Origin of the sequence: Ancylobacter sp. 3268 (genome assembly GCF_031456575.1) — a bacterium.
GTDB lineage: Bacteria > Pseudomonadota > Alphaproteobacteria > Rhizobiales > Xanthobacteraceae > Ancylobacter.
In genome coordinates, this window is the sequence record NZ_JAVDUX010000002.1 from 396137 (window position 1) to 450511 (window position 54375).

General features: G+C 67.7%; 56 protein-coding genes, 1 tRNA gene and 2 pseudogenes (2 of these 59 only partly in view). 32 read left to right on the top strand and 27 right to left on the bottom strand.

Going from position 1 to position 54375, the window contains the following annotated elements; translation table 11 throughout:
- The 4 genes from argB to dapE form a co-directional block, all read left to right on the top strand.
- Positions 1-731, top strand: the 3' portion of a protein-coding gene (gene argB / locus J2X65_RS04030; protein ID WP_310198345.1) for an acetylglutamate kinase. The gene continues 184 nt to the left of window position 1, outside the view; 731 of the gene's 915 nt are visible here — the last part of the coding sequence; its start codon lies beyond the left edge, outside the window; it ends in the stop codon at positions 729-731.
- Positions 732-801: 70 nt separating this feature from the next.
- Positions 802-1539, top strand: coding sequence for a pyrimidine 5'-nucleotidase (locus J2X65_RS04035; protein ID WP_310198347.1), 738 nt, complete (start codon positions 802-804; stop codon positions 1537-1539).
- 68 nt (positions 1540-1607) lie between these two features.
- Entirely contained in the window at positions 1608-2450 is an 843-nt protein-coding gene (gene dapD, locus J2X65_RS04040; protein ID WP_310198350.1) for a 2,3,4,5-tetrahydropyridine-2,6-dicarboxylate N-succinyltransferase, read from the top strand.
- Between the two features lie 153 nt (positions 2451-2603).
- Entirely contained in the window at positions 2604-3779 is a 1176-nt protein-coding gene (gene dapE, locus J2X65_RS04045; RefSeq protein ID WP_310198353.1) for a succinyl-diaminopimelate desuccinylase, read from the top strand.
- 6 nt (positions 3780-3785) lie between these two features.
- Here the strand turns inward: dapE and J2X65_RS04050 are convergent, their stop codons facing one another.
- A complete protein-coding gene (locus J2X65_RS04050) occupies positions 3786-4073 on the bottom strand; it encodes a porin (protein WP_310198356.1) in 288 nt (95 codons plus the stop codon).
- A gap of 215 nt (positions 4074-4288) precedes the next feature.
- Between J2X65_RS04050 and J2X65_RS04055 the strand changes: the two genes are divergently transcribed.
- The 6 genes and pseudogenes from J2X65_RS04055 to J2X65_RS04080 all read left to right on the top strand — a co-directional run bounded on the left by J2X65_RS04055 (position 4289) and on the right by J2X65_RS04080 (position 8950).
- Positions 4289-4717 (top strand): NUDIX hydrolase, encoded by a 429-nt coding sequence (locus J2X65_RS04055; protein WP_310198358.1) that lies wholly within the window; start codon positions 4289-4291, stop codon positions 4715-4717.
- Positions 4718-4749: 32 nt separating this feature from the next.
- Positions 4750-5202 carry a TIGR02301 family protein gene (locus J2X65_RS04060; RefSeq protein ID WP_310198361.1) on the top strand — a complete coding sequence of 151 codons (453 nt, stop codon included), beginning with the start codon at positions 4750-4752 and terminating at the stop codon, positions 5200-5202.
- Positions 5203-5283: 81 nt separating this feature from the next.
- The gene (locus J2X65_RS04065; protein WP_310198558.1) at positions 5284-5799 is read left to right on the top strand and encodes a c-type cytochrome, methanol metabolism-related; all 516 of its coding nucleotides are present in this window, start codon (positions 5284-5286) and stop codon (positions 5797-5799) included.
- Between the two features lie 111 nt (positions 5800-5910).
- Positions 5911-7511, top strand: a pseudogene (locus J2X65_RS04070) (arylsulfatase).
- A 288-nt stretch (positions 7512-7799) separates the two neighbouring features.
- Complete coding sequence (locus J2X65_RS04075) at positions 7800-8105, top strand: PRC-barrel domain-containing protein (RefSeq protein WP_310198363.1); 306 nt, start codon at positions 7800-7802, stop codon at positions 8103-8105.
- A 338-nt stretch (positions 8106-8443) separates the two neighbouring features.
- Complete coding sequence (locus tag J2X65_RS04080; RefSeq protein ID WP_310198366.1) at positions 8444-8950, top strand: DUF1993 domain-containing protein; 507 nt, start codon at positions 8444-8446, stop codon at positions 8948-8950.
- Between the two features lie 53 nt (positions 8951-9003).
- Here J2X65_RS04080 and J2X65_RS04085 read toward each other — a convergent pair whose 3' ends face one another.
- From J2X65_RS04085 to J2X65_RS04105, 5 genes are all read right to left on the bottom strand, one after another.
- Positions 9004-10398, bottom strand: a complete 1395-nt coding sequence (locus tag J2X65_RS04085; protein WP_310198369.1) for an FAD-containing oxidoreductase — start codon at positions 10396-10398, stop codon at positions 9004-9006.
- The gene (locus J2X65_RS04090) at positions 10398-10856 is read right to left on the bottom strand and encodes a DUF4126 family protein (protein ID WP_310198372.1); all 459 of its coding nucleotides are present in this window, start codon (positions 10854-10856) and stop codon (positions 10398-10400) included. Before J2X65_RS04090 ends, J2X65_RS04085 begins: the two co-directional genes overlap by 1 nt.
- 252 nt (positions 10857-11108) lie before the next feature.
- Positions 11109-12764, bottom strand: coding sequence for a Na/Pi cotransporter family protein (locus tag J2X65_RS04095; protein WP_310198375.1), 1656 nt, complete (start codon positions 12762-12764; stop codon positions 11109-11111).
- A gap of 53 nt (positions 12765-12817) precedes the next feature.
- Positions 12818-13336 carry a DUF2380 domain-containing protein gene (locus J2X65_RS04100; protein WP_310198377.1) on the bottom strand — a complete coding sequence of 173 codons (519 nt, stop codon included), beginning with the start codon at positions 13334-13336 and terminating at the stop codon, positions 12818-12820.
- A gap of 123 nt (positions 13337-13459) precedes the next feature.
- Positions 13460-13535: transfer RNA gene (locus J2X65_RS04105), tRNA-Ala, on the bottom strand.
- A gap of 265 nt (positions 13536-13800) precedes the next feature.
- Here J2X65_RS04105 and J2X65_RS04110 point away from each other — a divergent pair.
- Together J2X65_RS04110 and J2X65_RS04115 are read left to right on the top strand one after the other, a co-directional pair.
- Complete coding sequence (locus tag J2X65_RS04110; RefSeq protein ID WP_213364238.1) at positions 13801-14079, top strand: YggT family protein; 279 nt, start codon at positions 13801-13803, stop codon at positions 14077-14079.
- A gap of 38 nt (positions 14080-14117) precedes the next feature.
- Complete coding sequence (locus J2X65_RS04115; RefSeq protein ID WP_310198380.1) at positions 14118-14408, top strand: DUF167 family protein; 291 nt, start codon at positions 14118-14120, stop codon at positions 14406-14408.
- A gap of 69 nt (positions 14409-14477) precedes the next feature.
- Here J2X65_RS04115 and J2X65_RS04120 read toward each other — a convergent pair whose 3' ends face one another.
- From J2X65_RS04120 to J2X65_RS04130, 3 genes are all read right to left on the bottom strand, one after another.
- Entirely contained in the window at positions 14478-14987 is a 510-nt protein-coding gene (locus J2X65_RS04120) for a GNAT family N-acetyltransferase (RefSeq protein WP_310198382.1), read from the bottom strand.
- Positions 14988-15144: 157 nt separating this feature from the next.
- Positions 15145-16974, bottom strand: coding sequence for a translational GTPase TypA (gene typA / locus J2X65_RS04125; RefSeq protein WP_310198384.1), 1830 nt, complete (start codon positions 16972-16974; stop codon positions 15145-15147).
- A gap of 146 nt (positions 16975-17120) precedes the next feature.
- Positions 17121-17375: a hypothetical protein gene (locus J2X65_RS04130; RefSeq protein ID WP_310198387.1), complete on the bottom strand. Its 255-nt coding sequence runs from the start codon at positions 17373-17375 to the stop codon at positions 17121-17123.
- Positions 17376-17597: 222 nt separating this feature from the next.
- On the opposite strand from J2X65_RS04130, the gene J2X65_RS04135 reads away from it, so the two are divergent.
- Positions 17598-17840 carry a hypothetical protein gene (locus J2X65_RS04135; protein ID WP_310198390.1) on the top strand — a complete coding sequence of 81 codons (243 nt, stop codon included), beginning with the start codon at positions 17598-17600 and terminating at the stop codon, positions 17838-17840.
- Between the two features lie 74 nt (positions 17841-17914).
- Here J2X65_RS04135 and J2X65_RS04140 read toward each other — a convergent pair whose 3' ends face one another.
- Positions 17915-18217: a hypothetical protein gene (locus J2X65_RS04140; RefSeq protein ID WP_310198393.1), complete on the bottom strand. Its 303-nt coding sequence runs from the start codon at positions 18215-18217 to the stop codon at positions 17915-17917.
- 133 nt (positions 18218-18350) lie between these two features.
- The gene (locus J2X65_RS04145; protein ID WP_310198396.1) at positions 18351-19502 is read right to left on the bottom strand and encodes a site-2 protease family protein; all 1152 of its coding nucleotides are present in this window, start codon (positions 19500-19502) and stop codon (positions 18351-18353) included.
- Positions 19503-19728: 226 nt separating this feature from the next.
- Between J2X65_RS04145 and J2X65_RS04150 the strand changes: the two genes are divergently transcribed.
- Positions 19729-20232 carry a pyridoxamine 5'-phosphate oxidase family protein gene (locus tag J2X65_RS04150; RefSeq protein WP_310198399.1) on the top strand — a complete coding sequence of 168 codons (504 nt, stop codon included), beginning with the start codon at positions 19729-19731 and terminating at the stop codon, positions 20230-20232.
- 21 nt (positions 20233-20253) lie between these two features.
- On the opposite strand, the gene J2X65_RS04155 is transcribed toward J2X65_RS04150, so the two are convergent.
- The 5 genes from J2X65_RS04155 to J2X65_RS04175 all read right to left on the bottom strand — a co-directional run bounded on the left by J2X65_RS04155 (position 20254) and on the right by J2X65_RS04175 (position 25246).
- Positions 20254-21225 (bottom strand): hypothetical protein, encoded by a 972-nt coding sequence (locus tag J2X65_RS04155; protein WP_310198402.1) that lies wholly within the window; start codon positions 21223-21225, stop codon positions 20254-20256.
- 70 nt (positions 21226-21295) lie between these two features.
- Positions 21296-22522, bottom strand: a complete 1227-nt coding sequence (locus tag J2X65_RS04160; RefSeq protein ID WP_310198404.1) for an argininosuccinate synthase — start codon at positions 22520-22522, stop codon at positions 21296-21298.
- Between the two features lie 128 nt (positions 22523-22650).
- Entirely contained in the window at positions 22651-23184 is a 534-nt protein-coding gene (locus J2X65_RS04165) for a hypothetical protein (RefSeq protein WP_310198407.1), read from the bottom strand.
- A 4-nt stretch (positions 23185-23188) separates the two neighbouring features.
- Positions 23189-24439 (bottom strand): 23S rRNA (adenine(2503)-C(2))-methyltransferase RlmN, encoded by a 1251-nt coding sequence (gene rlmN, locus J2X65_RS04170; RefSeq protein ID WP_310198410.1) that lies wholly within the window; start codon positions 24437-24439, stop codon positions 23189-23191.
- Positions 24440-24526: 87 nt separating this feature from the next.
- Positions 24527-25246, bottom strand: coding sequence for a GyrI-like domain-containing protein (locus J2X65_RS04175; protein ID WP_310198412.1), 720 nt, complete (start codon positions 25244-25246; stop codon positions 24527-24529).
- Between the two features lie 326 nt (positions 25247-25572).
- Here J2X65_RS04175 and dapF point away from each other — a divergent pair, with 326 nt between their 5' ends.
- The 4 genes from dapF (at position 25573) to J2X65_RS04195 (ending at position 29441) form a co-directional block, all read left to right on the top strand.
- Positions 25573-26439 (top strand): diaminopimelate epimerase, encoded by an 867-nt coding sequence (dapF, locus tag J2X65_RS04180; protein ID WP_310198416.1) that lies wholly within the window; start codon positions 25573-25575, stop codon positions 26437-26439.
- Between the two features lie 32 nt (positions 26440-26471).
- Positions 26472-27779 carry a tRNA (N(6)-L-threonylcarbamoyladenosine(37)-C(2))-methylthiotransferase MtaB gene (mtaB, locus tag J2X65_RS04185; protein WP_310198419.1) on the top strand — a complete coding sequence of 436 codons (1308 nt, stop codon included), beginning with the start codon at positions 26472-26474 and terminating at the stop codon, positions 27777-27779.
- Between the two features lie 17 nt (positions 27780-27796).
- Positions 27797-28735 carry a signal recognition particle-docking protein FtsY gene (gene ftsY / locus J2X65_RS04190; protein WP_310198421.1) on the top strand — a complete coding sequence of 313 codons (939 nt, stop codon included), beginning with the start codon at positions 27797-27799 and terminating at the stop codon, positions 28733-28735.
- 79 nt (positions 28736-28814) lie between these two features.
- A complete protein-coding gene (locus J2X65_RS04195) occupies positions 28815-29441 on the top strand; it encodes a septation protein A (protein WP_310198425.1) in 627 nt (208 codons plus the stop codon).
- Positions 29442-29486: 45 nt separating this feature from the next.
- Here J2X65_RS04195 and J2X65_RS04200 read toward each other — a convergent pair whose 3' ends face one another.
- Together J2X65_RS04200 and J2X65_RS04205 are read right to left on the bottom strand one after the other, a co-directional pair.
- Complete coding sequence (locus tag J2X65_RS04200; RefSeq protein WP_310198428.1) at positions 29487-30545, bottom strand: NADP(H)-dependent aldo-keto reductase; 1059 nt, start codon at positions 30543-30545, stop codon at positions 29487-29489.
- Positions 30546-30685: 140 nt separating this feature from the next.
- Positions 30686-31294 carry an arylesterase gene (locus J2X65_RS04205; protein WP_310198561.1) on the bottom strand — a complete coding sequence of 203 codons (609 nt, stop codon included), beginning with the start codon at positions 31292-31294 and terminating at the stop codon, positions 30686-30688.
- Positions 31295-31451: 157 nt separating this feature from the next.
- Here J2X65_RS04205 and J2X65_RS04210 point away from each other — a divergent pair, with 157 nt between their 5' ends.
- The 7 genes from J2X65_RS04210 (at position 31452) to J2X65_RS04240 (ending at position 39854) form a co-directional block, all read left to right on the top strand.
- Positions 31452-32174 (top strand): ABC transporter ATP-binding protein, encoded by a 723-nt coding sequence (locus tag J2X65_RS04210; RefSeq protein WP_310198430.1) that lies wholly within the window; start codon positions 31452-31454, stop codon positions 32172-32174.
- A complete protein-coding gene (locus tag J2X65_RS04215; protein ID WP_310198433.1) occupies positions 32171-34774 on the top strand; it encodes an FtsX-like permease family protein in 2604 nt (867 codons plus the stop codon). The genes J2X65_RS04210 and J2X65_RS04215 overlap by 4 nt, the downstream gene beginning before the upstream one ends.
- A gap of 161 nt (positions 34775-34935) precedes the next feature.
- A complete protein-coding gene (locus J2X65_RS04220; RefSeq protein ID WP_310198436.1) occupies positions 34936-35718 on the top strand; it encodes a Bax inhibitor-1/YccA family protein in 783 nt (260 codons plus the stop codon).
- Between the two features lie 453 nt (positions 35719-36171).
- Positions 36172-36453 (top strand): metal-sensing transcriptional repressor, encoded by a 282-nt coding sequence (locus tag J2X65_RS04225; protein WP_310198438.1) that lies wholly within the window; start codon positions 36172-36174, stop codon positions 36451-36453.
- A gap of 6 nt (positions 36454-36459) precedes the next feature.
- Positions 36460-37707 carry a nickel/cobalt efflux transporter gene (locus J2X65_RS04230; protein ID WP_310198440.1) on the top strand — a complete coding sequence of 416 codons (1248 nt, stop codon included), beginning with the start codon at positions 36460-36462 and terminating at the stop codon, positions 37705-37707.
- Positions 37708-37946: 239 nt separating this feature from the next.
- Positions 37947-39209, top strand: coding sequence for an alpha/beta hydrolase (locus J2X65_RS04235; protein WP_310198442.1), 1263 nt, complete (start codon positions 37947-37949; stop codon positions 39207-39209).
- A gap of 228 nt (positions 39210-39437) precedes the next feature.
- Entirely contained in the window at positions 39438-39854 is a 417-nt protein-coding gene (locus tag J2X65_RS04240) for a DUF2177 family protein (RefSeq protein WP_310198444.1), read from the top strand.
- Between the two features lie 121 nt (positions 39855-39975).
- Here J2X65_RS04240 and J2X65_RS04245 read toward each other — a convergent pair whose 3' ends face one another.
- Genes J2X65_RS04245 through J2X65_RS04260 form a run of 4 tightly spaced genes read right to left on the bottom strand, consistent with a single transcriptional unit; the run spans position 39976 to position 42968 of the window.
- The gene (locus J2X65_RS04245; RefSeq protein WP_310198447.1) at positions 39976-40818 is read right to left on the bottom strand and encodes a DUF1295 domain-containing protein; all 843 of its coding nucleotides are present in this window, start codon (positions 40816-40818) and stop codon (positions 39976-39978) included.
- On the bottom strand, positions 40815-41717 hold the full coding sequence (locus J2X65_RS04250; RefSeq protein ID WP_310198452.1) for an alpha/beta hydrolase: 903 nt from the start codon (positions 41715-41717) through the stop codon (positions 40815-40817). The genes J2X65_RS04245 and J2X65_RS04250 overlap by 4 nt, the downstream gene beginning before the upstream one ends.
- A gap of 7 nt (positions 41718-41724) precedes the next feature.
- A complete protein-coding gene (locus tag J2X65_RS04255; protein WP_310198455.1) occupies positions 41725-42393 on the bottom strand; it encodes a ChrR family anti-sigma-E factor in 669 nt (222 codons plus the stop codon).
- Positions 42390-42968, bottom strand: coding sequence for a sigma-70 family RNA polymerase sigma factor (locus J2X65_RS04260; protein ID WP_310198457.1), 579 nt, complete (start codon positions 42966-42968; stop codon positions 42390-42392). Before J2X65_RS04260 ends, J2X65_RS04255 begins: the two co-directional genes overlap by 4 nt.
- A 210-nt stretch (positions 42969-43178) precedes the next feature.
- Here J2X65_RS04260 and J2X65_RS04265 point away from each other — a divergent pair, with 210 nt between their 5' ends.
- From J2X65_RS04265 to J2X65_RS04275, 3 genes are read left to right on the top strand one after another with little or no spacing between them, the layout of a single operon-like run.
- Positions 43179-44525, top strand: coding sequence for an FAD-dependent oxidoreductase (locus J2X65_RS04265; protein ID WP_310198460.1), 1347 nt, complete (start codon positions 43179-43181; stop codon positions 44523-44525).
- Positions 44522-45310, top strand: a complete 789-nt coding sequence (locus J2X65_RS04270) for a DUF1365 family protein (protein WP_310198465.1) — start codon at positions 44522-44524, stop codon at positions 45308-45310. Before J2X65_RS04265 ends, J2X65_RS04270 begins: the two co-directional genes overlap by 4 nt.
- Before the next feature lie 12 nt (positions 45311-45322).
- The gene (locus J2X65_RS04275; RefSeq protein ID WP_310198466.1) at positions 45323-46555 is read left to right on the top strand and encodes a cyclopropane-fatty-acyl-phospholipid synthase family protein; all 1233 of its coding nucleotides are present in this window, start codon (positions 45323-45325) and stop codon (positions 46553-46555) included.
- 72 nt (positions 46556-46627) lie between these two features.
- Here J2X65_RS04275 and J2X65_RS04280 read toward each other — a convergent pair.
- The 3 genes and pseudogenes from J2X65_RS04280 to J2X65_RS04290 all read right to left on the bottom strand — a co-directional run bounded on the left by J2X65_RS04280 (position 46628) and on the right by J2X65_RS04290 (position 50314).
- Positions 46628-48828, bottom strand: a pseudogene (locus J2X65_RS04280) (molybdopterin cofactor-binding domain-containing protein).
- Positions 48829-48888: 60 nt separating this feature from the next.
- Positions 48889-49338, bottom strand: a complete 450-nt coding sequence (locus J2X65_RS04285) for a 2Fe-2S iron-sulfur cluster-binding protein (protein ID WP_310198467.1) — start codon at positions 49336-49338, stop codon at positions 48889-48891.
- 175 nt (positions 49339-49513) lie between these two features.
- Positions 49514-50314 (bottom strand): SDR family oxidoreductase, encoded by an 801-nt coding sequence (locus J2X65_RS04290; RefSeq protein ID WP_310198469.1) that lies wholly within the window; start codon positions 50312-50314, stop codon positions 49514-49516.
- A 292-nt stretch (positions 50315-50606) separates the two neighbouring features.
- Here J2X65_RS04290 and J2X65_RS04295 point away from each other — a divergent pair, with 292 nt between their 5' ends.
- The 3 genes from J2X65_RS04295 to J2X65_RS04305 all read left to right on the top strand — a co-directional run bounded on the left by J2X65_RS04295 (position 50607) and on the right by J2X65_RS04305 (position 53162).
- Positions 50607-50981, top strand: coding sequence for a c-type cytochrome (locus J2X65_RS04295; protein WP_310198471.1), 375 nt, complete (start codon positions 50607-50609; stop codon positions 50979-50981).
- A gap of 53 nt (positions 50982-51034) precedes the next feature.
- Positions 51035-52024 carry a dicarboxylate transporter/tellurite-resistance protein TehA gene (gene tehA / locus J2X65_RS04300; RefSeq protein WP_310198474.1) on the top strand — a complete coding sequence of 330 codons (990 nt, stop codon included), beginning with the start codon at positions 51035-51037 and terminating at the stop codon, positions 52022-52024.
- 130 nt (positions 52025-52154) lie between these two features.
- A complete protein-coding gene (locus tag J2X65_RS04305) occupies positions 52155-53162 on the top strand; it encodes a GlxA family transcriptional regulator (RefSeq protein ID WP_310198476.1) in 1008 nt (335 codons plus the stop codon).
- Between the two features lie 75 nt (positions 53163-53237).
- On the opposite strand, the gene J2X65_RS04310 is transcribed toward J2X65_RS04305, so the two are convergent.
- Together J2X65_RS04310 and J2X65_RS04315 are read right to left on the bottom strand one after the other, a co-directional pair.
- Complete coding sequence (locus J2X65_RS04310; protein WP_310198478.1) at positions 53238-53390, bottom strand: hypothetical protein; 153 nt, start codon at positions 53388-53390, stop codon at positions 53238-53240.
- Positions 53391-53548: 158 nt separating this feature from the next.
- Entirely contained in the window at positions 53549-54202 is a 654-nt protein-coding gene (locus J2X65_RS04315; RefSeq protein ID WP_310198483.1) for a hydrolase, read from the bottom strand.
- 153 nt (positions 54203-54355) lie between these two features.
- Between J2X65_RS04315 and J2X65_RS04320 the strand changes: the two genes are divergently transcribed.
- Positions 54356-54375 carry the start of a LysR family transcriptional regulator gene (locus J2X65_RS04320; protein WP_310198494.1) on the top strand. It continues 874 nt past the right edge of the window, so only the first 20 of its 894 coding nucleotides appear in the window; the start codon lies at positions 54356-54358; the stop codon falls past the right edge of the window.

The following is a 54375-nucleotide window of genomic DNA, read 5'->3' on the forward strand; positions in this document are numbered from 1 at the left end:
TCGAACAGTCCGGCGTGAACCCGGTGGTGGTGCATGGCGGCGGGCCGCAGATCGGCGCCATGCTGGCCAAGCTCGGCATCAAGTCGGAATTCGCCGCGGGCCTGCGCATCACCGACAAGGCCACCGTCGAGATCGTCGAGATGGTGTTGGCCGGCTCGATCAACAAATCGCTGGTCGGCTTCATCAACGAAGCCGGCGGCAAGGCGCTCGGCCTGTCCGGCAAGGACGGCAACATGGTGATCGCCTCCAAGGTCACCCGCAGCGTCCTCGATCCGGATTCGAACATCGAGCAGGTGATCGATCTCGGCTTCGTCGGCGAGCCGTCGAGCGTCGACACCACCGTGCTCGACCAGATCCTCGGCCGCGAACTGATCCCGGTGCTGGCCCCGGTCGCCACCGGCGAGGAGGGCGGCACCTTCAACGTGAATGCCGACACCTTTGCCGGCGCCATCGCCGGCGCGCTCGGCGCCAAGCGCCTGCTGCTGCTCACCGACGTCCCCGGCGTGCTCGACCGCGACAAGAACCTCATCAAGGAACTGTCGATCAGCCAGGCGCGCGCGCTGATCGCCGACGGCACCATCTCCGGCGGCATGATTCCCAAGGTCGAGACCTGCATCTACGCGCTGGAGCAGGGCGTCGAAGGCGTGGTGATCCTCGACGGCAAGGTGCCGCACGCCGTGCTGCTCGAACTGCTCACCGACCATGGTGCGGGCACGCTGATTCGCCGCTGAGGCGCGATCCCCGGGCGAGGCGCGAAATCCTGCCTCGCCTGCGGCCCGGCTCTTCGCTATGGATGGCGTCATGCCGCACGCCATCGATAACGCTCTCGCATCCGACAGCTTTTCCGGGGTCGACACCTGGGTGTTCGATCTCGACAACACGCTCTATCCGCCCGGGCTCGACCTGTGGCGGCAGATCGATCTCAACATGCGCAGCTACATCGCCGATTATCTCGGCCTGTCGCTCGACGATGCCTTCGCCCTGCAGAAGGGCTACTACCGCAAATACGGCACCTCGCTGCGCGGGCTGATGATCGAGCACGGCATGGACCCGGACCCGTTTCTGGCCAATGCGCACAAGATCGACCTGTCCGAGCTCGCGCCGGCACCGGAACTCGGCGAGGCGCTGGGCGCGCTTCCCGGCCGCAAGCTGGTCTATACCAACGGTTCGCGCGCCCATGCCGAGGCGATCCTGGGCAAGCTCGGTATCTCCGATCATTTTGCCGACGTGCACGATATCGTCGCGTCCGAGTTCCATCCCAAGCCGCAGGAGCCGGCCTATCGGCATTTCCTCGGCCTGTACGGCGTCGAGCCGACCCGCGCGGCGATGTTCGAGGATCTGGCCCGCAACCTCGAAGTGCCGCACGCGCTCGGCATGCGCACCGTGCTGGTGGTGCCGCGCGGCCAAGCCGTCAGCCCGGCCGACCGCGAGGCCTGGGAACATGACGGGCGCGACGCCCAGCACATCCAGCACGTCACCGACGACCTGCCCGCCTTCCTGCGCGCCGTGCGCGGGGTGATCGCCCGCGACGCGGGTTGAACCGACCCGTTGACACCCGGCCATCCGCACCGCAACAAGTCCCCCGCCATTTAGCGGAGTAACAGAGCATGTCGAGCGAGCTGAAGACCATCATCGAGGACGCCTTCGAGAAGCGCGCGGAGATCGGCTTCGACACCAAGGGTCCGGTTCGCGACGCCGTGAACGAGGCGCTCGGCCTGCTCGACGCCGGCAAGGCACGCGTCGCCGAGCCGGGCGCCGACGGCAGCTGGAGCGTCAACCAGTGGCTCAAGAAGGCGGTGCTGCTGTCCTTCCGCCTCAACGACATGGCCCCGATCGCCGGCGGCCCCGGCGGTGCGACCTGGTGGGACAAGGTGCCGTCCAAGTTCGACGGCTGGGGCGAGGCGGAATTCCGCGCCGCCGGCTTCCGCGCCGTGCCGGGCGCCATCGTGCGGCGCTCGGCCTATATCGCGCCGAACGTCGTGCTGATGCCCTCCTTCGTCAATCTCGGCGCCTCGGTCGGCGAAGGCACGATGGTCGACACCTGGGCGACGGTCGGTTCCTGCGCCCAGATCGGCGCCCGCGTGCACCTTTCGGGTGGCGTCGGCATCGGCGGCGTGCTGGAACCGCTGCAGGCCGGCCCGGTGATCATCGAGGACGACTGCTTCATCGGCGCCCGCTCCGAGGTGGTCGAGGGGGTGATCGTGCGTAAGGGCTCGGTGCTCTCGATGGGCGTGTTCATCTCGGCGACCACCAAGATCGTCGACCGCGCCACCGGCGAGGTATTCGTCGGCGAGGTGCCGGCCTATTCGGTGGTGGTGCCCGGCTCGCTGCCCGGCAAGCCGCTTCCCGACGGCACCCCCGGTCCGTCGCTCTACTGCGCGGTGATCGTGAAGCGGGTGGACGAACAGACCCGCTCGAAGACCTCGATCAACGATCTGCTCAGGGACTGAGCGACGGCGGCTTGTTCCCGTTCTCCGCCTTGCGGAGAAGATTGGGGAGCGAAGGCCGGCCAGGCGTGGCGGGAAGTCCTCGCCGAGCGGCTGCGGGCCCCCTCCCTGTCGGGAACAGCAAGGTATAAGGCTAGGCCTCGAGGAGACCGTCGCATGTCCGGCTTCACCGATCCCGTCGAGATCACCCGTGCGCTCATCCGCTGTCCTTCGGTGACACCCGAGGAAGGTGGAGCCCTCGGCGTTCTCGAAGCCCTGCTCGGTGCGGCCGGCTTCCGCGTGCACCGCGTGACGCTCACCGGTCGCGACACGCCGGACATTGAGAACCTCTATGCCCGGTTCGGCACCAAGGGCCCCAATCTCTGCTTCGCCGGGCACACCGACGTGGTGCCGCCCGGCGATCCCGCGCATTGGCGCTTCCCGCCCTTCGAGGCGGCCATTCATGGCGGCCTGCTCTATGGCCGCGGCGCTGTGGACATGAAGAGCGGCGTCGCCGCCTTCACCGCCGCGGCGCTGGAGCTGGTTGCCGAACAGGGCGACCGGTTGCCGGGCTCGCTCTCGCTGCTGATCACCGGCGACGAGGAGGGCCCGGCGATTAACGGCACCGAGAAGCTGCTGCGCTGGCTGGCCGACCGCGACGAGCGGCTCGACCATTGCGTGCTGGGAGAGCCCTCCTCGCGCGCGGTGCTGGGCGACATGGTGAAGATCGGCCGGCGCGGCTCGCTTTCCGGCACGCTCACCGTGCATGGCAAGCAGGGGCATGTCGGCTATCCGCACCTTGCCGACAACCCGGTCCCCGGCATGGCGCGGCTGATCACCGCGCTCACCGCCGAGCCGCTCGACCGTGGCAACGCGCATTTCCAGGCCTCGAATCTCGAGGTCGTGTCGGTGGATGTCGGCAACCCGGCCTTCAACGTCATCCCGGCCGAGGCGAAGGCGCGCTTCAACATCCGCTTCAACGATCTGTGGATGCCCGACACGCTGAAGGCGGAAGTGGAACGCCGGCTCCAGGTCGCCGCCGGCAACCGGGTGCACTTTTCGCTGGCGTTCGAGGAGCGCTCCTCCGACAGCTTCCTCACAGCGCCGGGCGATTTCGTCGACCTCGTGGTCGCCGCCATCAGCCAAGCCACCGGCCGCACGCCGGAACTCTCCACCACCGGCGGCACCTCTGATGCCCGCTTCATCAAGGATTATTGCCCGGTGGTCGAATTCGGCCTGGTCGGCACCTCCATGCATGCGGTGGACGAGGCGACCCCGGTCGACGAAATCCACGCGCTCGCCCGCGTCTACAAGGATATCGCGACCCGCTATTTCGACGCCTTCGGCCGCTGAGGCGGCCTATTTGCTGCTGAGCGCCGGCGCCAGCGGATCACTGGTCGGCAGCGACTGGCGGTAGCCGTCAGTCTGCACATAGCCGCTGATCTTGACGCAGGTCGAGGTGCCGGCAACGCGGGTGAAATCCTTGCCATAGCTGGCACATACCGGATCGGGCCGATTGTCGGTGGAAGCTTGCGGCGCCGGCGGGGTGGCACTTCCGGCAACCGCCGCCGATACGACGACAAGGCCGGCGACGGCGAAAACGGCCAGGCCCGCGGCCTGCCGCACGGTTCCGGCAACCTGGTTCATCGCTTCCCTCCCCTCCCGCATGGCCCAACTTGAAGCGCCGCAAGCCTCGGCTGGGATTGCGGCCCGATCTAGGCAGCCGGCTTCACATCGCGCCTGCCGCAGCGGCGGGATGCGATGAGAACCTGCCCTGTTTAGCATGACAGCGGCCGGTGGTCGCCATTGGCGCTCCGTCGCCCCGACCTTAGGATGCCGGGGGAATCACGGAGTTTGCCATCATGACCCAGCCGCCGATCCGCCCCGTGCTGGCGATATCGACCGCGGTGTTCCGCGACGGGCAGGTGCTGCTGGCCCGGCGCGGCGCGGCACCGCTGCGCGGGCTGTGGTCGCTGCCGGGCGGAAGGCTGGAGCCGGGGGAAACCCTGGCCGAAGGCGCCGCCCGCGAGGTGATGGAGGAGGTCGGCGTCGCCTGCCGCGTAGTGGGGGTCGCCGGCGCGCTCGATATCATCCGCCGCGACGATGCCGGCGAGGTCAGCGCTCATTTCGTCGTGGTCAGCCATGCCGGGCTCTGGCTCGACGGCGAACCGGCGACCGGGCCGGAGGCGGCGGAGGTCGGCTGGTTCGATCCGCACCATCTGCCCGACGATAGCACCGAAGGCCTCGCCGGCATCGTTGCGGCGGCGCGTGCGCTTGTCACCGGCTCTTGACGGCGCCGCCGCTCCGGCTCACCACAAGCGCAATGACACGCTGCCCGAACCCGCTCGCCCTTCTGCGTCCATTCCGTCCCCACCATGCGGCGGGTGCGGCGGCCGTCGGCCTGGCACTGGTGCTGGCACTGGCCGCCCCCGCCGGCGCACAGACGGCCTCCCGGCCGAACCAGGGCTCCGCCCCGCCCTATGAGGCGGACATGCTGCGGCTGGCGGAAATGCTGGGCACCCTCCACTACATCCGCCCCCTTTGCGGCACACCGGATGCCGGGCGGTGGCGCGACGAGATGCAGGGCCTGTTGGAGGCCGAACAGCCATCCGAGGAGCGGCGCGGGCTCATGGTCGCCGCCTTCAATCGCGGCTATGAGAGCTACCGGCAGGTTTATCACAGCTGCACGCCGTCCGCCCAGCTGGTGGCACAGCGCTATCTCGAGGCCGGCGCCCGATTGTCCCGCGACATCGCGGCCCGCTACGGCAGCAATTAACCACGCGGGCAGCCCCGACATGGAGCCGGCCGCCGCGCCGTGCTACCCATTGGTGGGAAGCGCCACGCGCAGGAGCGGATGATGAGACCGCGGGCTTGGTTTGTCGTCGTTGCCGCAGGCCTGCTTTCCCTCACGGTGCCGTTGCACGCCGATGGCTCGGGCGATCCCGCGGTCGCCGGATCGGATGATGGCAAATACGCCGACAGGGACGGCAACCCCACCTTCAAGATCTCTGCCGACGGCACCGTCGATTGGTACACGGCGATCGGCTATGTCCGCTACACCGCCAATTGCATGCAGTGCCACGGCCCGGACGGGTTGGGATCGAGCTTTGCCCCTTCGCTCGTCGATGCGCTGAAACGGCTCAGCTACAGCCAATTCCTCGACACCGTGACCAACGGCAAGAAGAACGTCGACGCCAGCCAGGAGCTGGTCATGCCGTCATTCGGGGTCAATCCGAACGTGATGTGCTACATAGACGCCATCTTCATCTATCTGAGGGCGCGCTCCGATGGCGCGCTTGGTCGTGGGCGACCGCAGAAGAGCGAGCCCCGCCCCGCCGGATACAGCGCGGCCGAGGACGCCTGCATGGGTTAGTCCGCAGCCGTGACCGCCGCGCTCCGGCGCGGGCCTGCCGCCGCGCCGACCAGCGGCGTGTTGCGTGTCGAAGGACGTGGAGCGCCCGACTGGGGTACCAGGGAGGAAATCATGGGACTTCGCAACTTGCTGGCCTCGGCCGCCGTGATAACGGCAGGCCTTGCCGGAGTGCCGGGCGCGAGCACGGCCCAGCAACCCCCGGCGGCACAGCCGGCCGCCCGGCCGAATATCCTGGTCATCTTCGGCGACGATGTCGGACCAATATCAGCGCCTATTCCTTCGGCTTGATGGGCTACCAGACGCCGAACATCGACCGGATCGCCAAGGAAGGCATGAAGTTCACCGATTATTACGCGGAGAACAGCTGCACCGCCGGCCGTTCCTCCTTCATCACCGGCCAGACGCCGAAGCGCACCGGCCTCACCAAGGTCGGCATACCCGGCGCCAGCGTCGGCCTGCAGGATCGCGACGTCACCATCGCGCTGAAGCCGCTCGGCTATGCCACCGGCCAGTTCGGCAAGACCATCTCGGCGAGCGCGACGAATATTTGCCGACCAATCATGGCTTCGACGAGTTCTTCGGCAATCTCTGTCATCTCAACGCCGAGGAAGATCCCGAGCGTCCCTATTGGCCCAAGGACGATCCCGACTGGGTGAGGCTAACTCCCCGCGCGGCGTGCTGAAGGCCTCCGCCGATGGCAGGATCGGAGGATACCGGCCCGCTCGACCGCAAGCGGATGGAGACCGTCGACGAGGAGACCACGAGTGCCGCCGCCGATTTCATCGAGCGGCAGGTCAAGGCGGGCAAGCCGTTCTTCACCTGGATGAACACCACCCGCATGCACGCCTTCACGCATGTCCGCCCCTCGATGCAGGGGCAGAGCGGCATGCCGGGAAACGACGATGCCGATGGTATGATCGAGCATGACGGCCATGTCGGCCAGTTTCTGAAGAAGCTCGACGATCTCGGCATCGCCGACAACACCATTGTCATCTACACCACCGACAACGGCCCGAACCAATGGTCCTGGCCGGACGCGGCGACCACGCCGTTCCGAAACGAGAAGGACACGAACTGGGAAGGAGCCTTCCGCGTTCCGCGCCATGATACGCTGGCCGGGCCGCATCAAGCCCGATTCCGTCGCGACCGAGATGTTCTCCGGCCTTGACTGGTTCCCGACATTGCTGGCGGCCGCAGGTGAGGCCGACATCAAGGAAAAGCTGCTGCAGGGCACCAGCATCGGCGGCAAGACCTTCAAGGTGCATCTCGACGGCTACAACCAGCTTCCCTATCTCACCGGGCAGCAGGAGCGCGGCAACCGCAACGAGTTCGCCTATTTCAACGATGACGGCCTGATGGTCGTCTATCGCAACGGGCCGTGGAAGGCGGTGTTCTGCGAGATGCGGGCGCCGGGCGGGTTCCGCGTCTGGTACGAGCCCTTCACCTGCCTGCGGGTTCCCAAGCTGTCCAACCTTCGCATGGATCCGTATGAACGGGCCGACATCGTCTCCGATCAGTATGACGACTGGCGGGCGAAGAATGCCTATCTCATGGGCTACATGTCGGCGAAGGCCGGCGCGTTCCTGCAGAGCTTCATCGACTATCCGCCGAGCCAGGTTCCGGCCAGCTTCACCATCGACCAGGTGTCGCGCGACATCGAGGAACGGGTGAAGGCCAACGCCGCCAAGTCCGGTGCCGGCGCACCGAACTGAGGCACCACGCCCAGCCGGCGGGGCTGGTCTCCGCCGGTCAGGCGCGCCGGCGAAGCGCGCCCCCGCTCTCCCCGGTGCGCGCAGCGGGACGGCTGCCGTGGCGGCGGCTGGCTGCTCGTGGCACCCCGGATCCCTCAGCCGCCGGCTTCGTGCCCCCCGCGCCACCACGCCCGTGACGACGCCACCCGCGAATGGGCCTGTCGCAGCGTAGGTGGGAATGTTTGCATGCGGGAGACGGAACCCCGACCACCACGCGGGGTTGTGGAGGCATGGAGAGGAGCGTCAACCATGGATCACGCCAATCATACACATCTGAGCCGCGACGAACTGACCCCCGACATTCTCGATGGCGCAACCATATACGGCCTGGGCGATCATAAGATCGGCAGCGTCTCCCACATCCACGGCACCGGCAGCACCATCCAGGTCGTCATCGACGTCGGCGGGTTTCTCGGCATCGGCGCGAAGCCCGTTGCGGTGCCGATCGGCGATCTCGATTTCATGCGCGACGAAGATGGCGACGTTCACGCCGTCACCTCATGGACGAAAGAGCAGTTGAAGGAGATGCCGGAGCACCGCGACCCCTTGGGCTGACGATGAGGCTCGGTGCTTCCGGGATAAGACGCCGGGTCCGGCAGTAACTTATGGAGATGGCCGCACGGGGCCGCCTGCACATGGTGCGGACGAACGCAGCGTGCGATCGCGAAGCGGTGAGCGCCCGATCAATGACCCTGGCCACGAACGGCCAACCGTAGGCATGGTGCCCGCCATCGGCGGTAGCCCGCGCCGGCGGTCTGCCGTCGGCGTGCGTCGCTACGTCCGCGAGAGCGTCGAGAGGCGGCGCCGTCCGGTTGGCGAAGTCGCCCCGGCGGACCATATGAAGCCTGGCCAGCAAGGCCATCCTTCAACCCGTCCGTCGGTGGAGATTTTGCATGTCGCTTTCGATCTTTGAGGCGTCGATCCCGGTGTTTCTGCGGGCCTTCGACAATTTTTCGGCGATCCTCGAGAAGGGAGAGACATTCGCCCAGGTGAAGGGCATCGATCCAGCCACATTGGTGGAGGCACGGCTTGCGCCGGATATGTTGTCGCTGGCCGGACAGGTCCAGCGCGCCAGCGACACCGCGAAATTTTGTGCCGCCCGCCTCACCGCCACGCAAGGCCCGAGCTTCGAGGACAACGAGGCCAGCTTTGCCGAGCTGCACGCGCGCATCGCCAAGACCGTCGCCTATCTGAAGGGTCTCGATGCCGCGAGTTTCGACGGCGCCGAGATTCGCCAGATCGTGCTGAAGCGCCGTCAGGGCGAAGTGACGCTTGACGGGCGCGGCTATCTTTTCACTTTCGCTCTGCCGAACTTCTTCTTCCACGTCACGACCGGCTACGACATTCTGCGCCACAAGGGCGTGCCGGTCGGGAAATCGGATTTCCTCGGCCCGTTGTGACCCGTGATTGGCGGCAACAGGCCGCCGCCGATCCCGCATGCTCCTGCATCGCCTCAGGTTGCCGGCTGCATCTCCGCCAGCAGCGTCGGGATCAACTCCGACACTGTCGGATGGATCGGCACGGCGCGTTGGAAGACGGTATAGGGAACGTCCGCGTTCATGATGTCGAGCAGGCCGTGAATGGCCTCGTCGCCACCCGTGCCGAGAATGGCCGCTCCAAGGATGCGCTGCGTTTGCGCGTCGACTACCACCTTCATGAAGCCGAGCGTCTCGCCCTTCTCGACGGCGCGGCCGACCCGTGTCATCGGCCGCTTGCCGACGAGAAGCGTTCGGCCGGTCTGCCGAGCCTTCGCCTCCGTCATGCCCACGCGCCCGAGCGGAGGATCGGTATAGAGCGCATAGCCGGGCAAGCGCTCGCTCACCTTCCAGTCCTGACCATCGAGCAGGTTGGCCGCGACGATCTCGAAGTCGTTATAGGCGGTGTGAGTGAAGGCGCCCCGTCCATTGCAATCGCCCAGCGCATAGACGCCGGGCACGCTGGTCTGCAGATGATCGTCGACGGTGATGTAGCCGCGCCCGTCGGTGCTGATGCCCGCAGCGTCCAGGCCGAGGTCGTCGGTATTCGGCCGCCGGCCGATCGCAAGCAGCACATGCGAGCCGACGATCTCCGGCACGCCCTCCGTGCAGCCGACCCGCACCGCCACGCCTTCGTCCCGCCGGGCGAAGCTCAGGCATTCGGCACCGGTGCGCACCTCGATTCCCTCGGCCTCCACGATCTCCCGGATGGTGGCGGACACGTCCTCGTCCTCGCGCGCGATCAGCCGTCCGCTCTTCTCCACCAGTGTGACGCGGGAGCCGAAGCGGCGGAACATCTGCGCGAATTCGAGGCCGATATAGGAGCCGCCGACAACCACCAGATGCGCCGGCACCGCTTCCAGCTCGACCATGGCGCTATTGGTGAGATACGGCACCTCCCCGAGGCCGGGCAGATCCGGCACCGACGCGCGGCCGCCGACATTGATGAAGATGTGCGGGGCGGTGAGCGCCGTGCCGGCGACCTTGACGTCATGTGCGCCGGTGAACCGGGCATGGCCGCGAAACACGGTGCAGCCATCCATGCCTTCAAGCCACGTCTCGATGCCGGCGCGCCCGTCCCGAATGATCTTCCCGGCGCGGGATTGCACCTTCTTCATGTCGATGCGGGGGGCGCCGTCGAGCACGACGCCATATTCCGCCGCCCGCTGCGCCATGCGGGCGGCATAGGCGCTCGCCACCAGGGTCTTGGTCGGCTTGCAGCCGGTGTTGACGCAGGTGCCGCCGAAATGATGGCGCTCGATCACGGCGACGCTCTTGCCGGCAGCGGTCAGCCTGCCGGCAAGAGAGGGCCCGGCCTGGCCGGCACCGATGATGATCGCGTCGAAGCGGCGGGCCGCGTCCGGCTCCGCCATCACGGCACCATGACGATGACGAGGGCACCGATCACCGACACGGCATCCTCGATCAGGGCGGCGGGCCGGTCCTTGCCGAACAGCTCGGCAAGGCGCCCGCGCGCCGACCGCCCGCCCAGCGTACCGATCGCCGCGCCGATCGCACCGGCCACCGCTCCGATCAACAGGCTGCCGCCCGCGACGCCGAGACAGGCGCCGCAAAGGGCGCCGCTGATCAGGCGGGCGCCGAATTGCGGCGGCACCGTCCGGCTCGGGGTCGTCGGCAGCTGGTCGGTGACGAACTCGACGAGAGCGAGCGCGGTGAATATCCAGGGTGTCCACGCATAGCCCATGAAGGCCAGCGGCGAGGCGGAAAGATCGATCCAGCCGAGATGGGCGGCCCAGGCAATGGCCGCCGGCGCGGTCATGGCACGCAACCCGGCAACGACACCGATCAACACGGCAAGAAGATAGAGCATGGCACCCCCCGATGAACCGCTCGCACCTCGGGCGCCCCGCGCGTCCAACAGCGCATTATCGTGTTCTGCTGGCTATCAAGTGACAGGACGGGGGTTCTGACAAGAGTCCGCGCGGATTCACCATCGAGAACGCACGGCGAGCTGCACACCGGGGCTTGGCGACAACCCGCTTGGCTACCCCCGCATGCCGACACGCACTTGGCGAGGCCCGCCTCTGATGCAGGGGCCGGTGATGAGGGCGAGCCCGGCATGTCAGTTGCGGGCGATCCGGCTCGGCAGCAATTCACCGCTGCGCTCGAGGATCGGGTAGGCCGCGGCGGCAACGATATGGCTGTTGATCAGCTTCATGTCGCGCAGCAGATCGAGATGGAGGGCGCTCGCCTGTGCGGTGGGAAGCTCGCTGTCGCGCAGGCGTTCGAAATGCTGCAGCGTGGCGCGGGATTCGGCATCGCGGAACGCGATTTTTTCGTCGGCCAGAAGGCGCGCCGCCCGCGGATCCTCGGTCATGAACAGCGAGGCGGCGGTGCGCAGATTGGTGATCAGCCGGTCCATGAGCGAAAGCAGTTCCTCCTGACGCTCCTTGGGCAGGGCGAGGCCGCGTTTCAGCCCCTTCGAGGTGTGCGGCAGCAGATAGCGATCGACGACATCGCCGGCCTGTTCGAGGTTCATCGTGAAGCCGAGCACTTCCTGCAGGCGGCGGTGGTCGTGCGGTCCGAGTTCGTCGGGGTCGATCGAGGTGAGATAGCTCTTGATGGCGATGTTGAGCCGATCGATGACGTCATCCTGCCGCCGCGTCTCGGCGATCAGCCGGCGATCGCCGCTGCGCAGCCCGTCTCGCGCGCCGGCCAGCATGGTTTCCAGGACGTCCGCCAGCCGGAGCGCCTCGCGCGCCGCGCCGCCGAGCGCTACGATCGGCGTCTCTTTCGCGGCAGGATCGAGATAAAGCGGATGCGACGGGTCGGCGCGGGCGGCCCGGCTCGGCAGCATCTTCGTGAGTAGCCGCCCGAACGGACCAAGGATCGGCAGAAAAACCATCGCCACGACGACGTTGAAGAGCGTGTGAAAATCCGCCACCGCCCGGGCATCGACCGGCTGGAGCGTGACCACGAAGCGCCCGATCGGCTGCAGCGCCAGCAGGCAGACGCCGACGCCGATGAGGCGGGTCAGCAGATTGCCGAGCGGCACCCGCTTTGCGGCCGGGTCGTTGCCGGCCACGCCCTCCAGCAGCGGGTTGATCGCCGTGCCGATATTGGCGCCCAGCACCAGCGCGAACGCGGCATTGGGCGGCACCGCGCCATTGGCGGCGAGCGACATGACCAGCAGCACCACGGCGACGCTCGAATGCGCCGCCCAGGTCAGGCCGGCCGCCAGCAGCACATCGAGGAGGGGCACGGTGGAGATGGCGCCGAGGAGCAGGCGCAGGCTCGGCGCATCCTCATAGTCGCGCATGAGATCGAGCAGGTTTTCGAGCGCCATCAGCATCAGGCCCAGCCCGATCAGCACCCGGCCCAGATCATGGGTCTGCGACGAGGAATCCCGCCGGAACATCAGCACGCCGACAAGGATGAAGGCGGGGGCGACCACGGCGATGTCGAAGGAGAGCAGCTGCACGATCAACGTCGTGCCGACATTGGCGCCGAGCATGACGGCAAGCGCCGGCACCAGCTCGACCAGACCGCCGGCGGCGAAGCCTGTCACCATCAGCCCGGTAGCGGTGCTGCTCTGCAGCAGCGTCGTCACCCCGAGCCCGGCAATGAAGGCGCGAAAGCGGTCGCCCAGCGCGGCGCCGAGGATGGTCTTCAAGCGGGGTCCGAAGGCGCGCTGCACGCCGGTCTGCACCATATGGGTGCCCCACAGCAGCAGCGCGATGTAGCCGGCAAGATCAACAAGGCTCGCGGGAAAGCTCATAAGGGCAGCAAATGCCACTTCCCGTCGTGAGGCAAGGGTCTGATGCGGCCTGGTTAATCGTTCCCGGCACGCGGATAGAGCGAAACGATCTGCCCGGCGATAAAGCTTTCGGCGTTTCGCCACGCCGCGTCACTGTCGCCGCGAAAGGTGTAGAGGCGTTCGAGCACCTTTTTGTCTGTCCTGAGATCGATGAGCGCCACCTTGGCCCATTGCACCAGCGTGCTCATCTTCTGGATGCCGCCCACCAGCAGGAGATCGGCGCCGGCATGCTGCGCCGCCGCGGTGAATTCGGAGACGTTTCCATCCGTCAGGACACAGGGCTGGCACGGCAGCGAAACGAGGCGGAACCTCTCGCTCGCCGCAATGTCCCGCCTGAGCGCACTCATGAAGGCCTGCAACCGAGTCTGGTGGTCGGCCCTCTGGTCCCGCGGCTCTCCCGAGGTGTCGATATACTGGAATTCCACGATCGCGACCGCCGCGCGCCGGGCCTCGGCGGAGGCCTGGCCCGGCGATGTCAACGAGCCGGCGAGAAAGAGCGCGAGAAGAAAATGGCGCATGCGGGTGTGCTCCATGTTCATTCGGCAGGAAAGGTCGCTCGGCCGGGGACCGCACGCAGGAAACCAGCCTGTCCCCTCACTCTGGGACGGAATGTCGGGAGGGGCGGCCCGCTTATATCAGCCACGACGCCGTTCCGATGGTGGAGCCGAGGGGATTTGAACCCCTGACCTCTGCAGTGCGATTGCAGCGCTCTCCCAACTGAGCTACGGCCCCTCACCATCAGGCCGCGCCTTGTACGTGCGCCCCCGACGCCCTGTCAAGCAGCCTCGTCGCATCACGCACAGGCGCGCGCATTTTCCCGCGCCCGCAGGCCGGCCCATGCCGGAAGGAGGCCAGATGTCCGCCACCCCTGCCCTTCCGGCTGCCGGAGAGCAGGTAAGCAGGCTGCCCGGTGCGATCGGGGTTGCCGCAATGCGGTCGCGCCTTTAAGCATTCCTCAGCTCAGGCCCCGCGCCGCCCGCCCTCCTTGAGGTTCGCGATGTATTCGCTGCTCTGGTTGTTCGATACGCTCATTTCGCTCTATGTCTGGATTCTCATCGCCTCGGCCATCCTGTCCTGGCTGGTGGCGTTCAACGTGGTCAATCCGCACAATCAGGTGGTGCGCAGCGTCGGCGAGTTCCTCTGGCGCATCACCGAGCCGGTGCTGGCGCCCATCCGCCGGCTGCTGCCCAATCTCGGCGGCATCGACGTTTCGCCGATCATCCTGATCATCGGCCTTTATTTCATCCGCAACCTGGTGTTCGAGCTGGTCACCTGAGCCGGGCAGGTTTCGCCGTGGTGGCCCCGGCCGCCTGGATGCCGACCGCCGACGGCGTGACGGTGAGCGTGCGCGCCACCCCGCGCGGCGGGCGCGACGCCGTCGAGGGCGTCATCGAGCTGGCGGATGGTCGCCGCGCGCTGAAGGCGCGGGTCAGTGCGGCACCGGAGGACGGCAAGGCCAATGCCGCGCTTGCCCGCCTGCTGGCGAAGCTGCTGGACGTGCCGGTCGCGAAGGTCGAGCTGGCCTCGGGCGCCACAGCGCGCCTCAAGACCTTCCGCATCAGCGGCGATGCCGCGGCGATAATCGCCAAGCTCATGGCGCTGTGAGCGCATCGCCGCGCCCGGCGAGCGCGGAGCTTGAACTCGCGGTCGAGAATGCGAACTTGCCGTCGGTGGTCAGCCAGCCCAGCCGAAGGCGAGCTTCTCCAGCGTGCGGCCGCCGAAGGTCTCGGAGGAGCGGGCGATATTGGCACCGCCAAGGGCGCGGTAAAACGCCAGCGCCGGCTCGTTTGCCGCCAGTGCCCACACCGTCACACCGTCGAAGCCGGCCCCGACCAGTTCCTTGCGGGAATCGGTGAACAGCCGGCGGCCGAAGCCGAGCCCCTGATATTCCGGCCGCAGATAGAGCTCATAGATCTCGCCCTCATAGGGCAGGCCGCGCGCGCGGTTGCGGCCGAGATTGGCATAGCCGGCGATGCGGTCGGCATGGGTAAGCACCAGCACGCGCGAGCCGCGCCGCAAGGCGGTTTCCCACCAGCCCGGCCCGCGTCGCTCGATCATCTTCTCGAGCTCGACGCCGGGAATGAGGCCGCGATAAGCCACGCGCCACGCCGAGTCGTGAATCTCGGCGATGTCGGGAGCATCTGCCGGGCGGGCCCGGCGGGTTTCGAAGAGAAGCGTGCCCATGGCGCTTATGGGAGCAAAAGCCGGGCGCGGGATCAAGTAGCTTTGTGGCGAAATCGCGCGGTGGTCCACCAGAGCGCGGTCGCCGCGACCGGAACACCAAACGAAACGGCCGCCCCGAGGGGCGGCCATTCCTTGATCGGCGGGTGTCGAAACGGGCTCAGACGCCCTCGGCTTCCTTGCGGCGCTCCTCGCGCTTGCGCTCGTTCGGGTCGAGCAGGCGCTTGCGCAGGCGGATCGACTTCGGCGTCACCTCGACCAGCTCGTCGTCCTGGATCCAGGCGAGCGCGCGCTCCAGCGTCATGCGGATCGGCGGGGTCAGGCGCACCGCCTCGTCCTTCGAGGTGGTGCGGATGTTGGTGAGCTTCTTGCCCTTCAGCACGTTCACTTCGAGGTCGTTGTCGCGGGTGTGGATGCCGATCAGCATGCCCTGATAGACCTTCCAACCCGGCTCGATCATCATCGGGCCGCGATCCTCGAGGTTCCACAGCGCGTAGGCCACCGCCTCGCCCGCCTCGTTGGCGATCAGCACGCCATTGGTGCGGCCGGCGATCTCACCCTTGTAGGGGGCGTATTCGTGGAACAGCCGGTTCATGATGGCGGTGCCGCGGGTGTCCGTGAGCAGCTCCGACTGGTAGCCGATCAGGCCGCGGGTCGGAGCGTAGAACACCAGGCGCACGCGGTTGCCGCCGGAGGGGCGCATTTCCACCATCTCGGCGCGGCGCTCGCTCATCTTCTGCACGACGACGCCGGAGAACTCCTCATCGACGTCGATCAGCACTTCCTCGATCGGCTCCAGCGTCTCGCCGGCCTCGTTCTTGGTGAACACCACGCGCGGACGCGACACGGCGATCTCGAAGCCCTCGCGGCGCATGGTCTCGATCAGCACCGCCAGCTGGAGCTCGCCGCGGCCGGAGACGTAGAACGAGTCCTTCTCGGTGGATTCCTCGATCTTCAGCGCGACATTGCCCTCCGCCTCGCGCAGCAGGCGGTCGCGGATGACGCGGCTGGTCACCTTGTCGCCCTCGGTGCCGGCGAGCGGCGAATCGTTGACGATGAAGGTCATGGTCACGGTCGGCGGGTCGATCGGTTGCGCCTTCAGCGGCGTGTCTACCGATGGATCGCAGAAGGTGTCGGCCACCGTGCCCTTGGACAGGCCGGCAATGGCGACGATGTCGCCGGCGACGCCTTCCTCGATCGGCTGCCGCTCGATGCCGCGGAAGGCGAGGATCTTGGAGATACGCCCCTGCTCGACCAGCGAGCCGTCCTGCGCGAGAACCTTGACCGACTGGTTCGGCTTGATCGAGCCGGAGGTGATGCGCCCGGTGATCATGCGGCCGAGGAAGGGGTTGGCCTCCAGCAGGGTGCCGATCATCTTGAACGGCGCGTCCTCCTCGACGGTCGGCTCCGGCACATGCTTGAGCACCAGGTCGAACAGCGGCGCCATGCCTTGATCCTGCGGACCTTCCGGTGAGTGAGCCATCCAGCCGTTGCGGCCGGACCCGTAGAGGATCGGGAAATCGAGCTGCTCGTCATTGGCGTCGAGTGCCGCGAACAGGTCGAACACCTCGTTGATGACTTCCTGCGCGCGGGCGTCCTGCCGGTCGACCTTGTTGATGGCGACGATCGGCTTCAGTCCGACCTTGAGCGCCTTGCCGACCACGAATTTGGTTTGCGGCATCGGGCCTTCGGCAGCATCGACCAGCACGATGGCGCCGTCCACCATGTTGAGGATGCGCTCCACCTCGCCGCCGAAATCGGCGTGGCCGGGGGTGTCGACGATGTTGATGCGGGTGTCCTTCCAGACCACCGAGGTGGCCTTGGCCAGGATGGTGATGCCGCGCTCCTTTTCGAGATCGTTCGAATCCATCACACGCTCGGCGACGCGCTGGTTCTCACGATAGGAGCCGGACTGCTTGAGCAGTTCGTCCACCAGCGTGGTCTTGCCGTGGTCGACGTGGGCGATGATGGCGATGTTGCGCAGCTTCATAAGTAAACACCAAAAAGCGGGCCCGAAGGCAATTCGGACCCGCGTGGGAAATTTTGCGGCGCACTATACTCAGAAAGCCCGTAAAGGCAACGCCGGAACGCGCAAAAGCGCTGACGCGGCCTCAACGCCGCGCCGGCGCGAGGCACTCAGTGCGATCGGTTCAGCTCCCACAGCCGGCGGATCTGCCCGGCCTTTAAGATCTCGCCTTCCGGCGTGCGCAGCCAAGCGACGTCGCGCCCGGCCGGCGATTGGGTCATGGCAAAGGCGACGGCGTCCTCGACCGTCTCGAACTCATAGCTGTCCGGCCAATTGTCCGGCGCGTGCACGTCGTGCGAGGCCGGCCAGTATTGCAGCCGGACGCGCGCATGTTCGACGCCAGACGGCTCGGGTCTAGACTCCATGGCGATGCTCCTCCTTTTCAGAGTGGCGCGCCGCAAGCCGGCACGCCGGCAGCGCCGCGGCTTCATCCACGGCGGATTCGGGAAACGCCCGATGCCGCGATCGGTTCCCTCGGCAAACGCACGCCACCGCTGCCCCGATTGCCGGTGCGGCACTTGAACGCCGGCGCCGCTATCCCAGTTGTCAAGGCAGACGATGCACGGGACGAGAGGGAGGGACTTGCGATGAACGGACGCCCCGATGCCGGCCGCCCGGCCGAGACGGAGGTCGACGAGGCGCTGGAGGAGAGCTTTCCCGCCAGCGATCCGCCGGCCTTCACCGGCATCACCGGCGCCGTACCGATTCCGGAGACCGAGCCGGCCTCGCAACCGAGCGAGGAAGACATAGACGAGGCGCTGGAGGAGAGTTTCCCCGCCAGCGATCCCCCCGCCTTCACCGGCGTCACCGGCGTGAAGGGGGGCGGATAGCGAACCAGCCACGCCGCGCACGGGACACGCCGCGCACGAGACACGTCGCTCGCGGGATCGGAAGGCCGGGCCTTCTACATATAGGTCTGGTCGGCGATGGCGGCTCCAAGCCCATAGGCGAGATAGACCAGCACGGCGAACCACCACAGATGGGTCAGCAGCGGGGGATGCCCCTGGCCGCGCTGGCGGTTGCGCCGCTGGCGCTGGTCGTACCAGCCCAGCGCCCCCAGAACGGCGAGCGGCGCGGGCGCCAGCAGGCCGACGCCGAAAAATCCCATGATCGCGCCGATCACCACGCACGCCGACAGCAGGATCGGCCCCTCCATCAGATCCCACGGCGTCCAGGGCAGAGGCGGTGGTGGGCCGTGATAGGTCATGTGTCGCTACCGTTGCTGAACATTGGGACGCTCCCGGGCGAACCACGGGGTGGGAGACTAAAGAGACGGGAAGCTATGGCGAGCCGGACGCCGCGACACTCCGGCCACCCGCCACCTCTCGACGGCGAAAGGCCTAGCCGGCACCGACGCCCGGCCCGGTGGGGCCGGCCGGACCCGAAGGACGCCGCGCCCAGGGCCCGAACCGTGCTTCCGGCTGAGCGGCGCGCAGCATCATCATCTCGCCGACATTCTCCGGCGACAGCAGGCCGACCAGCCGGCCGTCGACATCGAGCGCGCCCAGCACCGGCGCCCCGCTCTGGGTGAGCCGTTGCAGCGCCTTGTCGAGCGGCGCCCGCACCGGCAGCGTCGGGACGTCGCCCTGCATGGCCTCCAGCACCGAAGCCTCCGGTCCCTTGGCCTGCAGCGCCCGGATCATCGCGTCGCGGGTCAGCACGCCCCGCAGATGGCCGGCGCCGTCGACGATGGGGAACTCCTTCTGGGTGGTACGGATCAGCGCCTCGGCCGCGTCGCCGACGCTGGATTGCGGCCCCAGCGTCTCGAAATGGGTGATCATCGCGTCCTGCACCAGCACGCCCTGCGCCGCCTGCCGCATCTGCACCGTGCCCGCTTCGCCGGAGGCGGCCAGGAACACGAAGACGGCGATGATGATCAGCATCGGGTTGCCGAAGATGCCGAGGAAACCGAGTCCGATGGCCAGGGCCTGGCCGATCGACGCCGCCGTCTGCGTCGCCTGCGCATGGCCCATCCGCATGGCGAGCAGCGCCCGCAGCACCCGCCCGCCATCCATCGGAAAGGCCGGGATGAGGTTGAACACCACCAGGAAGATGTTGGCCCCCGCCAGCTTGGCGAGCAGGCCGATCTGCGGGTTCTCGATGTTCTCCAGATGCTCGACGCCGGTGGTGCCGCCCAGTGCCAGGATCAGCACCAGCGCGATGACCACGTTCACCGCCGGCCCGGCCAGCGCGACCACCAGTTCCTCGGAGGGCTTTTCCGGAATGCGCTCCAACCGCGCAATGCCCCCGAACGGCCACAGCGTCACCTCCGGCGTCTTCACCCCATAGCGCCGGGCGGCGAAGATATGGCCGAACTCGTGCAGCAGCACGCACAGGAACAGCAGCGCCACGAAGGCGACGCCCTCCCAGGCGGCGCCGGCACCGCCGCGCTGGTAATAGGCGACCCAGATCCAGATCAGGAACAGCAGGAAGGTGACGTGGATGCGCACCGCGGTGCCGTAGATGTAGCCGACGGTCAGCGACCAGGGCATGCGACTCTCCGATGCAACTCTGCCGGGAACCAGCTGCGGCGGGAAGCTGCCGCGCGGCGAGCTTAACCGGTAGCACCTTCCCGACGAAAGCTCGGCAACAAGATTGTCGTGGATTCGCACGGCGGCGGCGCGCAAGCCGGTGGGGAACCGAGGCGCCCGCCGGAGGTTGGCATGGGAGGACGGCAGGACCGCCGCCACCCGCACCGGCAAGGGAGGAGCCTTCGCGATGGACCGCACGCTGCGCACCACGACACAAGCCATCGACCATGTGTGGAAGATGATGGAGGAGATTCGCACCTGCATGCTGGTGACCAAGCAGGGCCTCGCCTTGCGCGGCCGGCCGATGCACGCCATGCCGTCGCGTGAAGAAGGCTGCGTGTGGTTCCTCTCCGACCGCCGCGGCCACAAGGACGAGGAACTGGAGCGCGATCCGCAGGGCGCGCTCATCTTCGCCCATCCCGGCCGCAACGATTATCTCTCGGTCTCCGGCGAGACCGAGGTGAGCGTGGATCGCGCCAAGATCGACGAATTGTGGAACGACGCCGCCCGTGCCTTCTGGCCGGAGGGCAAGGCCGATCCCAATATCTGCGTACTGCGCTTCTTGCCCGAGGACGCGGAGTATTGGGACGGCCCGTCCAGCTCGGTGCTGATCGCCCTCAAATTGGCGACCGCCCGCATGACCGGCGACACGCCGGATCTCGGCGAGAGCCGCAAGGTGCCGCTCGGCTGAAGGCGCCACCCGCCGCCCGCATCAGCGGCCCTGTTCCGCGAGGATCTCGCGGAGCAGGGCCGTGACCGGCAGATGGCCGAGGATCTCGGTATTGGTGTGGTGGCCGCTCCAGCCCGCCCGCTTGTCGACCGGAATGTCCCAGCGCGAATTGAGCCGGCCCAGCGGATCGGCGCCGCCGATCACGTCGATGACGTTGGTGAAGGCGGGTGGCACGGCGATCGTGGCGCTGAACGTCACGATCAGCCGATCGGAGCGGATCGGGCGCTGCTCCGCCTCGCTCCAGCGCACGAAGGCGTAGAGCGCCTCCGACATCACCAGATTGCCCTTGGAGTGGCCGGTGAGCACCTGAAAATCGAACCGCTGATCGCAGAGGAGCGCGAACGCCACCTGCGTATCGCGGCTGATCGCCGGATTGCGCGTCACCTTGTCGAGGCTGGCGGCGCTAGTTTCGGCACTCGCGGCGCCTGTCTGGGCCACTGGCGCCGGCAGGCGGTGGGCCTCCAGCGCCTCGAAGGCATGGCGCGCCTGGTTCACCCCGCCGAACCAGAACCATCCGCCCAGGGCCTCGGTGATCAGATCGGACATGCCATAGCCCGAGACCACCGCCAGCGCCGGCTTGCCGGTGGCATCGGCGACGTTACGGGCGAAGGCGGCGCTGCCGAGGGCCGAACTGCCGACCCCCGCAATGCACAGGCTGGTTGCCGTCGTGCCGCCGGCGGCGGCAAGGGCATCCAGCGTCGGCCAGAGGCTCACCTCGCCCATGCCGGATGGCGGCACCAGAACCAGCGAGCCTTCCAGGACGCCTAGCCGGCCCAGCGCCTGCGCTTCCTCCGGCGACAGCGTCTTGACGTCGTAGAAGAAGCTGTCGAGCGCGGTGTTGCGCTTGCGGAAGCCTTCCCAGGCCCAACCGCCGGTCCCGCCCGGCGGACGGCTCGGCAGGGCCGCGTTCTGTGCAAGGCTAGCGGACGTCAACGCGTCGAAAGTACCAAGCATGGGCCACCTCCCGACCGGAGAATGGCGTCATGTTACCGCCGACAACTTCTCGTTGCACCGCGACCTTTTGTCACCCGCGGATCTTACGATCGCGGGCGCCCAGCGTGCGCAGGCGCAGCGCGTTCAGCTTGATGAAGCCGGCGGCGTCGCGGTGGTCATAGGCGACCGCGCCCTCCTCGAAGGTCACGAGGTCCTGGTTGTAGAGCGAATAGGGCGAGGAGCGGCCGACCACCTCGACATTGCCCTTGTAGAGCTTCAGCCGCACCTCGCCGGTGACGAGCTCCTGGCTCTTGTCGATCAGCGCCTGCAGCATCTCGCGCTCGGGCGAGAACCAGAAGCCGTTATAGATCAGCTCCGCATAGCGGGGCATGATCTCGTCCTTCAGATGCGCCGCGCCGCGGTCGAGCGTGATGCTCTCGATACCGCGATGCGCCTTGATCAGGATGGTGCCGCCGGGGGTCTCGTAGACGCCGCGCGACTTCATGCCGACGAAGCGGTTCTCGACGAGGTCGAGGCGGCCGATGCCGTTCTCCTTGCCGAGCGCGTTCAGCCGGGTCAGCAGGCCGGCCGGCGAGAGCGCCTCGCCATCGATCGAGACGGCGTCGCCTTTCTCGAAGCCCACGGTGATGTAGGTCGCCTTGTCCGGCGCGTCCTCCGGGGCGATGGTGCGCATATAGACCATTTCCGGCGCCTCGACGGAGGGGTCCTCCAGCACCTTGCCCTCGGAGGAGGAGTGCAGGAGGTTGGCGTCGACGGAGAACGGCGCCTCGCCGCGCTTGTCCTTGGCGATCGGGATCTGGTGCGCCTCGGCGAAGGCGATCAGCTGCTCGCGCGAGCGCAAATCCCATTCGCGCCACGGGGCGATGATCTTGATCTCCGGCTCCAGCGCGTAATAGCTCAGCTCGAAGCGCACCTGGTCGTTGCCCTTGCCGGTGGCGCCATGGGACACCGCGTCGCCGCCGACCTTGCGGGCGATCTCGATCTGCTTCTTGGCGATCAGCGGCCGGGCGATCGAGGTGCCGAGCAGATATAGGCCTTCGTAAAGAGCGTTCGCGCGGAACATCGGGAACACGTAGTCGCGCACGAATTCCTCGCGCACGTCCTCGATGAAGATGTGCTCCGGCTTGATGCCGAGCAGTTCGGCCTTCTTGCGCGCCGGCTCCAGCTCCTCGCCCTGGCCGAGATCGGCGGTGAAGGTCACCACCTCGCAGCCATAGGTGGTCTGCAGCCATTTGAGGATTACCGAAGTGTCGAGACCGCCCGAATAGGCGAGGACCACGCGCTTGACGTCAGCCATATCGAAGAATTCCGCGAGTAGAGAGGCGAGAGAACCGGGAAATCCGGCGCCGAGGGCGCGCGGACTATAGGCATGGCGCTGGCGCGCGCAACCCTTCGCGTGTGGTTTGGGGCCGTGCGGCGCTTGCCTCAGGCGATCGGGGAAGGAGGCGGCGGCAGCGGGCCGGGCGGGGGTGGAGGCGGCGCGGGCGGCAGCACCGGCGGCCGCTCGGCGAAGACCGGCTTCCAGAAGCCGGCGCTCCAGCCGGCCACCAGCCAGTAGGCGAGCCCGCCGGCCAGTCCGGCGGCGAAGATGTAGAGATCGACGTCGAAGCTGGCCAGCGCCGCGCCTTCGGGGAATGGCGGGAACAACTGCGCCCCGAGCCAGGCGGAGATCGCCCCGTTCACCGTGTGGAACAGCCAGGAGCGCACGCCGAACATCTCGGCGAACAGAACGCCGATCAGCGCCACCGCCCACATCGTCAGCGCCGCGCCGGAGAGGGCGAGGCCGGAGATCATCGCCGCATCGAACAGCCGGATCGCATCGATGTCGTGCGTGCCGGCGAGGATGTCGCCGACCCGCCAGGAGCCGGCGATCATCACCATCACCGAGACGATCAGCGCGCAGACCAGCCCGAACGGCACCAGCACGAAGCGCAGCAGCAGCCGCAGGAGCGCGTCCACGCCGCTATTCCGCCGAGGCGGCCATGGCGCGCAGGGCCAGCCTTTCGCGGGCGCTGAGCTTCTCGGTCTCGCTCTTCAGCTGCCCGCAGGCGGCGAGGATGTCGCGCCCGCGCGGCGTGCGCACCGGGCTGGAATAGCCGGCGCGGAACACGATGTCGGAGAACTGCTCGATGGTCTCCCAGTCCGAGCACTCATATTTGGTGCCCGGCCAGGGGTTGAACGGAATCAGGTTGATCTTCGCGGGGATGCCGGCCAGCAGCTTCACCAGCGCCTTGGCGTCGGCCGGCGAGTCGTTCACGCCCTTCAGCATCACATATTCGAAGGTGATGCGCTTGGCGTTGGAGGCCGGCGGATAGTTGCGGCAGGCGTCGAGCAGTTGCTTCAGCGGGTACTTCTTGTTGATCGGCACCAGCACGTCGCGCAATTCGTCGCGCACCGCGTGCAGCGAGATGGCGAGCATCGGCCCCACCTCGGTGCCGAGGCGCTCGATCTCCGGCACCACGCCGGAGGTGGAGACGGTGATGCGCCGCTTGCCGATGCCGAGCCCCTCGCCGTCAGCCAGCACCTCGATGGCTTTCGCCACCGAGTCATAGGCATAGAGCGGCTCGCCCATGCCCATGAACACGATGTTGGTGACCAGCCGGTCGCCTTCGGTCGGCAGGCCCGGCCCCACGGCGCGTTCCTGCCCGGGATAGTCGCCCAGCCGGTCGCGCGCGACCATCACCTGCGCAACGATCTCGGCGGCGGTCAGGTTGCGCACCAGCCGCTGGGTGCCGGTGTGGCAGAACGAGCAGTTGAGCGTGCAGCCGACTTGGCTGGAGACGCACAGCGTGCCGCGGTCGCTCTCGGGGATGTAGACCATCTCGACATCGTGCGGCTTGTCGCCGGCGATGTCGGGCGGCAGCCGCAGCAGCCATTTGCGGGTGCCGTCGGCCGACACCTGCTCGACCACCACCTCGGGCCGGTCGAGGGTGAAGGCGCCGGCCAGCTTCTCGCGCAGCCCCTTGCCGACATTGGTCATGGCGTCGAAGGAGGTGACGCCGCGCAGATAGATCCAGTGCCAGAGCTGGGCGACGCGCATGCGCCGCTCGCGCTCGGGCATGCCGATCTCGGCGAGCGCCGCGGAAAGCCCCGCGCGGTCGAGGCCGGCGAGCGAGCGGCGCGTGTCCGTCAGGGACGCCGGCGCGACCGGTGTGGCGGCAATGGCAGCGCCCGCCCCGGCGGCGGCGGCCGCAGTGGTATCGATGAGGTTCATGGCCGTTTTCGAGAATGGATGTTTGCGCGCCTCATAGCACGCCTCGCCCCCAAAGGCGAATGCGTGCCGCGCAGAGCTCGCGTGCCGCTACTTCAGCGGCACCCAGATGTCGATGACGAGATCGTCGTCGGGCGTCGTCGTCGGGTCGGCGCGATATTCCTCGACATAGAGGTCCTGCGCCTCGAGATCCTTGGCGTCGAGCAGGTTGGCGATCTGCTCATAGGTCGGGTCCATGGCGTCATAGGGTCCGCGATGGGTGAAGCGCAGCGCCTTGCCGGCCGGCGAGGCGGAGAATTCCAGCCCATCCCCGGGCTTCTCGGTGGTGGCGCCGGAAAACGGCACCGCCGCTTCGAAGGAGAAGCCCTCGTCGTCGGTCATGGTGTATATGATGAAAGGTGCGCCCGCCCGCTTCAGCTTCAGCCGGTCAAGCTCGGCATAGACCGTCTTGAGCGTCGCGACGATGGTGGCGAAACCTTCGTCCCAATTGCTTTTGGCCGATTTCTGCAGCACCGGCACCGGCACCATCTCGGCCGGATCGCCGAAGCCGTCCGGCCGCTGGAGCGGGTCGCCGCCCAGGGGAACGCTCGACGTGTCCACGCCCTTCGGGTCGATCACCGGCGGCGCCACCAGGTCGCCCTGACCGTCAGAGGGGGTTTCCGGCGCCTTGTCCGTCGGCGCCCCCGGGGCGGGGGTGGCAGGAGCCGGCGCGGGTGCCTGCGCCTGTGCCGGCGGCGCCGCCATTGCCAGCAGCGCCAGCGCGAAGGCGGCTTTCGTCAGGGGGTTGAGGAGCCGAAGGACAAGCTGCATGGTTCACCCGGGCACGGCATGACGCCGTGCCATCCTTAGCATCCCACCAGTGGCGCGACGATGGCGCAAAGGCCGCGCCGACACGTTTCCCCGCCCGCGCGGCAGCGGCGCCACGGCGGCACCTCCGTAGCGCCTCGCCATACGCCCCCCCAAGCCCGCGCTTCGCCCGCGCTTCATGCCCACCCCTCATGGTGGCGCGCCCCGGCCGCGCCTTGCGCCGCAGGAACGGGCGTCCTGCGGCAAACGCACTGGCCTTCGCGCCCGCCTTCGCCATATAAGGGCGCATTCCCGCCGCATGGCGCCTGGTCGGGCATTCTCGGATCATCATGGCTTCGCTGGCACATCGCCCCTTCGTGAAGATGAACGGCCTTGGCAACGAGATCGTCGTGCTGGATCTGCGCGACGGGCCGATGCCGGTGCCGCCGGCGGAAGCGCGGGCGCTGGCCCGTCCCGACGTGCTGCCCTTCGACCAGATCATGGCGCTGTATCCGGCCGCCGTGCCCGGCATCGACGCCTATGTGCGCATCATCAATGCCGATGGCTCGGAAGCCGGCGCCTGCGGCAACGGCACACGCTGCATCGCGCTTTATGAGTATGGCCGCACCGGCCGCGCGCATATCCGCTTCGAATCCGTCGCCGGCCTGCTGGATTGCACGATCGCGTCCGGCGGCATCACCGTGGATATGGGACCGCCGCGTTTCGGCTGGGCCGATATCCCGCTCGCCGGGCCGGTCGCCGATACCCGCGCCCTCGACATCCAGGCCGGCCCGGCGGAAGCCCCGGCGCTCGCCGACCCGGCGGTGGTGAATGTCGGCAACCCGCACGCGGTGTTCTTCGTGCCGGATGCCGCCGCCATCGACCTCGGCCGCTACGGACCCGAGCTGGAACGTCACCCGGCCTTTCCGGATCGCGCCAATATCTCGGTCGCGCAGGTGCTTTCGCCGGACCATATCCTCCTGAAGGTGTGGGAGCGCGGCGCCGGCCTCACCCGTGCCTGCGGCTCGGCCGCCTGCGCCACCGCCGTCTCCGCTGCCCGCCTCGGCCTTACCGGCCGCCGGGTCACCGTCACCCTGCCCGGCGGCGACCTCACCATCGATTGGCGCGAGACGGATGACCACATCCTGATGACCGGCCCGGCGGAGCTGGAATATTCCGGCCACCTCACCCCCGACATGCTCGGCGTGACGGCCTGAAGGATCGCCCAGGGAACGCTCAGGGAACGCTCATGCCCGTCGACGTCGTCACCTTTGGCTGCCGCCTCAATACGCTCGAATCCGAGGCGATGAAAAACGCGGCCGGCGCGGCCGGCCTCGAGGATCTCGTGGTAGTCAACACCTGCGCGGTCACCGCCGAGGCGGTGCGCCAGGCCAAGCAGGCGATCCGCCGGCTGAAGCGCGAGCAGCCGGGCACGCGCATCGTCGTCACCGGCTGCGCCGCCCAGACCGAGCCGGAAACCTTCGCCGAGATGGCGGAGGTCGAGCGCGTCATCGGCAATGCAGACAAGGCCAAGCCCGAAACCTGGGCGAGCGCCCGGCAGGCGCTCGATTTCGGCATCGGCCATGAGGAGAAGGCCGTCGTCGGCGACATTATGAGCGTGCGCGAGACGGCGCTGCACCTCATCGAGGGCGTTCAGGTCGACCGGCTGGAAGGCCGCACCCGCGCCTTCGTGCAGGTGCAGAATGGCTGCGACCACCGCTGCACCTTCTGCATCATCCCCTATGGGCGCGGCAATTCCCGCTCGGTGCCGATGGGCGAAGTGGTGGCGCAGGTCCGCCGCCTGGTCGAGAACGGCTATGCCGAGGTGGTGCTCACCGGCGTCGATCTCACCTCCTACGGCACCGGCCTGCCGGGTGCGCCGAGGCTTGGCACGCTGGTGCGGTCGATCCTGCGCCATGTGCCGGAGCTGCGGCGCCTCAGGCTGTCCTCCATCGATTCCGTCGAGGCCGATGACGAGCTCATCGCCGCCATCGCCGGGGAGGAGCGGCTGATGCCGCACCTGCATCTCTCACTTCAGGCCGGCGACGACCTCATCCTCAAGCGGATGAAGCGGCGGCATTCGCGGAGCGATGCTATTCGTTTCTGCGCTATGATCCGCCGGGCGCGGCCGGACATGGTATTCGGCGCCGACATCATCGCCGGCTTCCCGACCGAGACCGAGGCGCATTTCCGCAACTCGCTGGCGCTGGTCGACGAATGCGGGCTGACGCATCTGCACGTCTTCCCCTTCTCGCCGCGGCGCGGCACTCCGGCGGCACGCATGCCGCAGGTGCCGCGCGAGGTGGCGAAGGAGCGCGCGCGGCGCCTGCGGGAAAAGGGCGCGAGCGCGCTGCTGCGTCATCTCGCGGCGGAGATCGGTGTCCGCACCGAAGTGCTGGCCGAGACCGAAGGCCTAGCCCGCACCCGCGGCTTCACCCCGGTGCGGCTCGCCAAACCCATGCCGCCCGGCAGCATCGGCGAGGTGCGCATAGCCGGCCATGACGGAACCCATCTCCTCGGCACGCACCTTGTGGGTGCCGGGCCGATCGCTGCCTGAACCCGAGCGCTCAACTGATGTCCGACGATACCCCCCGCCCCGGTTTCTGGAAGCGCCTGACGCAGGGGCTGACGCGCACCGCGTCGAACCTGTCGACCGGCATCACCGACCTGTTCACCAAGCGCAAGCTTGACGCCACCACGATCGAGGATCTGGAAGACGTGCTGATCCGCGCCGATCTCGGCGTCGAGACCTCCGCCCGGATCGCCGAGGTGGTCGGCAAGGGCCGCTACGACAAGCAGATCGAGCCGGAGGAGGTGCGCGGCCTCGTCGCCGCCGAGATCGAGAAGGTGCTGGCCCCGGTCGCCATGCCGCTCGTGTTTGAAAGCGATGCCAGACCCTTCGTGCTGTTGATGGTCGGGGTAAACGGCTCCGGCAAGACCACCACCATCGGCAAGCTCGCCTCGGCGCTGCGGGCGCAGCGCAAGAAGGTGGTGCTCGCCGCCGGCGATACTTTTCGCGCGGCGGCGACCGAGCAGCTCAAGGTCTGGGCCGAGCGCACCGGCGCCGCCCTGGTCTCGCGGCCCCCCGGTGCCGATGCCGCCGGCGTCGCCTTCGATGCGCTGGCGCAGGCGAAGGCCGACAATGCCGACGTGCTGATCATCGACACCGCCGGCCGGCTGCAGAACCGCGCCGAGCTGATGGCGGAGCTGGAAAAGATCGTCCGCGTCGTCCGCAAGCAGGACCCCACCGCCCCGCACGCGGTGGTGCTCACCCTCGATGCCACGGTCGGCCAGAACGCTCTGTCGCAGGTGGAGGCGTTCCAGCGCGTCGCCGGCGTCACCGGCCTCGTCATGACCAAGCTCGACGGCACCGCCCGCGGCGGCATCCTCGTCGCGCTGGCCGCCAAGTTCGGCCTGCCGGTGCATCTCATCGGCGTCGGCGAGGGCATTGACGACCTGCAGCCCTTCGCCGCCCGCGATTTCGCCCGCGCCGTGGTGGGTTTGGACGACTGAACGCCTCTTGATCGCCCTGCCCCTTGATCGCGCCGCATTGCCGGGCGACAACGCTTGGGAATAGAGGATTTCCACCGCGATGAACGACAACCGTCCCCCCGCCCGTGCCATGCACCCGCTGACCAAGATCGCGCTGGAGCTCGGGCCGCTGGTGATCTTCTTCATCGCCAATGGCCGTGCGGGCATCTATGCCGCCACCGGCGCCTTCATGGTGGCGACCTTCGTCGCGCTGGTGATCATGTGGCTGCTGGCGCGCAAGATCGCGGTGATGCCGCTGATCTCCGCCGCGGTGGTGCTGGTGTTCGGCACGCTCACCATCGTGCTGCAGGACGACCATTTCATCAAAATGAAGCCGACCCTGGTCAACGCGCTGTTCGGCGTCGCCCTGCTCGGCGGCATGGCGCTGAAGAAGCCGCTGCTGCCCTATGTGCTGGGCGACGTGTTCGAGCTGACGCCGGAAGGCTGGCGCGTGCTGACGATCCGCTGGGGCGTATTCTTCCTCGCCATGGCGGTGCTGAACGAGATTGTCTGGCGCAGCGTGTCGACCGACAGCTGGGTGGCCTTCAAGACCTTCGGCTATCTGCCGCTCACGCTGATCTTCGCCATGGCGCAGGTGCCGCTGATGACGCGTCACGGCGCCCCCGCCAGTGCCGCCCCGCCGACGCATGCGGCGCCGACCACCGGATCCCCGAAGCCCGGCGAATGAGCCGGCCGCCTGCCTCCGCCCGCCGGGGACGGAGGGAGAGGGCACTTACGGCGCCGGGTTGCCGGTGAGCTGGTGCACGGCGTCGATCTTCTCGATCACCTCCGGCGCCAGCTTCACGTCCTTGGCGTCGATATCGGTCTTCAACTGCTCCATCGTGGTGGCGCCGAGGATCACCGAGGTCATGAAGCGGCGCGACAGCGCGAAGGCCAGCGCCATCTGCGCCGGGTCGAGCCCGTGCTCGGCGGCGATCCCGAGATAGGCGTCGATCGCCTCCTCCGTGCCCGGCTTCTGGTAGCGCTGGCCACGGTCGAACAGCGTGGTGCGCGCGCCGGCCGGCCGGGCGCCGTTCTGGTACTTGCCGGTGAGAAAACCCTGCCCCAGCGCCGAATAGGCCAGGAGCGCCACATCCTCGCGCAGGCTCACTTCGGCGAGCGCGGTCTCATAGGTGCGGTTGACGAGGCTGTAGGCATTCTGCACCGAGGCCACGCGCGGCAGGCCGTGCCTCTCCGCCTCCGCAAGGAACCGCATCGTACCCCAGGCGCTCTCGTTGGAGAGGCCGATATGGCGCACCTTGCCTTCCGTCACCAGTTCGCCGAGCGCCTGCAGCGTCTCCAATACCGGCGTCTCGTCCGGCGTCGGCCGGCCGTCGGCATCGTCGGGCCAGCGCGTGGGGTTGGAACCCCAGGGCATCTCCCGGCCCGGCCAATGCAGCTGGTAGAGGTCGATATAGTCGGTCTGCAGCCGTGTCAGGCTGTTCTCCACCGCCTCGCGGATCTGGGTGCGATTCGGCCTGCCGGGCGAGCCGTCGGCGCGAAACCAGGTCATCTCCGACAGGCCCACCACCTTGGTGGCGAGGATCACCTTGTCGCGATTGCCGCGCGTCTTGAACCAGGAGCCGATGATGCGCTCGGTCGAGCCCTGCGTCTCCGGCTTGGGCGGAATGGAGTAGAGCTCGGCGGTATCGATGAAGTTGATGCCCTCGCCGAGGGCATAGTCGAGCTGGGCGTGGCCTTCGGCCTCGGTGTTCTGCTGGCCGAAGGTCATGGTGCCGAGGCAAAGCTCGCTCACCTCGAGGCCGGTGCGGCCGAGCGGACGATAACGCATGGGATTTTCCGGAATGCCGGGAGGAAGGGTTGCGAACTTAATACGCCCTCCCTCGACCGGGTCGCAAGTGCTGCACCGCAACAGGGCTTTCGCGGCGCGCGCCCGGCGATGACCGCAGCTTCCGGCGAGCGACGCCCCGGCTAGCCGGGCGTGCCGGCCTTGAGGGTGCCGAGCCACGCCTCCACCGTCGGCAGGATCTTCTCGACGATCACCTCGACCCCTTCGGCGGTGGGGTGCATGCCGTCGGCCTGGTTCAACCGGGCCCCCTGCCCGGCGACGCCGTCGAGGAAGAACGGGTAGAGCGGCACGCCATAGGTTGAGGCCAGTGCGGGATAGATCGCGTCGAAGCGCGCCTTGTAGTCGGCGCCCATATTGGGCGGCGCCAGCATGCCGGCGAGCAGCACCGGGATGCCGCGCTCCTTCAGCCGCGCCAGCGCGGCGTCGAGCGCCTTTCGCGTCACCGCCGGATCGATGCCACGCAGCGCGTCGTTGGCGCCGAGTTCGAGGATCACGCCCTGCGTGCCGTCCGGCACCGACCAGTCGAGACGCGAGGCACCGCCGCTCGCCGTGTCGCCGGAGACGCCGGCATTGTCGATCACGACATCGTGTCCCCGCGCCTTCAGCGCCGCCTGCAGCTTCACCGGAAAGGCCTCGGCGGCGGGCAGGCCGTATCCGGCGGTCAGACTGTCGCCGAGCGCGACGAGGCGCACCGGCTCCGCCCGCGCCGCCGCGAGCGGCAGAACCAGCATCATCGCGGCCACGCAGACCCGCCGCAGCCTCCGGCCGGCGCGCGTGCCATTGACGACAAGGTGTTTCGTCCGGCCCTTTTCTGCGGTGCACACCGGCCCATATGCTGCGAGACGTTGAGCCGACTTCGAAAATGCATCGCGAAAACGACAGGAAAACATGCAGCCGGACTCCCGTTTCAGTACCGCCGCTCCCGCCATTGCGCTCGACAAGGTCGAGCTGTCTCTGGGGTCGGGCGCGGCGCGTGTCCATATCCTCAAGGGTATTTCGCTGAATATAGGGCAAGGCGAGGCGGTCGGCCTGGTCGGCCCCTCGGGTTCCGGCAAATCGAGCCTGCTGATGGTGCTCGCCGGGCTGGAGCAAGCGGATGGCGGCAGCGTCGTCGTCGCCGGCCAGCAGCTGGCGGGGCTCGACGAGGATTCGCTCGCCCGGTTTCGCGGCCGGCATGTCGGCATCGTGTTTCAGGCTTTCCACCTCATCCCGACCATGACGGCGCTGGAGAATGTCGCGGTACCGCTGGAGCTCGCCGGCCGGGCCGACGCCTTCGAGCGCGCCCGCGCCGAGCTCGCCCAGGTCGGGCTCGGCCACCGGCTCGATCATTATCCTTCGCAGCTTTCCGGCGGCGAGCAGCAGCGCGTGGCGGTGGCGCGCGCCCTGGCCCCGGAGCCGGCGATCCTCGTCGCCGACGAGCCCACCGGCAATCTCGACGAGAGCACCGGCCAGCAGATCATGGAGCTGATCTTCGCCGCCCAGGCACGGCGCGGTGCCACGCTGGTCATCGTCACCCATGATCTCGCCCTCGCCCGCCGTTGCGACCGCACGGTGCGCCTGCGCTCCGGTCAGATCGAGGAAAGCGCGCTCATCGGCGGGGACGCGGCATGAGCGTAACCACCAGCGACGACGCCCCCGCCGCCGCGCGGGCGCCCGAGACCGGCCGTGGTGGCTTCTCGCTCTCCCTTGCCCTGCGCTTCGCCCTGCGCGAGCTGCGCGGCGGCCTGCGCGGCTTCGGGGTGTTCCTTGCCTGCCTCGCGCTCGGCGTCGCCGCCATCGCCGGCGTCGGCTCGTTTTCGCGTGCGCTTACCGATGGGTTGGAGCGCCAGGGCACCACGCTGCTCGGCGGTGACGCCGCCTTCACGCTGGTGCAGCGCCCGGCGACGCCGGAGGAAATGCAGCTCTTCACCGCCGCCGGGCGGGTCTCCATCATCGCCACACTGCGCGCCATGGCCCGTACCGGCGAGGGCGCCGGCCTCAATTCGACCCTCGCCGAGGTGAAGGCGGTCGATGGCGCCTATCCGCTCACGGGTACGCTCACCCTCGACCCGCCGGCTCCGCCGGCACAGGCGCTTGCCGAGACTGACGGCCGCTTCGGCGCGGTGCTGGATCCGGTCCTGGCCGAGCGCCTGGGCCTCAAGATCGGCGACGACCTCCAGCTCGGCGCCGCGCGCCTGCGGGTCACCGGCCTCATTTCCAACGAGCCCGACCTGTTGGCGACCGGCCTCGGCTTCGGGCCGCGCCTGATGGTCTCCCTCGCCGCCCTGAACGCCTCCGAACTGATCCAGCCCGGCAGCCTGGCGCGCTGGCACTACCGGGTGCAGCTGAACGATCCCGGCAGCCTTTCCACCTTTCTCGACGAGGTGAAGGCAAAAGCGCCGCAGGCCGGCTTCGAGGTGCGCACCCGCGACGCCGCCGCCCCCCGGCTTGAGGACAATGTCCGCCGCTTCACTCAGTACCTCACCCTCGTCGGGCTGACCGCGCTGCTGGTCGGCGGGGTGGGCGTCGCCAATGCGGTGAAGAGCCATCTCGACGCCAAGCGCGGCGTGATCGCCACCTTCAAGTCGCTCGGCGCGCCCGGCCGGATGATCTTCGCGATCTATGTGCTCGAAGTCGTGCTGATCGCACTCATCGGTCTTCTCATCGGCCTCATCGCCGGCACAGCTTTGCCCTTCGCGCTCGACGCCGCCTTCGGCCATTTGCTGCCGATCGCGATCGAGTCGAGCGTGCAGCCGGCAGCGCTCGCCCTCGCCTTCGGCTACGGTATCCTCATCGCGCTGGCCTTCGCGCTGTGGCCGCTGGGCCTCGCCCATGACGTGCCGGTGTCGGCGCTGTTCCGCGAATGGGACGACAACGGCCCGCGCCGACCGCGCAAGATCTATATCGCCTTGACGGCGCTAGCGATTTTGGCGCTGTGCGCCCTTGCCGTCGCGGCCAGCGAGGAGCGTCGCATCGCCATTTACTACCTGCTTGCCTCGGCCGGCGTGCTGATCACGCTGCGGTTGGTGGCGACCGGCATCATGGCCATCGCACGTCGCCTGCCACGGCCGCGCTCGACCGGGGCACGGCTGGCGCTCGCCAATATTCACCGGCCGGCAGCGCTGACCCCGACGGTGGTGCTGTCGCTCGGGCTGGGGCTCACTTTGCTGGTCACACTGTCACTCATCGACCGCTCACTCACCCGCGAACTCACCGCCCGCCTGCCCGACCAGGCGCCGAGCTTTTTCTTTCTCGACATTCAAAGCACTGATACACAACAGTTTTCCGACTTCCTCGCCAAGGAGGCGTCGGGCGGCAAGATCGAGGTCGTGCCGATGCTGCGCGGCCGACTGATCAACCTCGGCGACCGGCCGGTCGAGCAGATCACCCCGCCGCCCGAATTCGCCTGGGTGCTTTCCTCCGACCGCGGCGTCACCTATTCCGCCGAGCTGCCGGAGGGCTCCACGCTGGCGGAAGGCAGGTGGTGGCCGGCGGGCTATTCCGGCAAACCATTGGTTTCATTGGAAAAAGAAATAGCCGATGCTTTCGGGCTCAGGGTCGGCGACAGCGTCACGGTGAATGTGCTGGGGCGGCCGATCACTGCGGAAATCGCCAATCTGCGGAAGGTGGAGTGGGAGCGGCTGGCCATTAACTTCGTCATGGTGTTCTCGCCCAACACCTTCCGCGGCGCGCCGCACACCTCCCTCGCCACCCTTGCCTTCCCCCAGGGAGTGGACGAGGCCACCGAGCGCGGTATTTCGCGAGCTGTCGCAAGATCTTATCCGGGCATCACCGCCGTGCGGGTCAAGGAGGCGCTGGCGGAAATCGGTGCGCTGGTCGCCAATCTTCTGCTGGCGATACGCGGCGCCAGCCTGGTGACGCTGGTGGCGAGCGTGCTGGTTCTCGCCGGCGCGCTGGCCGCCGGGCAGCATCATCGGGTGTACGATGCGGTTATTCTGAAGACGCTCGGCGCCACCCGGCCCCGTCTCCTGCTGGCCTATGTTCTGGAATACGCCGCGCTCGGCCTCGCCACCGCGCTGGTGGCAGTACTCGCCGGCACCGTTGCCGCCTATGCGGTGGTGGTCGGGGTGATGAAGATCGGCTTCGCCTTCTCGCTGCCGGCCGCGCTGGGGGCGGTCGGTGTGGCCTTGTTGCTCACCGTCGCTTTCGGGCTCATCGGCACCTGGTGGGCGCTCGGGCAGAAGCCGGCCCGCATACTACGGAGCTTGTAAGCTCATCCCTTAACGATATGTGCCTTAACGATATGTGCCGCTGCGGCATTTCTTGCCGAAACTTCACTTGCGGGCGGCGGCGGCTCTGCTCATATTTCCCGCAGAGTCGCCGCGACCCCGTCCGGGGTGCGGCGGAAGGCGTCTGAAAGGGACCCGTCACCATGTCCGACAACGATCGCAATATCACCGTCCCGCGCTACGGCTCGACGGCGACGCGGACGCAGGCCGCGATCGATCAGGGCCTCCGTTCCTATATGCTGCGCGTCTACAACTACATGACGCTCGGCCTCGCCATCACCGGCGCGGCGGCGCTGGGCATCTACATGCTCGCCGTCTCGGCCGAGCCGACCCAGTACGCGCTCGGCGCCAATGTCTACCTGACGCAGTTCGGCTATGCGCTGTTCGTCAGCCCGCTGAAATGGCTGGTGGTGTTGGCGCCGCTCGCCGCCGTGTTCTTCTTGTCCTTCCGCGTCGACCGCATGAGCGTGGCGGCGGCGCAGACGGTATTCTGGGTCTATGCGGCGCTGGTCGGCATCTCGCTGTCGACGATCTTCCTCGTCTACACCCATGACAGCATCGTGCGGGTGTTCTTCATCACCGCCGCCACCTTCGGCGCGCTGAGCCTCTATGGCTACACCACGCCGCGCAGCCTGTCGGCGATGGGCTCGTTCCTGATGATGGGCCTGTTCGGCATCATCATCGCGAGCCTGGTCAACATCTTCCTCGGCTCGTCGATGCTGCAGTTCATCATCTCAGTGGTGGGCGTTCTGGTGTTCGCCGGCCTCACCGCCTACGACACCCAGCGCATCAAGGAAATGTACTTCGCCGGCGACGACGACGTGGTGGCCGGCCGCAAGGCGATCATGGGCGCGCTGACGCTCTATCTCGACTTCATCAACCTGTTCGTGATGCTGCTGCAGCTGTTCGGCAACCGCAACAACTGACGCGCATCGCCCTTCGACGGCGTCGAGGCCCCGGCATCGTCCGGGGCCTTTTCGTTTGGGCGATCCGGTGTGCACCGATCATGGCAGCCCTGGCCCGGGTGCCGTAGGGCGCGATGCAGAGTACCTCCTTCGCGGGCGGATCGCTGGCCACGTGGCGGCCCCGCGGTCAAGCCCGGTTGATGCCTGACTCGAGAAAGCCGAGCCAGGCATCGGTGCGTGACGAGCGGCCGTCCGCCGGCCTCGTGCTGACATCCCTGACCGGCCGAGCGAAACTCAAGTTCGAACAACAACTTCGATGACCGCATGTCGCCCTCGCGCAGATCGGCTTCGAGATGTGCGGGAAGCGGCGAACCGACATCCGACCTCAACCCACCGTCGGTCGCGGACGCGACCATCGTTCATATCCCCCTAGGGGGGATTGAAATAACCCCTCTAGGGGGATAGGATATTTATATGAGCGAGCACCCTCATATCCACCACACCCACCCCGAGATCGTGAAGCGCCTCAAGCGCTCGCACGGGCATCTGCGCACGGTGATCGAGATGCTGGAGGCCGGTCGGCCCTGCCTCGACATCGCCCAGCAGTTGCACGCGGTGGAGAAGGCGATCAGCCAGGCCAAGAAGACCCTGATCCAGGACCATCTGGATCACTGCCTCGACGAGGTGGTGTCGCCGCTGCCGCAGGATCAGAGGCGCTCGATCAACGATTTCAAGGACATCATCAAATATCTCTGAGGCCCCATGCCCACCTTCGCCGAGCTGATCCAGCAAAGCAGCGCTCACGCCTGGCTTTTCATCCCCAGCGCCATCCTGCTCGGAGCCCTGCACGGGCTGGAGCCCGGGCACTCCAAGACGCTGATGGCCGCCTTCATCGTGGCGGTACGGGGCACCGTCACCCAGGCGGTGCTGCTGGGGCTGGCTGCCACCGTGTCGCACACACTGGTGGTCTGGGCGATTGCGCTCGGCGGCATGTATCTGTGGCAGGGCACCGCGCCGGAAACGTTCGAGCCGTATCTCCAATTCGCCTCGGCGTTGATCATCGTCGGCATGGCCAGCTGGATGCTGTGGCGTACCTATGAGGACCAGCAGCGGGCCAAGGCCGCGCAGGGTCATCATCACGGCCCTCACGGGCCCGATGCCGATCACGGGCACGGCCACGCGCACGACCACGGGCATGGACACGATCACGGCCACGATCACGGCCATGACGACCCTGCACATCCCGTCGCCGACATCCGGATGATCGATACCGGCCACGGCCTGCACAAGCTTGAGCTTCACGACCACGGCCACGGCGACGCTCATTGGCGCTTCCGCCCCGAACGGGGCAAGCCGTGGACGGCCGGCGAAGTGAAGCTGACCACCGAGCGGCCGGACGGGCGCGTCCAGAGCTTTTCCTTCGCCGGGCGCGATGGCTACATCGAGAGCGTGGAAGCCATCCCCGCGCCCTTCGACTTCATGGCGCGGCTGGCGCTGGGGCATGGCAACCATTCGCACGATTTCGACGTGTCGTTCCTGAAGAGCGCGGAGGGGCATGACCATCTCCACGAAGAGATGCGCGGGCTCGAGGTCGGCACCGACGGGTATCAGGACGCGCATGAGCTCGCCCATGCCAACGACATCCGGCGTCGCTTCGCCGACCGCAACGTCACGACCTGGCAGATCATCCTGTTCGGCCTGACCGGGGGCCTCATCCCCTGTCCCGCGGCGATCACCGTGCTGCTGCTGTGCCTCCAGCTCAAGGAAGTCACCCTCGGCTTCGGCCTGGTGCTGTGCTTTTCCATCGGGCTGGCGATCACGCTGGTCGCGGTGGGAGCCACCGCGGCGCTCAGCGTGCGGCAGGCCGCCAAGCGCTGGAGCTGGTTCTCCACCGCCGCGCGCCGGGCGCCGTATTTCTCCGGCATGCTGCTGATCGCCGTCGGCCTCTATGTCGGCTGGCATGGCTGGAGCGGCATTGCCGCCCTTGCCGCCACCCCGGTGGCAGGCTGACCGGCGAAGGCCCCGGCGCGACGTGGCAGCTCTGTCAAAACAACGTCTTGGACCATAAGCACATATGGCGGAGCCGAAGAGGAAGGAGCGATCTGGCGCCTCCTTCCTCTCGGTAGCCGAGAGACATTCATTGAAAATTGAAGTATGAGGTGCGACGTTTTCGGGGCCGGCGGCGGACGCCACCCGCAAATTGCGCAACATCAGCGAACGATAGACAGGCAGTAGGTACCGAGGCCCGCATGATACGCCTGTCGAGAAGCCTCGTTTTCGCCGTGGTGGGGTTGATGCTGGCAGCCTGCGCCAACCCGCCGGACGGCGTGCTTCTGCCGGTGGCGGGAACGACGGCCGACACCAGCCAGGTCGACATGGTGGTGGCGACGACCCGCCTGCGCTCGGACAATCCCGGCAACATGTATACCGGCGAGCGCGGCCGCCCGACGCTTTCCTTTGCCCGTATCACCGTTTCCATTCCGCCCGAAACCGTCCGCAAGGTCGGCGAGGTGCAATGGCCGAAGCGGGTCCCGGGCAACCCGCAAACCGATTTCGTCACCACCCGTGCCGAGATGATCAACCGGGACCAGGCGCTAAGCTGGTTCAGCCAGCGGCTCAAGCAGACGCCGCAGCGCCGGGTGATGGTGTTCATCCACGGCTTCAACAATCGCTTCGACGATGCCGTGTTCCGCTTCGCCCAGATCGTACACGATTCCGGCGCGCCGGTGGTGCCGATCCTGTTCACCTGGCCGTCGCGCGGCAGCCTTCTGGCCTATGGCTATGATCGCGAGAGCACCAACTATTCGCGCGATGCGCTGGAGCGGCTGCTGTCCTATCTCGCCGCCGATCCCGAAGTCGGCGAGATCACGGTACTGGCCCATTCCATGGGCAATTGGGTGACGGTTGAAGCGCTGCGGCAGATGGCCATCCGCAACAAGCGCATCGCGCCGAAGATCCAGAACGTCATCCTTGCGGCACCCGATGTCGATGTCGACGTGTTCCGCACCCAGGTCTATGACATGGGCTCGCCGCGGCCGAACATCACCGTCTTCGTCTCCCGCGACGACAAGGCGCTCTCGCTGTCGCGGCGGATCTGGGGCAGCACCGATCGCCTCGGCGCCATTGACCCGGACAAGGAGCCGTACAAGACCGAATTCGAGCGCGACAAGATCACCGTGGTCGATCTCACCAAGCTGCGCACCGGCGACCCGCTGAACCACGGCAAGTTCGCCGAAAGCCCCGAAGTGGTGCGGTTGATCGGCCAGCGCCTGGCCGAAGGGCAATCCATCAACGATTCGCGCGTCGGGCTTGGCGACCACATCATCGAGGCCTCCGCCGGCGCGGCGGCGGCAGTGGGTACCGCCGCCGGCGTCATCGTCGCCGCCCCGGTGGCGGTGGTCGACCCCAACACGCGCCAGAATTACGACCAGCAGGTCAAGACTCTCGGTCACAGCCTCGCCGGCAGCGCAGAGAACCGGACTTCGCTGGCCCCGCCCCCCGCGCCGGAATGAGCCGTGAGCCATCCGCCGCCCGGCAGTGCGGCCGGATGTGGGGATGGCGGTTGCCACGGCCTGCGACCTCGGGCGCGGCTTGACCGTTCCGCTGGCCGCCGATCCGCCCCGACAGGCCGGGAAGCAACGATGTGATGAATGGCGGCAGGGATGCCGCCCGGCAGACTGATCTGGCGGCGGTTTGCGCCCGTAAGAGCGTCGAACCCACCGCAGCGGATCCGAACCGCCATGATGCATCACGCGATCAGCTATCTTGCCACCGGCCTGGTGTTTCTGGCCATCGACTCGGTCTGGCTCGGGCTCATGGCCGGCCGGTTCTATCGACCGCGGCTTGGCCATTTGATGGCGGACCAGCTCAACCTGCCGCCGGCCATCCTGTTCTATCTGCTCTATGTTGCCGGCATCGTGGTATTCGCGGTCCAGCCGGCGCTGGCATCCGGGCGCTGGAGCACCGCCCTGACGCAGGGCGCGCTCTTCGGGCTGATCGCCTATGCCTGCTACGACCTCACCAATCAGGCCACGCTGCGCGACTGGCCGGCGCTGGTCACGGTGGTCGACATCATGTGGGGCACGGTTCTCACCGCCGGATCGGCGACCGTTGGCATGCTCGTCACCCAGGCATTGACCGCCCGGCTCCCGAGCTGATCCCGCCCCGTTTCAACGGCGTGAGCGGTGCAATCGCCGGGGGTGGCCGACGCCATGCCGATGCCGAGGAAGTGACGGCATCAGGCAACGTCACCCGTGCCGCGATGTGGCCGGAGCACGATCAGGCTGATGATTTGCCAGCTCCCCGGGTACTCCCGCCCGGGGAGCGGCGCGGCGGGCCCGGCCAGAACGCGTTGACCCGCCGCCGATAGTCGCGGAAGGCGGCACCTCGCGAACGCAGCATATGCGCCTCCGTCGGCGGGATGCCGGAGACGTGAACCAGCAGCACATAGATCAGCAGCGGGGCGACAAGCGCGGCCGCACCCCATGGGTAGGCGCCGGTGAGATCGATGGCGATCGCCGGATAGGCGAGCCAGCCGAGCCACTCGAAGAAATAATTCGGGTGGCGCGTCAGCCCCCATAATCCGGCGTCGCAGACACGCCCACGATGTGCCGCGGCGGCGCGGAAGCGCGCCAGCTGGCGGTCCGCGACGGCGGCGCCCAGCAGGCCGACGACGAACAGCGCGACGCCGATCACATCTCCCGCCCGCCAGCCCGGCAGCGGATGATGTGCCGCCGCCATCACCGCGCCTGCCAGCACCAGCGCCGCCAGTGCCTGGGTTTGCAGGAACAGGAACAGCCGGCGCGGCGCGGCGGCGCCCCAGTCCCGGCGCAACTCGGCATAGCGCGGATCGTCATGGCCGGCGCGGGTGCGCCGCAGGATGTGCAGGCCCAGCCGCAGCGACCACAGTGCCACCAATGACGCGACGAGCATCTGGCGCGGCAGCCATGAGGCGGCGCCCAACGGCATGAGCGCGCCAGCCACACCGGCGCTACCAGCGGCGAAAGACCAGACGGTGTCAACCCAGCCGTGATTGCCGCTAAGCTCGGCGGCGCGCCACGCCCCTGCCATCGCCAGAGACAGCCCGCCCGCAAGCAGGAGGAACGCGAACAAGGGGCTCATAAACGCGCCTCCCGCCCCGTCACCTCATGAATGAAAGCCGACATGTCGTCGAGCACCGGAGCCAGCAGCCGCAGCGGCCGGGAAAAGGCACCGAGCAGGGTGCGGTGGTCGACGCGTTCATAGACCCTGACGATCACCTCGCCGCCGCAGGCGCGGATGCGGGCGGCGAGGCGCGCGGTGTTGCCGGGATCGACCGTGTCGTCGCTCGGCCCGGTGGCAAGGAAGGCGGGCGCCTCGCCACCCTGCACGAAATTGATCGGCTGGCTCAGCGCTCGCCCAGGTTCCGGGCCGAAGATCGCCTCCAGCGTGCGGCTGCGGAGCGGCAGGAAATCATAGGGCCCGGCGAGCCCGACCAGACCGGCAATGTCGCGCCGGGCATCAAGCCCGGCCCCCTCCAGCCACTGCCGGTCGAAATGCAGCGCCGCCGCGATATGCGCGCCCGCCGAATGACCGGCGAGCACCAGCCTGCGCCCGTCGCCGCCAAAGGCTCCGGCATGATCGCGTGCCCAACGCACTGCCTGGGCCGCGTCCTTCACAAAATCGGGAAAGCGCACCTCGGGATAGACCCGATAATCAGGGATGACCGCGACGATGCCCCGGCTCGCCAATGCGGCGCCGACGAAGCGGTAGAAGCCGCGCTCCCCTCCCTCCCAGCCGCCACCATAAAAGAACACCACGACGGGAAACCGGTCGCCTGCCGAGGAGGGGGCGGGGGCGGGGGCGTAGACATCGACGCCGTGGCGCGCGCCTTCGGCATAGGCAAGAGCGGGAATCGTCCGGACGTTCTCCAGCCGCGCCAGCGTGTTGAGCGTGGCGAGCGGCGCCGTCCAGGCGGCGGCGGTGGCCGTGGCGGCACCGCCGGCGAGCACGGCGAGCGCGACAGGCCAGGCCTCGCGCATCACCCACCTATAACCGGACGAAAGGCTGGATCAGCCGGCCGAAGAAGCCGGTAAGCCTCATCCCGCCCTCCAGAGCGGCGAGGCAGATGCACTCGCCATCCGGATCGACCACCGGCTGGTGCTCGACCTCGGCATCCATCTCGCTGAGGTCGCCCGGCAGATAGCGCCCATACCCATCAGAGAAAGAGCCGACCAGCACCTGGGTGAACTCGGTGCCGAAATGGCCATGCTCCGGCAGCTTGCGACCGGGGCCGACCCGGAGCAAGGTCAGCCGTGCGGAAGGATCATGCGGCAGCTTCACCGCGCTGGCGCGCACGCCGAAACCGATCCAGCGCCACGGGCCGATCTCGCAGGCGCGCAGCGGCTCGGGCAGGGCGATGCCGCCGGGCAACGTTCCCGGCCGGCGCGGCCGAACGGTCGGCAGCGGCGTGGCCCGAGGGCCCCTCTCCTCCGCATCGAGCACGCGCAGCGCGGCGGCGAAGGCATCCGGCGCCATCGGCACCGGTTCGATCTCCTCCAGAAGCGCACCGCCCACGGCCTCGAAACGCCCCACGCGGGCACGGCAGGCCGGGCAGCCGGCCAGATGGGTCGCGACCACCATCGCCGGGCCGGCGGGCAGCCGACCCGCGGCGTAGCGCATGAGCGTTTCATCGGTCGCGTGGTGACGGACAGTCATGATTCGCCTTCCAGCAGTGCACGCAGCCGCCCGAGGGCGAGGCGCACCCGCGATTTCACCGTGCCGAGCGGCAGGCCGAGCTCGCGGGCGATCTCGGAATGCGCCTTGTCGCCGAAGAAGGACAGCCGCAGCACCAGTGCCTGCTCGTCGGACAGCGCCTTCAGCGCGGCCCGCACTCTCGCCTCCTGCTCGGTAGCCAGCAGCAACGCCTCGCTGGAAGGAGCGACTTCCTGCTCTTCGGGCGGCGCGCTCTCGGCGGCCGCGGCCACGCGGACCCGCCGCAAATGGTCGACCCGCAGGTTGCGGGCGATGGTGAAAATCCACGTCGCCGCGCCGGCACGGGCCGGATCGAAATAGGATGCCTTGCGCCATACGGAAAGCATGGTTTCCTGGGCGATTTCCTCGGCGGTATTGGCCGGCAGGCCGGATTTCCTCAGGAACGCCGTCACACGCGGCGCGAAATGCTGGTAGAGCCGCGCAAAGGCCTGCCGGTCGCGCTCGGCGGCAATCTTCAGGATCAGCCGCGCCAGTTCGCAGCCATCCGGCATGGCGTTGCCTTCCGTCAGATGCGTCACCAATCGCCCCCGTACCGGCAATCGGAGGCCGGGAGACCCGTCAGAGCGTGCGTGGTCCAGCAAGGCATTCATGAACCCTTCTACGCACCGGCTCACGCACTGGATCAATCCGCGGAAGGTGATCCGGCGCGAGGCCACCTGCGTACACAATAGACAACGCCGCCGCCCGGCTCCACCAGCCGGGCTCCACCTGCGCCGAAAGCCCGCGCCATGAATATTCGTCAGGACTTCACGCCTGGTATTCCGCTACGCATTGCCGTCATCGGCGCCGGCATCTCCGGCCTGTCGGCGGCATGGTTGCTCTCCCAGCGCCATGAGGTGACGCTGTTCGAGGCGGACGGGCGGCTCGGTGGCCATGCCAACACCGTGGAAGTGGACGGCGTTCCGGTGGATACCGGGTTCATCGTCTATAATGAGCGGACCTATCCCAATCTCACGGCGCTGTTCGACCATCTCGGCGTGCCGACCCGCGCCTCCGACATGTCTTTCGCGGTATCGCTCGACGCCGGGCGGCTGGAATATTCCGGCTCGGGCCTGCGCGGCCTGTTCGCGCAGCCCGCCAACCTGTTCTCCCCCCGCTTCGGGGCGATGCTGCGCGACCTCGTGCGCTTCTATCGCCGCGCCCCGCGCGACCTGCCCGGTATGGGAACGCAGTCCCTCGACGCCTATCTCGACGCCAACAAATATGGCGCCGCATTCCGCCACGATCATCTCTACCCCATGGCGGCGGCGATCTGGTCCACCCCTGCCGGAGATGTCGGACGCTACCCGGCCGCCGCCTTCGTCCGCTTCTGCGAAAACCACGGGCTGCTGCAATTTGCCGGACGCCCGGCCTGGCGTACCGTCGTCGGCGGCAGCCAGCGCTATGTCGCCCGGCTGCGGGCGCACTTCCGCGGGCGCGTCGAGACCGGCCGGGCGATAGGCGCGGTGCGCCGCGTCCAGGGAGGGGTGGTCGTCACCGACCGCACCGGCGCCCGGAGTCATTTCGATCAGGTGGTGATCGCCGCGCATGCCGACCAGGCGCTGGCCATGCTCGAGCAGCCGACCGAGGCCGAGCGCCGGCTGCTCGGCGCCTTCCGCTACAGCCGGAACGAGGCGGTGCTGCACGGCGACCGGCGCCTCATGCCCCGCCGGCGTGCCGCTTGGTCGGCCTGGAACTACCTCGCCGATCGCCGCGCCGGGGAGCGGCTGTGCGTCACCTACTGGATGAACCGGCTGCAGGACATCGCCGAGGCGAAGCCTTTCTTCGTCACGCTCAATCCCGGAACCGAGCCCGATCCGGCGACGGTCGCCTATCGCGTGAGCTATGAGCACCCGCTTTTCGACGCCGAGGCCATGGCGGCGCAGGCGCGGCTCTGGTCGCTCCAGGGCGATGGCGGCGTGTGGTTCTGCGGCGCCTATTTCGGCGCCGGCTTCCACGAGGACGGATTGCAGGCCGGGCTCGCCGTCGCCGAAGCCCTGGGCGGCCTGCGCCGGCCGTGGCGCGTGGCGGCAGAATCCGGCCGCATCGCGCTGCCGCGCTCCCGCGCCGCGCCGGCAAGCCGGGAGCTGGCATGATGAGCGAGGAGGCATCGGCGCTCTATGCCGGCTCGGTGATCCATGTGCGGCTCAAGCCGCGCCGGCATCGCCTGCGCTACCACATCTTCTCGCTGCTGCTGGACCTCGACGCGCTGGACGCGCTCGACCGCCGCCTACGCCTGTTCTCGCACAACCGTTTCAATGTGGTCAGCTTTCACGATGGCGACCATGCCGGGCCGGGCGAGGGACCGCTGAAGGCGAAGGTGGAGGATCTGCTCGCCTCGGCCGGCCTGGAGCCGGATGGCGGACCGGTGCGCCTGCTCACCATGCCGCGCCTGTTCGGCTATGCCTTCAATCCGCTGAGCATCTATTTCTGCCATCGGCGGGATGGCTCGCTGCTCGCCGTGCTCTACGAGGTGAACAACACCTTCGGCGAGCGCCATTCCTATCTGATCCCCGCCGGCGGGGAGGCCGGCACGCCCCTGCGCCAGCAGGCCGACAAGCATTTCCATGTCTCACCCTTCATGGACATGGACCTCACCTATTGCTTCCGCATCCAGCCGCCCGGCGCGGCGCTGCGCATCGCCATCCTGGTTCGCGACGGCGAAGGGCCGGTGCTGAGCGCCATCCACGCCGCCACGCGGCGGCCGCTCACCGATGGGGCGCTCGCCCGCGCGCTGGTCGGCTACCCGCTGCTGACGCTCAAGGTGATCGCCGGCATCCATTGGGAAGCTCTGCGGATCTGGGCGAAGGGCATCGGGCCGCGCCCGCGTCCGCCGGCGCCCGAGCTTCCCGTCAGCATTTCGCCTTCTCCCCGGTCCTGAGGACAGCGCCGCATGCATATTGACGCCGACAGTACCGACCTGTTGCCCTCCTCCCTCGAAGAGACGACGCCCCGCCGCAACCTGCGCGAGGCGATGCTGGCTCGTCTGCTGCGGCGGCTGGCGGTCGGCAGCCTGACGGTGGTGACCCCGCAAGGTCGACGCCTTGTCGCGCGCGGTCCGCTTCCCGGGCCGGAGGCGACGCTGGTGCTGCATCGCTGGCGCGCCATGCGGCGCCTCGCCACCGGCGGCGACGTCGGCTTCTCCGAAGCCTATCTCGCCGGCGACTGGTCGAGCCCGGACCTGCCGGCCTTCATCGATTGCGCGGCCCGCAACCTTCCCCGGCTCGCCGAGCAGCTGGTAGCATTGCCGCCATTCCGGCTGTGGAACCGGCTTCGCCACTTGCTGCACGCAAATTCGAAGTCCGGTAGCCGGCGCAATATCTCGTTCCACTACGATCTCGGCAACGAATTCTATCGTGCATGGCTGGATGCCGGCATGAACTATTCCTCGGCGATCTATACCCATGCCGGCCAAAGCCTGGAGGAGGCGCAACAGGCCAAGCTCTCCCGCATCATCGAGCTCGTCGACGCCAGACCCGGCCAAAGGGTGCTGGAAATCGGCTGCGGCTGGGGCTCCCTTGCCGCCGCGCTTGCCCGGCGGGGCATCGATGTCGTCGGCATCACCCTCTCCCGCGAACAGCTCGCCGACGGCCAGGCACGGATAGAGGCCGATCCGATGCTGGCGGCGCATACCGAGCTGCGCTTCCAGGACTATCGCGACGTCAGCGGACGCTACGACCGCATCATCTCCATCGAGATGCTGGAGGCGGTCGGCGAATCCTATTGGCCGATCTACTTCGCCAAGCTGCGCCAATGCCTTAACCCGGGCGGCGCCGCGGTTCTGCAGGTCATCACCATTGCCGAGGACCGCTTCGAGGGCTACCGGCGCAACACCGACTTCATCCAGCGCCACATCTTTCCCGGCGGCATGTTGCCGACCAAGACCCATATCGCCGAGCACGCGCAGCGGGCCGGGTTGGAACTGGTGGGAACGGAGGCTTTCGGGCCCAGCTATGCGATCACCCTGGCGGAATGGCGGCGTCGCTTCCTTGCCGCGCGGGACGAACTGGAGCGACAGGGCTTCGGCAGCGACTTCCGGCGGCTCTGGGAATATTATCTGAGCTATTGCGAGGGTGGATTTCGCGCCGGCGCCATCGATGTCGGGCTGTATACGTTGCGCGGCTGAACGGAGGGACGGCTGCCCGTCCTTCGCATGGCCGGGCCGTACCAGGATGGAGCCCGGCGCGCTCGTGCCTCATCACGACCCGAAATTCGCCTTCGCCAGCGGCAGCCTGCGAATATGCTTGCCGGTGAGGGCCGCCACCGCATTGACCACGGCGGGGCCGATGCCCGGAAGACCCGGCTCCCCGACGCCGCCCATCGGCGCCCCGCTTTCGACGATCTCCACATGCACCGCCGGCATGGTCGCGCGCAAGGATGGGATAGGTGTCGAAATTGGACGATTGCCGCACGCCAACGGCATAGACGAGCTCCTCGAAGAGCGTGGCGGAAAGCCCCAGTGCCGCGGCGGATTCGACCTGCGACGTCACGATCGACGGGTTGACGATGCTGCCCGGATCGAAGGCGATCCACAGATTGCGCACTTTCACCTGGCCGTCGGCGAGCGACACTTCGGCGATGGTGGCGGTCTCCGAGCTGAAGGGAGATGCCATCGAGACGCCGCGGGCGCGCTTGCCCTCGGTCGAGGCACAGGGCCCGCGCTTCCAGCCACCGGACAACTCACCGACGGTCCGGAGCAGGTTGAGATGACGCGGTTTGTCCCTGAGCAGCTCAAGGCGAAGCTCATAGGGATCCTGCCCGCCCGCATCGGCCATTTCGTCGAAGAAACCCTCGTAGAAATAGTCATTCATGGAGTGCCCCACCGACCGCCAGAAGGCGATGGTCGCCGGTTGGGGGAACTTGACCAGATCCATCGAGCGGTTGGGGATCGCATAAGGCTTTTGGACGATGCCCTCGACCGCCGAGCTGTCCGCCGGGCCGGCCACCGCCTCGCCGAATTAGCGGCCGAGCGGCCCCTCGCCCACGGGGCACCCTGCTCGCAATCGGCTTGCCATTCTTGTCCAGCGCGGCGCTGAAGCGGCTGAAGCTCAGCGGGCGCAGCGCGTCGCGCTTGAACTCCTCCTCCCGCGACCACAGCACCTTCACCGGCTTGCCCGTCGCTTTCGCCAGCAGGATCGCCTGCGGAAACGGGTTTCCCGGCCCATGGGTGAAGTGGCGCCCGCAGAAGCCGCCGAGTATCGGCGAATGGATGATGACCTTGTCCTGGGGAATGCCCGCCGTCTGCGACGCGAAGAGCTGGAACAGCTCCGGCATCTGGTTGGGCATCCAGAGTTCCAGCGTCCCATCCGCATTGAACCGCGCAATGGTCGATGGCGGCTCCAGCTGGGCATGCGCCAGATAGGGCGCGTCGTACTCGGCTTCGACCACCTTGGCGGCGGAGGCAAAGGCCGCCTCCACGTCGCCGGCCTGCTCCGCCGAAATGCCGCGGCCGGGTTCCGCCTTCAGCGCCGCGAGCAGGCCGCCCGACGAGTAGTCCGCGGCCACGCTGCCGAACCCCGTGGAGGCTGGCTGCGTCCACGTCACCTCCAACGCCTCGACCGCCTTGCGGGCGCGGAACCAGCTATCGGCGGCGACCGCGACGGCGCCCGGAAGCCTGTGGACCGAATGCACGCCGGGCATCGCCTTCACGGCGGCCTCATTGGCGAGGCTGTCCGGCTCGGTGCCGAGATGCGGGGCGTGCTGCACGGCGGCGTAGAGCATGCCGTCGACCTTCCAGTCGATGGCATAGGTTGCCTTGCCGGTGGATTTATCCCCGTGCGTCCAGGCGCGGCACCGGCTTGCGGATGTAGCGGAACGTCGCGGGATCGCGCAGCGGCACATTCTCGGCCGGCTCCAGCGCCAGCGCCTCAGCGGCGATGTCCCCATAAGGCACCCGCCGGCCGCTGGCGGCATGAACGACAACGCCGTCCTCGGTCGTCAGGCTGGTGGGGGCGACACCCAGCCGGGTCGAGGCCGCCCTTATGAACATGTCGCGGGCCGTGGCTCCCATCCGGCGCAGCACATCGTAGATCGAGCGCGTCGAGAAGCTGCCGCCGGTCATCCGGATGCCGCCAACCACCGCATAGTCGGGGCCGGGCGGCGCGCATTGACAATGAACCGGCTCGGATTCACGTCGAGTTCCTCGCCGACGATCTGCGCCTGCCCCGTGCTGATGCCCTGGCCGCCCTCGACGAAGGGGCTGAGCAGCTTCACCGAATTGTCCTTGCCGATCACCAGGAAGGCCGGCGCCCGGGTCCCGGGCTTGACGGGACCGGCATTCGGTACCGCCGCGAAGGTGCGCTCGGGAAGGCTGGGCAGGAGCACGCCGAGCACGACGGCACCCGCGCCGAAACTCAGAAACCGCCGGCGCGAGAGGTTGGTGCCCCCCTCCGGGCGCATCAGCCGCACGGCCTGGGCGGGCGGGATCTATGCTGGCAAAGACGTTCATCGGTGCCTCCCTCAGCCCGCGGCCACCTGGCGAATGGCGTTCGCGATGCGGTTATAGGTGCCGCAGCGGCACAGATTGGTCATGGCGTCGGCGATATCGGCATCGGTGGGATGCGGATTTTGCTTCAGGAGCGACGTGGCGGCCATCACCTGGCCGGACTGGCAGTAGCCGCATTGGGGGACCTGAATGCCGACCCATGCGTCCACCACCTTGCGGCCGACCTCGTCGTCCTCGATCGCCTCGATCGTGGTGATCCGCGATTGACCGACGCTTTCCAGCGGAAACTGGCAGGAGCGCGTGGCGTGGCCGTCGATCAGCACGGCGCATGCACCGCACAGGGCGATACCGCACCCATATTTGGTTCCGGTCATTGCCAACGTGTCGCGAAGAACCCAGAGCAGCGGTGTATCGGGCTCAGCCGCGACCTCGAAATCGCGTCCATTGACATTGATGCTCGCCATCGAGGCCTCCTGCCGAACTTGCCGACGGAAACCTAGCCACTCCAGCCGAGGTCGTAGGACGTAGAGACGGCGTTTTCGGTCACTGTTTTCATTTCGAATGCTCACAGGCCCGGCAGGACGCCGCCAGCGCCGACCCGACCGGGTCGCCGGCGTTCCTGCCGATTCGTCGGCACTCTCAGCTTGCAGCCGCCAATGCGTAGCGGGGCGCGACGGCCGCGCTCGACAGATGGGGCAGCATGACCCGCCGGGCCTTCTCATAGGCATCCCATTCCTCACCGGACTGCAGCGAGGGAATGGTGGCGAACTCCCCACGATCGAGCCCCAGCAGCGCGGCATCGACGAGGTTTTCGGCGGTCATCACCCATGTATCCGGCAGGTTGCCGACCGGCAGGCCGGCGACGTCCCAGAACTCGGTGGCCGTGGCGCCCGGCAGGACCACCTGCACCTTGACGCCCCGCTCGCCGAGCTCCTTCTTGAGCGACTGGCTGAAGCCGAGCACAAAGGCCTTGCTGCCTCCATAGACGCCGTTGAGAATCTCCGGCCCGATCGCCACGATCGACGAGATATTGATGATCGTTCCGGCGCCCCGCGCCACGAAGGCCGGCGCCAGGGCGTAAGTGAGACGCATCACCGCGGTGACGTTGACGGCGATCATCTCCTCCATGCGGTCGACGTCCGACTGCAACAGGTCGCCGGCACCGCCGAAGCCGGCATTGTTGACCAGCATGGCGATGGACGGATCGGCCTTAAGGGCCTCCTCCACCCGACGCAGTTCGGCGGGGCTGGTGAGATCCGCGGCGATGATGTGCGTCTTCACACCATGCCGCCCGGCGATGTGCTCCGCCTGCTGTGCCAGGCGGCCGGCATTGCGGGCGACCAGGATCACGTCATGGCCTCGCGCGGCCAGACGGTCGGCATAGATGGCGCCAATTCCAGACGATGCGCCGGTTACCACCGCAGTGCCCATTTCGCCCATAGTCGTCTCCTGTTTGTTTGTGCAAGGCAGATCACAGGCGAATTGCTATCGGGTAATGGGCAATTACCAAATGACGTATGAACGGCGATTCCGGACATGCCGGCATTTGCAGCGATTCTTCACGAATAACCGCTGTGCGACCGACGTTCATTTTGGAAAGGATGACCGAAAACGTCGGATTACTGACATTCGCAATCCGGATCCCATGTTGTTCAATCGATCCAGCACCGGCCGTACCCAATTTTTCACCCGGCCGTCATCGATTACAAAGCCCAACTGGATCGGATCGACCATGTCCCGCTTCGCCTTGATAGCGCTCAGTCTTACCCTGCTGCCGGCGGCGGCGCGTGCCGATGGCGACGCCGCCCTTGGCAAGACGCTGTTCAGCCGCTGCGCCGGCTGTCATACGGTGACGGCACAGAACAAGGTCGGACCCGGCCTTGCCGGGGTTTTCGGCCGCAGGGCGGCGTCCGTCGCCGGCTTTCGTTACTCGAAGGCCCTTTCGGCGACCGACATCGTCTGGGACGATGCGACGCTGGAGCAGTTCCTCGCCGCACCCGCCAAGATGGTGCCCGGCACCTCCATGGCGGTGAGCGTGCCGAAATCCGAGGACCGCACGAACCTGATTGCCTATCTGAAGACGCTCGGTGCGGGCGTCACGCCCTGAACCGTCAACACCGCGCCCTCACGGCAGCCGTCAGTTAGATGAGAGATCTCGCCATGAACCCCGCCCCCCGCGTCCCCATTGTTCCCGCCTCCTTCTTCGGAATGGTGCTGGGTCTTGCCGGGCTCGGCGGAAGCTGGCGCGCGGCCCATCTCGCCTGGGGATTGCCGATATGGCCGGGCGAAGCCCTGATGGCCGCGGCGGCAGCGGTCTGGGCGGTCCTGGTCGTGCTCTACCTGACCAAATGGCTCGGCGCTCGCGCGGCGGCGATGGCCGAGGCCGCCCATCCGATCCAGTGCTGCTTCGTCGGGTTGATCGGCGTCGCGACGATGCTCGTCGCCGGCGGCATCGCTCCCTATTCCCACCGAGCCGCGCTTGTCCTCTACGCCGCCGGGGCCGTGTTCACGCTCGGCTTCGCCGTCTGGCGGACGGGAGGGCTCTGGCTCGGCGAGCGCTCACCCGAGCATTCCACCCCCGTCCTCTATTTGCCGACGGTGGCGGGAAGCTTCGTCGCCGGCACGGTCGGCGCGGCGCTGGGCCTTGCCGATCTGGGGCAGTTCTTCTTCGGCGCCGGTCTGTTCGGATGGCTCGCCATTGAATCGGTGCTGCTGCATCGCATGCTGACCAGCCCCAACATGGCAAGCGCGCTGCGCCCTACCCTGGGGATTCAACTGGCACCTCCCGTCGTCGGCGCCGTGACGTTGATCTCGATTGCACCGGCCGCCCCGCCGCTCTTCGCCCATGCGATGATCGGCTATGGCCTGCTGCAGGCTCTTATCCTGCTGCGGCTGCTGCCATGGATCCTTCGCGAGCCGATCGCCCCTTCCTACTGGGCCTTCACCTTCGGCGTCACCGCACTGGCGACGGCGCCGATCCGCCTCGTCGCCCTGGGCGACGCCGGCAGCGTGACCTTGCTGGCACCGATGCTCTTTATCTTTGCCAACGCGGTCGTGCTGGTGGTCGCGGCGGCGACGGTCTATCGGGCCGCCCAGGGGCGTCTGTTGACCGCCTCTCCCCCGAGCGCAGCAGCCGCCGCTCCAAAGTGACAGGCACCCCGGTCAGCAAACCCTGGCGGACGCGCTGCCCCAATGCGTCGGCTTGCCCCTGCATTCCGGATAGACGGCGTGTCCTAAATCATGCACGAACTCAAAATAGGGTCAAAAATGGCATCGATGCATGCGACAGATCGGCTTTATTCTGGAAGATGGCTTTCAGGTCATGGGCATGGCCGCGCTGTCGGCCTTCGAGTTCGCCAATGTGGCGCTCGGCGAGGAGACCTATCGTCTTACCGTCATGTCCGAGCATGGCGGCACGATCCGTTCCTCGCTGGGCATACGGATTGAAACCCATTCGCTGACCGCCTACCCCGACACGCTGATGGTGGTAGGCGAACTGACGCCCCGGCCTTTGACGGCGGGCCTGCGCAACTACATCGCCGACGCCGGACGCGAGTCCCGGCGCGTCGCGGGCATCTGTACCGGTGTGTTCCTGCTGGGCGAGGCCGGCCTGCTCGATGGACGTCTCGTCACCACCCACTGGGCGCATGCGCGCGATCTTCAGCAACGCTTTCCCACCGCGAAGGTCGACGAGGACAGAATCTTCGTCTCCGACGGCAAGGTCTGGACCTCTGCGGGAATGAGCGCGGCCATCGATCTCACGCTGGCGCTGATCGAGGACGACCACGGAGCGCCGCTCGCGCGGGAAATCGCCCGCAAACTGGTGGTCTATTATCGGCGCCCGGGCGGGCAGTCCCAGTTTTCCGCCCTGCTGGAGCTCGAGCCCCGCTCGGATCGGGTGCGCCAGGCGCTGATCTACGCCAAGGAACATCTGCGCAACCCGCTGACAGTCGAAGAACTCGCGGAGGCGGCAAGCCTCAGCCCGCGCCAGTTCAGCCGCGTGTTTCGCGAGCAAACCGGCCAGTCGCCGGCGAAAGCCGTGGAACGCCTGCGGCTTGAAGCCGCCAAGCTGATGCTCGAGGAGGGGCGCCACGCCATGGATGTCGTTGCAAGGGATACCGGCTTCGCCGACCGCGACCGCATGCGGCGCGCCTTTGTGCGCCATTTCGGCCATCCCCCGCAAAGCCTGCGCCGCAGTTTGCGCCTGATCGAGGGTGACGGCGAGGCCATGCGGCTCTCGCAGCGTGGTAGTACCGCCTCGCACGATAGATCGCCACCGCAAGGCTGATGCCGAGCAGCCATGGCGGGGGAACGCGTCACAGAGCGTCGGCCCCGCCGCCGAGGACGCCGGCGGCGGGGGATGTCACGAGCGCGGGATCGGACCATTGGCGCTCAATCCTTTGACGCCGATGCGATCGATACGATCGCGCAGCTGGTACCAGCCGCTGACGATCGGCAGGAACCACGGCTTGCCGAAATAGAGCGGATGGTCGGAGACTCGCGGTCGAAGCCGCATTTGCGGTTCTGTCGCCGCAGGATCTTTAAGGCGGTCTGGTGCCCGAGATAGGTCATCATCGCGACGCCGCTGCCGTTACACCCCATTGCATAATGGACCCCGTCGCGAAAACCGGATCACATCCGCCCCTCGACGAATTCCCACCATTCCCGCCGCAATCAGCCCGCGGCGGTCGGCACCGGCGTGTTGAGCAGCTGCTGCTCCCACAGATAGGCGATGCCGCTGCCGCCGCCGTGCTGCACGAGCACCTCGGTCAGCTTGGCGGCGGTGTCGAGCCGGGCCCAGTCGCGCTGCCATTCGCCGGCCACCGCCATCCAGGTCATCATGTTGGCGCCGGCCGCGATCATGCGCCGGATCGCGATCTGATGGGCCTCGACGGACACGCCGCCGGAGGCATCGGTGACCACGGTCACGTCCCAACCCTCGCCGAGGGCCTGGATGGCCGGCATTGCGACGCACACCTCGGTCCACAGGCCGGCGATGACCAGCTGCTTGCGGCCGGTCGCCTTCACCAAATCCACCACCTTCGGATCCTGCCAGGTGTTGATGAGCGTCCGGTCGATCACCTCCTGACCCGGGAAGACATCGGTGATCTGCGGGAAGAGCAGACCACCCCGCTCGGCGATCACGGTGGTCAGGATGGTGGGGACCCCGAAGGCCCTTGCCGCCTTCGCCAGACCCACCGTGTTGTTGATCACCATCTGCGGCTCGTGGCTGTTCAGGTTCGCGAGTTGGTAGGGCTGATGGTCGATCAGAACGAGGACCGAGTCTTCGGGACGAAGAAGCGAATCAAGGCCGTTGCGGAAAGTCATCAAGGCTTCCTTTCTCTGCCGCCATGGGCGGCGACGAGGTCACGGGAGACAGGCGCCAGCAGGCGACGCTGCCGGATGCACTTTGGCGTTCCGTTGCGTGATAGGGTAGCTCCGCAGTCCGGCACGCTGTGTCGCGAAACGGGGAACGCCAACTTGGACATCGAGGATCTGCA

What these genes read in the sequence shown, in the direction of transcription:
- J2X65_RS04055 (WP_310198358.1), top strand. Translation starts at nt 4,289, where the DNA reads ATGACCCAGCCGCCGATCCGCCCCGTGCTGGCGATATCGACCGCGGTG.
- J2X65_RS04265 (WP_310198460.1), top strand. Translation starts at nt 43,179, where the DNA reads ATGAATATTCGTCAGGACTTCACGCCTGGTATTCCGCTACGCATTGCC.
- tehA (WP_310198474.1), top strand. Translation starts at nt 51,035, where the DNA reads ATGAACCCCGCCCCCCGCGTCCCCATTGTTCCCGCCTCCTTCTTCGGA.
- J2X65_RS04175 (WP_310198412.1), bottom strand. Translation starts at nt 25,246, where the DNA reads ATGCAGCTTGTCCTTCGGCTCCTCAACCCCCTGACGAAAGCCGCCTTC.
- J2X65_RS04315 (WP_310198483.1), bottom strand. Translation starts at nt 54,202, where the DNA reads ATGACTTTCCGCAACGGCCTTGATTCGCTTCTTCGTCCCGAAGACTCG.
- J2X65_RS04210 (WP_310198430.1), top strand. Translation starts at nt 31,452, where the DNA reads ATGCAGCCGGACTCCCGTTTCAGTACCGCCGCTCCCGCCATTGCGCTC.
- J2X65_RS04120 (WP_310198382.1), bottom strand. Translation starts at nt 14,987, where the DNA reads ATGGGCACGCTTCTCTTCGAAACCCGCCGGGCCCGCCCGGCAGATGCT.
- J2X65_RS04100 (WP_310198377.1), bottom strand. Translation starts at nt 13,336, where the DNA reads ATGGAGCACACCCGCATGCGCCATTTTCTTCTCGCGCTCTTTCTCGCC.
- mtaB (WP_310198419.1), top strand. Translation starts at nt 26,472, where the DNA reads ATGCCCGTCGACGTCGTCACCTTTGGCTGCCGCCTCAATACGCTCGAA.
- J2X65_RS04290 (WP_310198469.1), bottom strand. Translation starts at nt 50,314, where the DNA reads ATGGGCGAAATGGGCACTGCGGTGGTAACCGGCGCATCGTCTGGAATT.
- rlmN (WP_310198410.1), bottom strand. Translation starts at nt 24,439, where the DNA reads ATGAACCTCATCGATACCACTGCGGCCGCCGCCGCCGGGGCGGGCGCT.
- J2X65_RS04090 (WP_310198372.1), bottom strand. Translation starts at nt 10,856, where the DNA reads ATGCTCTATCTTCTTGCCGTGTTGATCGGTGTCGTTGCCGGGTTGCGT.
- J2X65_RS04035 (WP_310198347.1), top strand. Translation starts at nt 802, where the DNA reads ATGCCGCACGCCATCGATAACGCTCTCGCATCCGACAGCTTTTCCGGG.
- J2X65_RS04060 (WP_310198361.1), top strand. Translation starts at nt 4,750, where the DNA reads ATGACACGCTGCCCGAACCCGCTCGCCCTTCTGCGTCCATTCCGTCCC.
- J2X65_RS04295 (WP_310198471.1), top strand. Translation starts at nt 50,607, where the DNA reads ATGTCCCGCTTCGCCTTGATAGCGCTCAGTCTTACCCTGCTGCCGGCG.
- dapD (WP_310198350.1), top strand. Translation starts at nt 1,608, where the DNA reads ATGTCGAGCGAGCTGAAGACCATCATCGAGGACGCCTTCGAGAAGCGC.
- J2X65_RS04275 (WP_310198466.1), top strand. Translation starts at nt 45,323, where the DNA reads ATGCATATTGACGCCGACAGTACCGACCTGTTGCCCTCCTCCCTCGAA.
- J2X65_RS04130 (WP_310198387.1), bottom strand. Translation starts at nt 17,375, where the DNA reads ATGGAGTCTAGACCCGAGCCGTCTGGCGTCGAACATGCGCGCGTCCGG.
- J2X65_RS04095 (WP_310198375.1), bottom strand. Translation starts at nt 12,764, where the DNA reads ATGAGCTTTCCCGCGAGCCTTGTTGATCTTGCCGGCTACATCGCGCTG.
- J2X65_RS04285 (WP_310198467.1), bottom strand. Translation starts at nt 49,338, where the DNA reads ATGGCGAGCATCAATGTCAATGGACGCGATTTCGAGGTCGCGGCTGAG.
- J2X65_RS04150 (WP_310198399.1), top strand. Translation starts at nt 19,729, where the DNA reads ATGGACCGCACGCTGCGCACCACGACACAAGCCATCGACCATGTGTGG.
- ftsY (WP_310198421.1), top strand. Translation starts at nt 27,797, where the DNA reads ATGTCCGACGATACCCCCCGCCCCGGTTTCTGGAAGCGCCTGACGCAG.
- dapE (WP_310198353.1), top strand. Translation starts at nt 2,604, where the DNA reads ATGTCCGGCTTCACCGATCCCGTCGAGATCACCCGTGCGCTCATCCGC.
- J2X65_RS04240 (WP_310198444.1), top strand. Translation starts at nt 39,438, where the DNA reads ATGATGCATCACGCGATCAGCTATCTTGCCACCGGCCTGGTGTTTCTG.
- J2X65_RS04270 (WP_310198465.1), top strand. Translation starts at nt 44,522, where the DNA reads ATGATGAGCGAGGAGGCATCGGCGCTCTATGCCGGCTCGGTGATCCAT.
- J2X65_RS04140 (WP_310198393.1), bottom strand. Translation starts at nt 18,217, where the DNA reads ATGACCTATCACGGCCCACCACCGCCTCTGCCCTGGACGCCGTGGGAT.
- J2X65_RS04110 (WP_213364238.1), top strand. Translation starts at nt 13,801, where the DNA reads ATGTATTCGCTGCTCTGGTTGTTCGATACGCTCATTTCGCTCTATGTC.
- J2X65_RS04250 (WP_310198452.1), bottom strand. Translation starts at nt 41,717, where the DNA reads ATGCGCGAGGCCTGGCCTGTCGCGCTCGCCGTGCTCGCCGGCGGTGCC.
- J2X65_RS04220 (WP_310198436.1), top strand. Translation starts at nt 34,936, where the DNA reads ATGTCCGACAACGATCGCAATATCACCGTCCCGCGCTACGGCTCGACG.
- J2X65_RS04235 (WP_310198442.1), top strand. Translation starts at nt 37,947, where the DNA reads ATGATACGCCTGTCGAGAAGCCTCGTTTTCGCCGTGGTGGGGTTGATG.
- J2X65_RS04085 (WP_310198369.1), bottom strand. Translation starts at nt 10,398, where the DNA reads ATGGCGGAGCCGGACGCGGCCCGCCGCTTCGACGCGATCATCATCGGT.
- J2X65_RS04205 (WP_310198561.1), bottom strand. Translation starts at nt 31,294, where the DNA reads ATGCTGGTTCTGCCGCTCGCGGCGGCGCGGGCGGAGCCGGTGCGCCTC.
- J2X65_RS04255 (WP_310198455.1), bottom strand. Translation starts at nt 42,393, where the DNA reads ATGACTGTCCGTCACCACGCGACCGATGAAACGCTCATGCGCTACGCC.
- J2X65_RS04310 (WP_310198478.1), bottom strand. Translation starts at nt 53,390, where the DNA reads ATGCGGCTTCGACCGCGAGTCTCCGACCATCCGCTCTATTTCGGCAAG.
- J2X65_RS04160 (WP_310198404.1), bottom strand. Translation starts at nt 22,522, where the DNA reads ATGGCTGACGTCAAGCGCGTGGTCCTCGCCTATTCGGGCGGTCTCGAC.
- J2X65_RS04225 (WP_310198438.1), top strand. Translation starts at nt 36,172, where the DNA reads ATGAGCGAGCACCCTCATATCCACCACACCCACCCCGAGATCGTGAAG.
- J2X65_RS04195 (WP_310198425.1), top strand. Translation starts at nt 28,815, where the DNA reads ATGAACGACAACCGTCCCCCCGCCCGTGCCATGCACCCGCTGACCAAG.
- J2X65_RS04075 (WP_310198363.1), top strand. Translation starts at nt 7,800, where the DNA reads ATGGATCACGCCAATCATACACATCTGAGCCGCGACGAACTGACCCCC.
- J2X65_RS04080 (WP_310198366.1), top strand. Translation starts at nt 8,444, where the DNA reads ATGTCGCTTTCGATCTTTGAGGCGTCGATCCCGGTGTTTCTGCGGGCC.
- J2X65_RS04065 (WP_310198558.1), top strand. Translation starts at nt 5,284, where the DNA reads ATGAGACCGCGGGCTTGGTTTGTCGTCGTTGCCGCAGGCCTGCTTTCC.
- J2X65_RS04135 (WP_310198390.1), top strand. Translation starts at nt 17,598, where the DNA reads ATGAACGGACGCCCCGATGCCGGCCGCCCGGCCGAGACGGAGGTCGAC.
- J2X65_RS04245 (WP_310198447.1), bottom strand. Translation starts at nt 40,818, where the DNA reads ATGAGCCCCTTGTTCGCGTTCCTCCTGCTTGCGGGCGGGCTGTCTCTG.
- J2X65_RS04200 (WP_310198428.1), bottom strand. Translation starts at nt 30,545, where the DNA reads ATGCGTTATCGTCCGCTCGGCCGCACCGGCCTCGAGGTGAGCGAGCTT.
- J2X65_RS04115 (WP_310198380.1), top strand. Translation starts at nt 14,118, where the DNA reads ATGCCGACCGCCGACGGCGTGACGGTGAGCGTGCGCGCCACCCCGCGC.
- typA (WP_310198384.1), bottom strand. Translation starts at nt 16,974, where the DNA reads ATGAAGCTGCGCAACATCGCCATCATCGCCCACGTCGACCACGGCAAG.
- dapF (WP_310198416.1), top strand. Translation starts at nt 25,573, where the DNA reads ATGGCTTCGCTGGCACATCGCCCCTTCGTGAAGATGAACGGCCTTGGC.
- J2X65_RS04215 (WP_310198433.1), top strand. Translation starts at nt 32,171, where the DNA reads ATGAGCGTAACCACCAGCGACGACGCCCCCGCCGCCGCGCGGGCGCCC.
- J2X65_RS04230 (WP_310198440.1), top strand. Translation starts at nt 36,460, where the DNA reads ATGCCCACCTTCGCCGAGCTGATCCAGCAAAGCAGCGCTCACGCCTGG.
- J2X65_RS04050 (WP_310198356.1), bottom strand. Translation starts at nt 4,073, where the DNA reads ATGAACCAGGTTGCCGGAACCGTGCGGCAGGCCGCGGGCCTGGCCGTT.
- J2X65_RS04305 (WP_310198476.1), top strand. Translation starts at nt 52,155, where the DNA reads ATGCGACAGATCGGCTTTATTCTGGAAGATGGCTTTCAGGTCATGGGC.
- J2X65_RS04155 (WP_310198402.1), bottom strand. Translation starts at nt 21,225, where the DNA reads ATGCTTGGTACTTTCGACGCGTTGACGTCCGCTAGCCTTGCACAGAAC.
- J2X65_RS04145 (WP_310198396.1), bottom strand. Translation starts at nt 19,502, where the DNA reads ATGCCCTGGTCGCTGACCGTCGGCTACATCTACGGCACCGCGGTGCGC.